We start from the raw sequence: 55746 nt of genomic DNA on the forward strand, positions 1-55746 counted from the left end.
TGACACGAACGCGATGCTGGCCGCCAACGGGCTGGGCCTCTACAGCATCATCGTCCCAGGCCAGACGCTGAAGCTGACGGGACCCGCCGTCGAGGTTTCCGCTCCAGCCCCGGCTACGGCATGGGCTGCACCCGTCGCTGCTTCACCGGCCTACGTCCCCGCCCCGGCGCCGGTCCAGGCCGCGCCCGCTGTCCGCACCATCTACGTCGCGGGCGCTGGCGGACAGGCCATGCTGGACGCCTGCATGGGGCCCATCCACTACACGCCAAACGACGGCTACTCCCTCTTCATCACGGAGCACGACTTCTGCGGCGGGTGGGCGCGTTTCTCCGGCATCGGCGTGGGCGAGACCGTCAGCATTCCGGGCTACGGGACCTACACAGCGACAGCGAGGGGCCAGGTCCCCAACCCGGGAACCACCAACGATGTCATCGCGGTATTCGGCGGGTTCCCCCGGGCCATCCTGCAGACTTGCATCCCCGGGACCAACCAGATGCTGCTGATCGCGCTCAACTAGGCACCGGCCGGGTATGCGGTCCAGCGTTTCCGAAGCTTGTTCGCGGTTCCGAACCTTAAGGCAAGGAGCCGCGAACAAGGCCATGCGGGAATTTGCCTGACTATGCAGACATCGGGTGGCGTTCCGAAATGTGCTCCACCAGTTCGCCCACGCGCTCCTCGGTGTAGTTGCGCGCAATGTCGCCCTGGCTGATGATGCCGACCATCTTGTGGTCGACGATAACCGGGAGCCGCCTTACTTGGTGCCGCTCCATGATTTCGATCGCTGCGTCAACACTGGCATCGGCGTCAACCCAGTAGGGCTTGCCGGTGGCCAGCTCGCTGGCCAGCATCTCGCGGGGATCAAGGCCGGCGGCAACGCACCTGAGCACGATGTCGCGGTCGGTGATCATGCCCTTCAACTTGCCGTCATCGCCGCAGATCGGCAGCGATCCGCAGTCCAGATCCAACATCATCCGAGCGGCATCTGCGAGGGACTGATGCTCCGTAATACACTGTGCATCCGTGGTCATAAATTCACGTACAACGCTCATTGGTTCTCCTTCATCGAGTGATGTATCGACGCAAGGCATCGGGGACATATGCGCCGATGGTGCCAGCCTACGCCGGGGCCAACACTGATGTCGACGACGGCCCCTCCCCTGATTTCGGGCACAAAAAAGCCTCCGGAACCTGATGGGTTCCGGAGGCTTTTCCTTGGGTGGCAGATGAGGGATTCGAACCCCCGTAGGCGTTGCCAGCTGATTTACAGTCAGCCCCCTTTGGCCGCTCGGGTAATCTGCCGAACTTCAAAAGAAGATCACCCCCGGCTGCAGTGTTCAGAACGTCCGTTTCCGGGCCGTTCCGCTTCCAGTAACCGCGGGCAAGACAACTTTACAGAACTTCTGCCGAAACATCGAATCGAGGCGGCAGGCCCCTGAAAACGCCGCCGGAAGCCCCGCAATTCCGTGGAAAACCGGGCGTCAGGCGTCGCCTAGAATCCGTCCGGCCAGCCTTGCCTCGAACTTCACGGCCTGCTCCTCGGTGATCTGGTTCAGCTGGACCGCCCGCAGCAGGTCCTCGCTCACACCGTCCATGCGGGCCGAGGCATCCGGGACGGGGCTGAAGATAATGGAGGCGGCGATGGCTGCTGCGGCAACGGAGGTTGCGGCGGTGGCCACGGCGCCGGCGGCTGCGGCGGTGGTTCGGGTGACGTAACGGACGGCGGTGCGTGGCATGGTGTTCCCTTTCGAGCTACTTCCAACGCGTTCAACTCTCCATCACCCGGCTTCGTTCCCGCAGTGCGTCCGCTATGAGGGAACTGTGAATCCGGGAAACATGCCGAATCCGCTCCAGCGCCACAGCCGGGCGATCCGTATTAGGCTGGAATACAGCGATCCGCGCCCTGCAGAGACCATTCAGGGCACCCACCGGCACAAGGAGAATCATGGCAGGCGAGTCAACGTTCGACGTCGTAAGCAAAGTGGACAAGCAGGAAGTGGCCAACGCGCTGAACCAGGCACAGAAGGAACTGGTCCAGCGCTACGACTTCAAGGGTGTCGGCGCCGAGGTCGATTTCAGCGGCGAGAAGATCCTGATGAAGGCGAACTCGGAGGAACGCGTCCTGGCCGTGCTGGACGTCCTCCAGTCGAAGCTGATCCGCCGCGGCATCTCCCTGAAGTCCCTGGACACCGGCGAGCCGTACCCATCCGGCAAGGAATTCCGGCTGGAAGCCTCCATCAAGGAAGGCATCGAGCAGGATCTGGCCAAGAAGATCAACAAGCTGATCCGCGACGAGGGCCCCAAGGGGGTCAAATCCCAGATCCAGGGCGACGAACTCCGCGTCTCGTCCAAGTCCCGCGATGACCTGCAGTCTGTTATGGCGCTGCTGAAGGACTTCGACGAGGCGGACCTGCAGTTCGTCAACTTCCGCAGCTAGCACCCCTCCTCGGTTGTCCTCAGTTCAGCGGCCGGCCGGCAATCCGTTCCAGCCGGGCGATCCGCTCCTTCATGGGCGGGTGCGTGGCGAACAGCTTGGTGATCGCCCCGCCGCGGAACGGGTTGGCGATCATCAGGTGCGAGGTATTGACCAGCTTCTGCTCCTGCGGCAGCGGCGCGATCCGCACTCCCTGCTCGATCTTGCGCAGGGCTGAGGCGAGCGCCAGCGGATCGCCAGTGAGCTCCGAACCGTCCTCGTCGGCGTCGTACTCACGGGTCCTGGAGATGGCCAGCTGGATCAGCGACGCCGCAAACGGCGCCAAAAGCGCCATCGCCAGCATGGCCAGCGGGTTGGAGCTGCGCCGGCCGCCCCCGAAGAACAGCAGCATCTGGCCCACGGACGTGATGACGCCAGCCACCGCGGCCGCCACCGAGGACGTGAGGATGTCCCGGTTGTACACGTGCATCAGCTCGTGCCCCAGGACCCCGCGCAGCTCCCGGGCATCCAACAGCTGCAGGATCCCATCGGTGCAGCACACGGCGGCGTTTTTGGGATTCCGGCCAGTGGCGAACGCGTTCGGGTTCATGGTGGGTGAGAGGTAGATGCGCGGCATCGGCTGGTTGGCCCGGACCGAGAGTTCCCGGACAATCTGGTACAGCTGAGGTGCCTGGGCCTCCGTGACGGAGTAGGCCTGCATGGAGCGGATGGCGATCTTGTCGCTGTTCCAGTAGCCGTACGCCGTGGTGGCCACGCCGATCAGGGCCATGACCCAGATGGGCGCTGAACTGCGGGTATTGATCCCGATCAGGCCGCCCAGGCCCAGGAGCACCGCCCACAGGACGCCGAAGAGCGCCGCAGTTTTCAGGCCGTTGTAATGCTTGTGCACGTCCGCTCCTCCTGCTCGCCCTGACAAAGTTCCCCCAACAAGGCACGGTCCTAAAGCACCGGGTCGCGGGCATCGTATATGCAGAAGCCCGGCTGCAGCTGTGCCTCCGGCCAGACCACCGCGATGCGCTAAACCCGCCCGGATGCAGGACCCATCCCTCACTCAAAATCTTAGTCCCGGAGCCTGCCAGCAGGTCGCCCACCCGCGGGCCGGCTGGTTGACGCGGCACCAACGCAAACGCGCCCAGCAGGCCCACATAGAAGCTGTCCTGCGTGAGCCGGTACACCAACCTTAATGGGGCAGCGGCGTCCTGTTCCGTCACACGATTGGTATCCTCAGTCGGGGGAAAGGAATCGGCTTATGAATGTGTCCAGGCGGCTGCTTTTTGACTCGGATTTCTGGGAGGTTGCCCGGCCCCGGACTGCCCTGAACGCCGGCCATCTCCTGATCCGGCTCACCAACCCGGCTACGGCATTCGATCTGCGCTCGGCCGCTGACTGGTTGCACTGCCACACCATTGCCCGGCAGGCACTCGCCAATGTCCTGGGTGCCAGCCGCTGCACCGTGGTGTTTGCGCACCAGTGGCACCCCATCGGGGCGGCCATAGGCGAACCGGAGGCGGAATCCTCCACCCCCACCTTCCACTTGTTCGGGCGCTGGGACGCCGAGCCGGTCACCCCCGGCGAACAGCTGCGCGTTCCCGCGCAGCGCCGGGTTCCGGCCCCAGCGGACGAGCTCAAAGAGTACGACGGCGGCCTCCGCACCGCCCTGCGCTTGCTGGCTGTGACGCAAGAGGCAGAGCCCGTCCCGCCAGCGGACGGCACCCTCCCGGAACTCACTGCCAGGGCCCCGCAAGTCAAGGCCGGAGCGCACCACACACTACTCTCCCCGGCGTTGGCGCCGGCGCCGGGCGGAGCCGTCCTGACCCCGGGTCACCTGCTGGCGCTGGCCGCCGCCGTCCAGGGCCTGACGGACCGCCCCGGCGTGACGGGTCTAAGCTGTGTGGTGCCGGAGCCCGGAGCCGGCGGCCTGAAAGTCCACGCCATGGGCCGCTCGGCAGGAGAATCCCTCAACCCCATGCAGGAATTCCTGGATTTGCTGAAAGTAAGCCAAGCCTTATTGTGATCGACTCATAATAAGTGTTTCAATAGAGGCATGACGGAACACTTTGGCGGCCACGATGCATGGGCTGCTGCCCTGCGCGCCCACGGCCGCCGGGTGACCAGGCAGCGGCTCGCCGTGCTCACCGCCGTCGAACATCACCCGCACTCCCCCGCGGAGAGCATCCTGGCCGCCGCGCGCACCGAGCTTCCGGAGCTGACCGCGCAATCCGTATACGTGGTCCTCGGCGACCTGACCGACCTGCACATGCTGCGCCGCTTCGAACCGCCGCATTCCCCGGCCCTGTACGAGACCCGCGTCGGTGACAACCACCACCACGCCATCTGCATCAGCTGCGGCCGCGTGGAGGACGTCGACTGCGCCGTCGGACACGCGCCCTGCCTCACCCCGCACTGGGATGAGAACTCCAAGCCGATGACCATCCAGATCGCCGACGTGATGTACCAGGGCATCTGTCAGGACTGCCAGGCGTCCCAAAAACTTCCTTCTGAACGTCCCTCACAAGTAATCGAGAAATAGGAGAAAAATGACTGCGAACATCTCAACAACCCAGTCCGGCGCGCCCGTCACTTCCGACGCGCACGCACAGTCCGTCGGTGCCGACGGCGCCATCATCCTCACGGACCACTACCTGATCGAAAAGCTCGCCCAGTTCAACCGCGAGCGGGTGCCGGAGCGCGTAGTGCACGCCAAGGGCGGCGGCGCGTTCGGTACGTTCAAGGCCACCTCGGACATCTCCAAGTACACTAAGGCCGCGTTCCTGCAGCCGGGCGTCGAAACCGAGATGCTGATCCGCTTCTCCTCCGTCGCCGGCGAAGCAGGCTCCCCGGACACCTGGCGCGACCCCCGCGGTTTCGCTGTCAAGTTCTACACCTCCGAGGGCAACTACGACCTCGTGGGCAACAACACCCCCGTCTTCTTCATCCGCGACGGCATCAAGTTCCCGGACTTTATCCACTCGCAGAAGCGCCTCCCGGGCACCCACCTGCGCGACGCAGACATGCAGTGGGACTTCTGGACCCTGTCCCCCGAGTCCGCACACCAGGTCACCTGGCTCATGGGCGACCGCGGCCTGCCGGCCTCCTGGCGTGAAATGCAGGGCTACGGCTCGCACACCTACCAGTGGATCAACGCCGCGGGCGAGCGCTTCTGGGTCAAGTACCACTTCAAGTCCAACCAGGGCGTCAAGACCATGTCCGGCGACCAGGCTGAAGAGCTGGCCGGCTCGGACGCGGACTTCTACATCCGCGACCTGCAGGAAAACATCGCCGAGGGCAACTTCCCGTCCTGGGAACTGCACGTCCAGGTCATGCCGTACGAAGATGCCAAGGGCTACCGCTTCAACCCGTTCGACCTCACCAAGGTGTGGCCGCACACGGACTACCCGCTGATCCACGTGGGCACCATGGAGCTGAACAAGAACCCGGAGAACTACTTCTCGCAGATCGAACAGGCCACCTTCGCGCCGTCGAACTTCGTGCCCGGTATCGCCGCTTCCCCGGACAAGATGTTGCAGGCCCGCATCTTCTCCTACGCCGACGCACACCGCTACCGCGTGGGCACCAACCACGCGCAGATCCCGGTTAACCAGCCGAAGAACCAGGTCAACAACTACAGCCAGGACGGCGCCGGGCGTTACCACTTTAACGCCCCCTCCGTACCGGTTTACGCGCCGAACTCCTTTAACGGTCCCGCTGCCGTTGAGCCGGCTTCCCCGGCCGGTGGCTGGGAGAACGACGGCGAGCTTACGCTCTCCGCACACTCCCTGCACGCCGAGGACGGCGACTTCGTCCAGGCCGGCACCCTGTACCGCGAGGTGTTCGACGACGGCGCCAAGGCCCGCCTGTTGGACACCATCACCGGTGCTGTGGGCGGCGTGAAGATCGCCGAGATCAAGGAACGAGCCATCCAGTACTGGACCAACGTGGACGCCGAACTCGGCGCCAAGCTGCGCGCCAACCTGGGCACGGGCTCCCCTGATTCCGACGCTGAGGCTGCCAACAAGATCGGCTAGTTTCTCCGCCCCTTGTGGTGCAACGCCCGCCCCGTCACGGTTTCGTGGCGGGGCGGACGTATTTCCGCATCTCTCTTGTTCCCCAGCCTTTTGTTTCCACATAGGGACAATGCCTCTGGCCGGGGCCGCCCGGTGGTACCTAGGATCACTGCATGAGTACATTCCAGGGCATCCCTGCAGGGGCATTCGAGTTCTATGCCGAGCTTGAGCACAACAACAACCGGGAGTGGTGGCTGGAACACAAGGACAGCTACAACACCCTCGTGCGGGATCCGGTCACGGCCCTGCTGGCCGAACTGGAGCCCCGGTTCGGGCCGGGCAAGATCTTCCGGCCCAACCGGGACATCAGGTTCTCCCAAGACAAATCGCCGTACAAGACTTCCCAAGGAGCGTTCGCGTCGTCCCAGGAAGGCGTGGGATATTACGTCCAGGTGAGCGCCGAGGGGCTGCTGGTGGGCGGCGGCTGCCACACCAGTTCGCCGGCCCAGCTGTCCCGCTTCCGGAACTCGGTTGATGCTTCCGGGACCGGTGAATCGCTGCGGCACATCGTGGAGTCCGTGGCTGCCGCGGGCTTTGTCGTGCAAGGCGAAAAGCTCAAGACAGTGCCGCGCGGTTTCGACAAGGACCATCCCCGGGCGGAGCTGCTGAAGCACAGATCGCTGTCCGCCGGCATCGAGCTGGGCCAGCCGGAGTGGCTGGATTCATCGGCCGCGGCTCGGGAAATCGCGGGGCTATGGGACGAGCTGCGGCCCCTGGTGGACTGGGTAGGTCGGCACGCGGCGCCCTGACTGCGCGGTACGGGCCTACTGGCGGCTGAGGGCTTCGTCGGCTGCTGCACGGCCGGCAAGGGCGGCGTCCGCGCTGGATTCCGTGGCGTCCACGGCGGACTTTGCTTCGGCGAACCTTTCGTTCAGGCGGGAGTGCCGCTGACCGTAGGCGAAATAGATCACCACGCCGATGACCAGCCAGCCGGCGAAAAAGATCCAGGTCTCCACGGCGAGGTTCGTCATCAGGTACAGGCACAGGACGGCCGAAACCACCGGGAGGACCTTGCCGAACGGAACGCGGAAAGACGGCTTCAGGTCCGGGCGCTTTTTGCGCAGCACCAGGATGCCCAGGCTCACCACCACAAACGCGGACAGAGTGCCGATGTTGATCATTTCCTCCAGCAGGTCCACGTTGGTCAGGCCGGCCACAAGTGCCACTGCGGCGCCGCAGATGATCTGGAGGCGGACCGGCGTCGAACGCTTTTCGCTGGTCTTGGACAGTGCGCGGGGCAGCAGCCCGTCGCGGCTCATGGCCAGCACCACGCGGGACAGCCCCATCAGCAGCACCATGATGACGGTGGTGAGGCCGATCAGGGAGCCGAAGGCGATGACCTTGGCCGCGGTGGTGTTGCCGACGGCCTCGAATGCGGTGGTGAGGGTGGGGGTTTCAGCTGCCGCGAGGTCCGTGTAGGACACCATGCCGGTGAGCGCGAGGGACACCAGGATGTATAGCAGCGTCACCACGGCCAGGCCGCCGAAGATGCCGCGCGGCAGGGTCTTCTGCGGGTTCTTGACTTCCTCCGCGGACGTGGCCACGACGTCAAAGCCGATGAAGGCGAAGAACACCAGGGCAGCGCCGGCGAAGATCCCCAGAGTGCCGTACTGTGCAGGCGCGGCGCCGGTGAGGAAGCCGAAGAATGACTGCTTCAGGACATCCGCGGCGCCGCCGGCAGTGGGTTCCGCCGCAGGCACAAAAGGCACGTAGTTCTCGAACTTCACGTACGTGAAGCCCACCACGATCACAAACAGCACCACGGCGATCTTAATCAGGGTGAAGACGTTTCCCACGCGGGCGGAGAGCTTGGTGCCCATAACCAGGAGCACAGTGAAGACGGCAACGATCAGGAACGCGCCCCAGTAGAGGTCCACGCCGCCGAGCGACAGCGCCGGCGGGACGTCGGCGCCCATCAGTGCAAACACCTTGCTGAGGTAGATGCCCCAATACTTGGCGATCACTGCCGCAGCGGTGAACAGTTCCAGGATCAGGTTCCAGCCGATGATCCAGGCGAGCAGTTCGCCCATGGTGGCGTACGTGAAGACGTAGGCCGACCCGGCGACCGGAATAGCGGTCGCAAACTCGGCGTAGCACATTATGGCCAGTGCACACGTCACGGCGGCAACGGCGAAGGACAGCGTCACGGCGGGGCCGGAGAAGTTGGCCGCGGCCTTGGCGCCCACCGAGAAGATACCGGCGCCGACGGCGACGGCGACACCCATGATCATCAGGTCCCAGCTGCTCAGCGACCGCTTGAGCTTGCGTCCGGGTTCATCGGCGTCGGCTATGGACTGCTCGATGGATTTGGTCCGGAGAAGGTTCATAAGGAATTCCACAATCCTGATTTGTGTTGGAAACAGACCCATCAACGATACTTGTCCACTCACTGGACGTTCACACCCGTCCCGCATGGTGAGACGCAACTAATGCCGAAGATAATTGCGAAAAGGCCCCTGAAGCCCTCCTTTAGAGGACCTCAAGGGCCTTTCGATCGAACCGTTTAGACGGGCCAGTCCATCAGCTTTGACCGGATCAGGAATCGTTTGCCTTCCGGCGACTCAACCGAGAATCCGCTCCCCCGGCCCTGGACCACGTCCACGGTCAGATGGGTGTGGCTCCAGTAGTTGAACTGCTCCTTGGACATCCAGAACTCGAGGGGCCGCGGCTCCAGGCCGTCGGCGATGTCGAACAGCCCCAGGAGGACGTCAGCTTCCGCGGTGATGAACTCCCCGGCCGGATAACACATTGGCGAGGACCCGTCGCAGCAGCCGCCGGACTGGTGGAACATGAGGGGTCCGTGCTGGCCCCATAGTTTCCTGAGCAGTTCCAGGGCCTCGGCCGTGAGCGCCACGCGGGAGATGTCCTCCCCGGGCAGCGTCACTGCCGCGTCAAGCCTCGCCTCCATCATCAGTACTTGATGACGACGCGGCCGTCGATCTTGGCGTGTTTCATCTCGTCAAGAACGGCGTTGACCTCGGAGAGTTCCCGGGTGGACACCGTGGGATGGATCTTGCCCTCGGCGTAGAACTCGAGTGCTTCCTCCAAGTCCTGCCGGGTCCCCACGATCGAGCCGCGGACGGTCAGGCCCTTGAGCACAATCTCGAAGATCGGTGCCGGGAAGTCGCCCGGCGGCAGGCCGTTGAACACAATCGTCCCGCCCCGACGCGCCATGCCGATCGCCTGGCCAAAAGCAGACGGGTGTACTGCGGTGACCAGTACTCCATGGCAACCTCCGGTTTCGCGTTGGATAACTTCAGCGGGATCTTCGTGCAGCGCGTTGACGGTAAGCTCCGCACCATGCTTCTTGGCCAGGGCAAGTTTGTCGTCCGCGATATCCACGGCCGCTACCCGCAGGCCCATCGCCACGGCGTACTGGACAGCAATGTGCCCGAGACCGCCGATGCCGGAAATGGTGACCCACTGTCCGGGCCTGGCTTCGGTCATCTTCAGACCCTTGTAGACCGTGACGCCGGCGCAAAGCACCGGGGCGATTTCAACGGGGTCCGAGCCCGCCGGGATGCGGGCGGCAAAACGCGTGTCGACGAGCATATACTCCCCGAAGGAACCGTCCACACTGTAGCCGGCGTTCTTCTGCACTTCGCAGAGGGTCTCCCAGCCGGTCCGGCAGTACTGGCAGTCGCCGCAGGCGGACCAGAGCCAGGCGTTGCCGACGAGGTCGCCGACAGCCAGGTCGGTGACCCCTTCGCCCAGGGCAACCACTTCCCCTACGCCTTCGTGGCCGGGGATGAACGGTGGTGTCGGCTTGACCGGCCAGTCGCCCGCCGCCGCGTGGAGGTCGGTGTGGCAGACGCCGGTGGTGATGACCTTGACCAGCGCCTCACCCCGGCCCGGGGTTGGAATGGGGAGGGTCTGGATCTGAAGATCCTTGCCGAACTCGGTTACTACTGCTGCTTGCATTGTCGTCGTCATTGGCGAAATCCTTGCGTTGATAAAGCGTTGGAGCGGTGGAGGTGGTGCTGCCTTCCTGAGGGCTTAGAAGAAGCCGAGCTTGTTCTCGTTGTAGCTGACCAGCAGGTTCTTGGTCTGCTGGTAGTGGTCCAGCATCATGGAGTGGTTTTCACGTCCGATGCCGGAGGACTTGTACCCGCCGAACGCGGCGCCAGCCGGGTAGGCGTGGTAGTTGTTGACCCAGACACGGCCGGCCTGGATCTCGCGCCCGGCGCGGTAGGCGACGTTGCCGTTACGCGACCAGACGCCGGCGCCAAGCCCGTAGAGGGTGTCGTTGGCGATTTCCATTGCGTCGTCGTAGTCGCTGAACCGGGCTACAGACACAACAGGTCCGAAGATCTCCTCCTGGAAGATCCGCATCTTGTTGTGGCCCTCGAAAACGGTGGGCTGAACGTAATATCCGCCGGCCAGGTCGCCGGGCATTTCGGCGCGGGCGCCGCCGGTAAGCACCTTGGCACCCTCCTGCTTGCCGATGTCAATGTAGGAGAGGATCTTCTCAAGCTGGTCGTTGGAGGCCTGTGCTCCGAGCTGGGTTTCGGTGTCCAGCGGGTTGCCCTGGATGATTTTCTCCACCCGGGCCACTGCGTCGGCCATGAAGGAATCATAGATGTCCTCCTGGACCAGGGCGCGGGACGGACAGGTGCACACCTCACCCTGGTTGAAGGCGAAGAGCGCGAAACCCTCCTGGGCCTTGTCGTAGAACGCGTCATCGGACTCGGCAACATCGTTGAAGAAAATGTTCGGGCTCTTGCCGCCGAGCTCGAGGGTGACGGGGATCAGGTTCTGGGACGCATACTGGCTGATCAGGCGGCCCGTGGAGGTTTCGCCGGTGAAGGCGATCTTGCGGATCCGCGGGCTGGACGCGAGCGGCTTGCCGGCCTCGACGCCGAAGCCGTTGACCACGTTGAGCACACCGGCGGGCAGCAGGTCACCGATGAGTTCCATCAGGACCAGAATGGACGACGGCGTCTGCTCTGCGGGCTTGAGGACCACGGCGTTGCCGGCTGCGAGGGCGGGGGCAAGCTTCCAAACGGCCATCAGGATGGGGAAGTTCCACGGGATGATCTGGCCCACGACGCCGAGGGGCTCGTGATAGTGATAGGCGGTGGTGTCGTCGTCGAGCTGTGAAAGCCGGCCCTCCTGGGCGCGGACGGCGGAAGCGAAGTAGCGGAAGTGATCCGCCGCAAGCGGGATGTCTGCGTTCAAGGTTTCGCGGATGGGCTTGCCGTTGTCCCACGATTCGGCGACGGCGAGCATCTCGAGGTTCTCGTCGATGCGGTCGGCGATCTTGTTCAGGACCGCGGCGCGCTCGGCCACGGAGGTCTTGCCCCAGGACGGTGCAATCTTGTGGGCCGCGTCCAGGGCGAGTTCAATGTCTTCCGCGGTGCCGCGTGCCACTTCGCAGAAGACCTTGCCGGTGACGGGTGTGATGTTCTCGAAGTACTGGCCCTTGACGGGGGCAACCCACTCGCCGCCGATCCAGTTCTCATAGCGGTCCTTGAACGTGACCTTCGAACCCTCGGTACCGGGCTGTGCGTAAACAGTCATTGCTAGCTCCTTTGCTGTGCATGAAAGGTGGCGCCTGATGATGGCGTCCGCCGTTGGTTTCAGCGTAGGAGTGTGAAGGTTGCAGTCAGGTTGCGCGGGTGTGAGCCAGCTCACGGCCACCGGTGGTCAGGCGCTGAGTTCAGCTTCCAGCCGCTCAAGGTCCGCAACGATGGCGGCCCGCTTCGGCGAGCGCAGCGGCAGCAGCTTCAGGGCCGCAGTCCGGACGTCGACGTCGTCCCTCGCCTCCGGGAGGGCAGCGTATTTGAGCAGCGTCTCGGCACTGCCATCTGTCAGGACCGCTTCGCGCATGAGCGAGGAGACCCTGTCGCGGAGGTCGATGATGCCCGGCGCTTCGGAGCGCGGCAGCACGGCGCCGCGGTAGATTTCAAGTGCAATCCGGTGGGCGCCGCGCTGCAGACAGTTCAGCACCTGCCCGCTGTCCGGGACCAGGTCCATGGTGAGTTTGTACGGGCGGGATTCCGGAACGGCGGCCGGGTTGAGCTGCTGGAGGATCTTGCGCAGCCGGACCATTTCCGCGCGGAGCGTCATGGTGGGGCCGTCGCCCGGGTAGAGCAAGAAGCTGAGCTCCTCGGCGCTCAGCCCGGCGGGGTGGGTGCTGAGCAGGGCGAGGATTTCACTGTGGCGGGCGGACAGCGCCACCGTTTTTCCTTCGATACTGAGCAGCGCCTGGTCACGGCCCAGCAGCTGCAGGCTGTTGCGGTACAGGCTGCCTTCCTTAGCACCGCCGGCTCCCCCGGCCCGCGTCGAATCCGAGCTGGCCGACCGTGCCCCAGACGCTGTACTGGTGTTCCGCCGTCGGGCCGGCCGGCTGGCTAGGGTCGCCGCCAGCTGCAGGCGCTCAACTCGGAGCTGCGCCTGAGCGGCAGCGACGGTCGCCTCTACGAGGGACAGCGTGTGGGCCGCCACCGCACTGGCTTTGCCCGTGATGTCCACAACGCCCAGCAGCGCACCGGAATCCGGATCGTGAAACGGGACGGCGGTGCAGCTCCATGCGTGGACGGATCGCTGGTAGTGCTCCGCCCCGGAAATCTGGATCCCGCGGCCCAGGGCCAGGGCAGTTCCGGGCGCACTGGTCCCCACCGTGGCCTCTGACCAGTCGGCGCCCGGGACGAACATCATGCCTTCGGCGCGGCGCTGCAGGGCGGGATCCCCTTCCACCCAGAGCAGCCGGCCAACCTCATCACCGACGGCAACGAGCAGGCCGCTATCGTGGCTGGGCTGGACCAGGAGCTTGTGGATCACGGGCATGATGATGGCCAAGGGGTGCTGCCGCCGGTATTCCTCAAGCTCATCAGTGTCCAGAACCAGGGGTGCTTCAGGGTTGTCCGGGTTGGCCTGCAGTTTGACGGAACGCTGCCAGGATTCCCGGATCAGCCTGCGCAGCCCGGGGATTTCCGGCGCGTCCGGAAATGCATGGGCGCCAAGCTGCTCATGCGCGGCCAGGGCATCACGCTGGGCCAGAGCTGTCGCTTCGCCGTCAGATGCCGGCGGCAGGATCAGGTTCCTCATCGAACTCCCACTTGCGCTCGGCTTGCAGGCGCGGCACATTGCAGCCAGCCTGGGTTTAGCCCAGTCTAACGCCGCCCCGCACCCGCGCCTAGGGATGGAGTGAGGGAGGGCGGGGGTCAGGCGCGGGAGATGCTGATCATTTCCTCGCGCGGGACTACCTTGATGCGTTCACGCACGACGGCGGCGGTCCCGTCGGTGCCCGGCTTACCTTCGGTCCACGCGGCGCCGAGGGCTGCTTCGTGCGCATCCAGCTTGATCCAGCCCTCCCACGTGGTGAACTCGATGCCGCGCTCCTGCAAGAGGTCGATGATGGCCTGCGGATCAGGATTCTCGGCCGGGGGAAGCGTGAGCCGGTCCTCCAGCAGGAAGCCGATGGTTTCCAGGGCGTCGCCCTTGGTGTGGCCGATCAGGCCGACCGGCCCTCGCTTGATCCAGCCGGTGGCGTAGATGCCGGGGACGGGGTTGCCGTCGGCGTCGAGCACGCGGCCGCCCTCGTTGGGGATCACGCCGCGTTTGGCGTTGTATTCCAGCTCGTCCAGGGGCGAGCCGTGGTAGCCGATGGCTCGGTACACGGCCTGGACGGGGTAGTCCACAAACTCGCCCGTGCCCTTGACGTTGCCGGTGCCGTCCAGTTCCATCCGCTCAAACTTGATGCCGGCCACCTGGCCGGACCCGCCGTCGTCGGGGTCCTCGTAGACCTCAACGGGGCTGTGCAGGAAGTGCAGGTGCAGGCGGCGTGAGGACGGTTCTTCCGCTTCGGCGTGCTCTTCCACGAGCCAGTTGGTCAGCGTGTTCACCATGGTTTTGATCTGGTTGTTGCTGCGGATGGCGTCATCGGAAGCCTCATCGAACTCAAAGTCCTCCGGGTACAGGACAATGTCCACGTCCTTCATGTGGCTGAGCTCGCGCAGCTCCAGCGGCGTGAACTTGACCTGCGCCGGGCCACGGCGGCCGAAGACGTGCACGTCCGTGACCGGTGAGTTCTTCAAGCCCTGGTAGACGTTGTCCGGGATCTCGGTGGTGAGGAGTTCCTCGGCGTGCTTGACGAGCATCCGGGCCACATCCAGCGCCACGTTCCCATTGCCGATCACCGCGATTTCCTTGGCTTCCAGCGGCCAGTCGCGGGGCACATCGGGGTGGCCGTCGTACCAGGACACAAAGTCGGCGCCGCCGAATGATCCCGCCAGGTCGATGCCCGGGATAGGCAGATCGGCGTCCTTGATGGCGCCGGTGGAGAAAATTACGGCGTCGTAGAAGGCCCGGAAGTCATGGAGGGTGAGGTCGCGGCCGTACGTGACGTTGCCCAGGAAGCGGATGTCGCCCCGGTCCAGGACCTTGTGCAGCGCGTTCACGATCCCCTTGATGCGGGGGTGGTCCGGCGCTACGCCGTAGCGGATCAGGCCGTACGGGGCAGGGTAGGCCTCGAAAAGGTCGATGCTGACCTCAAAATCGCCGTCCTTAACACCGCTGGACTTGGTCAGGATGTCCGCCGCATAAACACCTGCCGGCCCCGCACCCACAATGGCAACGCGGAGTGGACGCTTGGAGGTGGTTTCGCCTGGGTTGGACACCGGGAGCCCTTCTGGAACGAGGAGATTGCGACGGAGACGCGCAGTGCAGCGCGCAGTGCAGTTGCGCACAATGTCCCATTCTAAATGTGTTCCAGCGGCACCACGTCGCCTTCCCGGTACAACAGCGCCCGGAGCTCGGCCTCCGCGGAGTCCAGGCGTTTGGGGTCGATGGTCTCCCCCGCGGCAAAGTGGTCCAGCAGCCGGGGATCAACATAACTTTTGCGCGCGATGGACGGCGTGTTCCCCAGTACCGCGGCAGCCTCCTGCATGGCCACGCTGATGGCGCCCTTCCGCGCCGAAACAGTCCTCTGCGGGCCGCTGCGCGCCAAGCTGACGGCGGCCGCCACGGTTCCGCGCAGCGTCCGGAAGTCCTTGGCGGTGAAGTCCAGGCCCGTCCGCTCCTTGACGTAGGCATTGATGTCCGCGCTGGTGACCGGCCGCCAGGTCCGGCCCTCCTTGTACGCCAGCAGCCTGGCATTTCCACCGCGGCGCTTAAGCGTCCGCACCAGGGCGGCGAGGTCGGCGTCGTGGATTTCCGATTCCCAGTCCTTGCCGCTCTTGGCCGGAAACTTCAGCTCCAGGCACTCCCTGCGGACGTGGACATGCGCACACAGGAGCGTGGCCAGGCCGCGGCTGCCGTTCTCGTTGGTGTACCGCTCGGATCCCACGCGCAGGGACCCGCTGTCCAGCATCCGGAAAGCCGCCGCCAGTACACGTTCGCGGCAGGTACCGTCGCTGTGCAGGTCCAGGGTGACCAGCCGGCGGGCGGTGGGCAGCGACTCGGCCAGTTGCAGGGCGCGGTCAAACTTCACCCGGTCCTTCCGCTCGCGCCAGGCAGGGTGGTAGATGTACTGCCGCCGGCCCATCGCATCCAGGCCGGTCGCCTGGATGTGACCGTTGTCGAACGGTGCAATCCAGACATCGGTCCAGGCCGGCGGGATGCCGATGCTCTCCAGCCTGTCCCGGACCGGCCCCGGCGGCAGCGTGGAGCCGGCCAGGTCCCGGTAGCTGAAGCCCGTCCCGGCGGGCACGCGACGGTAGCCGCGGCCGTTCGCGTTGCTACGGCGGAGCCTCACGGGACGGCCACCTGGGAGTTCATCGGTTCCATGAAGGACAGCGTACTGACTATTGACTGGAATACGAGTCCAACAACTGGTGTTATTGGTTAGGTGCCTACTCCCCCTGAAACGAACTCCTTGCCCAAGACCGCCGTCACCGCTCCATCCGGTCTTAAGGCTGTGGACAAGGAGACGACGGCGGGAGTCCTGTTCGGGTTCGGCGCGTACGGGTTGTGGGGGCTGCTTCCGCTGTACTTCTTTGCGCTGATGCCCGCCGGAGCGGTGGAGATCGTGGCCAATCGTGTGGTGTGGTCCCTGCTTTTCTGCATCCTCCTGATCACCGTCACCCGGTCCTGGCGCGCGCTGGCCCGTGCCTTCCGGGACCGCTCGGTGTTCGGTTCACTGGCCCTGGCGGCTGCCCTCATTGCCGTGAACTGGCTGACGTACACCTACGGCGTCACCACCGGCCAGGCTGTCGAAGCGGCGCTGGGCTACTTCATCAATCCGCTGGTCTCGGTCCTCCTGGGTGTGTTCGTCCTCAAGGAGAAGCTGCGCCCCCTCCAGTGGGCCGCCGTCGGGATCGGTTTTGTCGCAGTAGGCGTACTGACGGTCAGCTACGGCAAACTGCCGTGGATCGCGCTGACGCTGGCCTTCGGCTTTGGGCTGTACGGGTTTGTGAAGAAACGGGTTGGCCCGAAAGTGGACGCGGTGACCAGCCTCAGCCTGGAAACCATCGTGCTGGCCCCGATCGCCGCGGCCACCATGGTGTTCCTGGGTGTCAGCGGCTCGGCCACCCTGGCCAGCCAGGGCCCCGGGCATTTCTGGCTCCTGGCGGCCTCCGGCGTGATCACTGCGGTGCCGCTGCTGTTCTTCGGCGCATCGGCCCGCCGGCTGCCCATGACCACCCTCGGGCTGCTGCAGTACGTCGCCCCGCTCCTGCAGTTCATCGTGGCGCTGGTGGTGTTCCAAGAAGCCATGACCGTTAGCCGCTGGATCGGCTTCGGGGTGGTGTGGCTGGCCCTGCTGCTGCTGACCGCCGACATGCTCCGGGCAACCCGCAAGAACTCGTTGGCAAGGAAGCGGGCCCGCACCTCATGAAACGAGCGCGAACGAACACTTGAGGCCCTGGAAACGTGAGTTTCCAGGGCCTCAAGTGTTCGTTCGCGCCGTTGCGAGGGGACGCTAACTCTGTGGGGCTGGGTCCTAAGCGTTGGCCTTAATGGCCGCAGCCAGGACGTCCAGGCCGTCGTTCAGCAGGTCGTCGGTGATGACCAGCGGCGGCAGCAGGCGGATGACGTTGCCGTAGGTGCCGCAGGTGAGGATGATGACGCCTTCCTTGAGGCAGGCGGCGGCCACGGCCTTGGTCAGCTCGGGGTTGGGTTCCTTCGAACCGGCCTGGACCAGTTCGACGGCCAGCATCGCGCCGCGGCCACGGATGTCGCCGATCACGGCAGTCCCGGCGCCGGCGAGCTCAGCCTGCAGCTCCTGCAGGCGTCCCGCGGCGAGCTGCTCGATGTGGCGCGCGCGGCCGGCGAGGTTGTATTCCTCCATGGAGCCGATCGCGGCCAGCGCGGCAGCGCAGGCAACCGGGTTACCGCCGTAGGTGCCGCCCAGTCCGCCCGGGTGGACGGCGTCGAGCAGGTCCGCGCGGCCGGTGATTGCGGACAGCGGCATGCCGCCGGCGATGCCCTTGGCCATGGTGATGATGTCCGGGACAACGTCCTCGTGGTCCACCGCGAACCATTCGCCGGTGCGGCAGAAACCGGACTGGACCTCGTCGGCGATGAACACCACGCCGTTGGCCTTGGCCCAGGCGGCCAGTGCCGGCAGGAAACCCTCGGCCGGGACAATGAAGCCGCCCTCGCCCTGGATGGGTTCGATGATGATCGCGGCCACCTGGTCGCCGCCGATCTGCTTCTCGATCATGGTAATGGCGCGCTTGGCGGCCTCCGCACCGGTGATCGAGGCGTTCTCCTCGCGGTACGGGTAGCTCATGGGCATGCGGTAGACCTCGGGCGCGAACGGGCCGAAGTTGGTCTTGTACGGCATGGCCTTCGCGGTCAGCGCCATGGTCAGGTTGGTGCGGCCGTGGTAGGCGTGGTCAAAGGCGACGACGGCGTCACGCCCGGTGGCGAGGCGGGCCACCTTGATGGCGTTCTCCACAGCCTCGGCGCCGGAGTTGAACAGCACGGTCCGCTTCTCGTGGCTACCCGGGGTCAGGCGGTTGAGCTGCTCCGCGAGGGCAACGTAGCTTTCGTACGGAGTGACCATAAAGCAGGTGTGGGTGAAGTGCTCCACCGCTTCCTTCACGGCCCCGACGACGGCGGGATCGGACGCGCCGACGCTGGTCACCGCGATGCCCGAGCCGAGATCAATGAAGGAGTTGCCGTCGACGTCGTGGATGATGCCGCCGTCTGCGTCCGCAACGTAGACCGGAACGGCGGAGGCAACACCAGCGGCGACCACTGCCTTGCGGCGCTCGGTCAGGGCGATGGACTTGGGGCCCGGGAAGTCGGCCTGGACACGGCGCTTCTGTTCCAGGCGGAAGGTGATTTCACTTGCTGTGGTGCTCATGGGGTTTCCTTTCAGGGCCCGGTGATCGAGCCTGTCGAGATCCAGGGTTTCGACAGGCTCAACCACCGGGAGTTGCTAGGCGTCGAGTGCGCTCATGACGTGCTTGATGCGGGTGTAGTCCTCGACGCCGTACATGGAGAGGTCCTTGCCGTAGCCGGACTGCTTGAAGCCACCGTGCGGCATTTCGGCGGTGAGGAGGATGTGGGTGTTGATCCAGACCGCGCCGAAGTCCAGGTCGCGGCTCATCCGCATGGCGGTGCCGTGATCGGACGTCCAGACGCTGGAGGCGAGGGCGTATTCGACGTCGTTGGCCAGCTCGAGTGCCTCCGCTTCGGAGGCGAACTTCTGCACGGTGATGACCGGGCCGAAGGTTTCCTTCTGGACGATGTCGTCCGTCTGCTTGGCGCCGGTGATGATGGTGGGTTCGAAGAAGAAGCCCTTGTCCCCGGCGCGGTGCCCGCCCGTAACAATCTGGCAGTTCTCCGGGAGGTGCTCCACCACGGAGGTGACGGCGTTGAAGTGGTTCACGTTGTTCAGCGGGCCGAAGTAGTTGTCTTCGTCGTTCTGCGAGCCGGTGTGCAGCGTCCTGGTGTGCTCAACCATGGCCGCCACGACGTCGTCGTGGACTGAATCCTCAACCAGCACCCGCGTGATCGCGGTGCAGTCCTGGCCGGCGTTGAAGAAGGCGAACTCGGCGATGGCCGCGGCGCTCTTCTTGATGTCCGCGTCCTTGAACACGATGGCCGGGGCCTTGCCGCCGAGCTCCAGGTGGGCGCGCTTGAGGCCCTTCGCGGCCCCGGAGGCAACGGCGATGCCGGCCCGGACGGAACCCGTGATGGAGACCAGGCCGGGGACCCGGTGCTCCACCATCATCGCGCCGGTTGCGCCGGTTCCCAGAACGACGTTCAGGACGCCGGCGGGCAGGATGGCGCCGGCCAGGCGGGCCAGCACCAGGGTGGATTCCGGGGTTGTGTCCGAGGGCTTGAGGACCACGGTGTTGCCGGCGGCGAGCGCCGGGCCGATCTTCCAGATGGCCATCAGGAACGGGTAGTTCCAGGGGGCAACCTGGGCCACGACGCCGATGGGTTCGCGGCGTACATAGGAGGTGTGGCCTTCGAAGTACTCGCCCGCGGACTTGCCCTCGAGGATGCGCGCGGCACCGGCGAAGAAGCGGAGCTGGTCCGCGCCGGCGGCAATTTCCTCGGACGCGATCAGGCTGCGCACCTGCCCGGTGTTGCGGTGCTGGGCCTCCACAAGTTCGTCACTGTTGGCCTCAACGGCGTCCGCGAGCTTGAGGAGCATCAGCTGGCGCTGCCCGGGGGTGGCGTGCTTCCAGGTCTTGAAGGCGTCCTTGGCCGCGGTCATGGCAGCGTCGACGTCGGCCTGGATGGACACAGGAGACTGCGCCACAACCTCGCCGTTGGTGGGGTTAACGATGTCCAGCAGGTCGGTGCCCGCAGGCGTGACGAACTCACCATTGATGAAGTTCTGCAAGGTTTGAACCACGGTGTACAACCTCTTTCATAGGGAACATCAGCTGCAAAGCGGATGGTTGCGACAGCCTTGAGCCTATGCCAGCACCTTCACCCCGGGGAATAGCCACCTGCACACCCTTAGCCGCACTGTTTAGTGCGGTTGACCAGCATCCGTCTATCCTTGGACCATGGCCATTTCCCTCGCCACCCTGCTCGGCGTGCACTCCCTCCACCTCTCCAATGCAGGCCTTGCCGAGACCACCTGGCACGAGGACATCAACTGGGTTGCCGTCACGGAACTGGAAGACCCGCAGCGCTTCCTCAGCGGCGGCGAACTGGTACTGACCACCGGCATGCGCCTGCGGTCCGCGCCCGAGCAACGGCGCTTTGTCCGGCAGGTCCAGCGCGCCGGAGCCGTGGGCATCGGCTTCGGGACCGGTCTGACGCACGACGCCGTCCCGCCGGCCCTGATTGCCGAGGCCAACCGCTGGGGGCTGCCGATCGTCCAGGTGCCGTACGAAACGCCGTTCATTGCCATCGGCAAACTGGTGGCGGAAGCGCAGGCCGCGGATCATGTCGCGAAGCTGGAACGCCTGATCGCGGGCCACCAGGTCCTGGCCCGCGCGCTCCTCACCGGCGGCGGCCTCGCCCAACTCCTGAAGCACCTGGGCGGGATGCTGCGGACGGAGATTGCCCTCACCCAGTTCACCGCCCACCTGTACAACAACAGCTCCGAGCTCCCCTCCGCTGACACGTGGTCCTCCTACCCCATCCCCACCGGCCGCCGCGATGCCTGCACACTGTGGGTCCGCCAGCCATTCGAGGATTCAGGGATCATCGGCTATGCCCAGAACCTGATCAGCGTGGAGCTGAACAACATGGTCAAGCAGCGCCAGGCCCAGCGCGCCCTGTGCGGCCAGGTGCTCGAGGACGTCATCCACGGCGCCCTGGAGACCAGCGAGGCCCAGCGGCGCCTGGCCGGCGTGGGCCTGAACAGCACACGCAAAAACGTGGTGCTGCTGGCGGTGTCCGCCGCCCATCACAAGGCGCTGGTGAGCACCTCGGTGCCGCAGCCGCTGGAGAACGCGGTGGCCGCCGTCGTCGGGAAGGACCTGGTGGTGGTGATTAACGACGACGGCGGTGCGGCACCTGCGCTGGCCAGGCGCCTCAGCGACCACCTGGCTGAGGCCGGGATCCACGCGACGATCGGGATCGGCGGCGGGTACACCAAGCCGAATGGCCTGCGCTGGAGCTACTTCGAGGCGCGCGATGCGGCCAGCCACGGCCTGCCGGTTAACGAGCCGGAACGCCTGAGCCTGACGTCCCTGTTGCTGGCCAGCGAAGACGTTCCGCTGGCTGACATGGCACACGAGTCGTTGAACCCACTCCGCGCCTTCGACGCTGCCCACGGCGCGGAACTGGTGACCACCCTGGAAAGCTACCTGAACAACAACGGTTCCGTGGCCGCCGTCGCCGAAGCCCTGACCCTGCACCGGAACACGGTGCGGTACCGGTTGGCGCAAATCACCGAACTCACCGGCTACGATCCTTCGGTCACAGCGGACCGCGTGCAGCTGTGGCTGTCGCTTGCCGTGTCGCGGCTCGGAGCGCGGCACCCCTGACGACCGCAACGCGGGGTCACATCGCGCCCATGTTACGGCCCCGGATGGGCGCTAAATGACCCCGCGTTGGAGGCGTTGGCGGGACTTCTTGCGTTCCTTCCGGTACTCGGCTTCGGCGTCGGCCGCGAGCTGTACCTGCCGCGTATGGAGGGTGACGTAGGCCGACGCAACAGCCTCGGGCAGGTCCGGCGCGGCCGCAAGCTTGGCCAGCAGGTCCCGTGCCACCACGCTGTCGTGAAAGTCTCCGAGGACCTGCTGCTGGCGGTGCGCGGCCTTGGCGATCTTCGCGGCGCGCTTACCGTGCACCGGCGCTGCGGACTCCGCCACGTGCCGCAGCCGTTTGGCGTCCTTGCGCACGTCGTGAAGGGCTGTCTCGTGGTCCGCTCCCCGGCGTGCACGTTTGGCCGTCCTCGCTGCGCGCTGCAGGCGTTTGGCGGCCTTGGCCACCAGCTTCCCTGCCGCCTTACGGGCCGGGGCTGCGCCTTCGGACCGGACCGGCGGGTGGTCACGGAAGGCTTCCAGGTCATCCAGGAGCCGGAAGTACCGTTCGGAAAGCAGTGCCTTCTGGAGTTTCCGGTAGGCCTTGTTCAATCTGTTGCCGAGTTCATCGTCCAGCCGGCCCTTCACTGCCGAGGCCAGCCCGGGCGGCAGTTCGGCCGTGTGCCCGAGCAGGCGAGCCAGCATCACTTCGGCGTCGCGGGGCGACCCCAGCACGCTGCCGAGCCATTTCAGTTCGGCACTGAGGCGCCGCCCGGCCACGGGACTGTAGAGCCGGCGGTACGCTGCGAGCGCGGAACGGGCCCGGCGGGTGGCCGACCGCAGATCGTGCACAGCCTCGGGTTCCTCCAGACGGACGCCGGGATCATGTGCCAGGATTTCGCGGATCTGCGCAGCCAGGTAGGCGGTCAGCAGGTCTGACACCGGATCCTTCTTGCCGGGACTTTTTGGCCCGGCCGCGGCACCGGACTCCGTGGCAGGCAGCGCCAGGACCTTTGCCAGCTTCGAGCCGTGTTTGGCGGGGCGAGCCCCGGCGGCCGCCAGGATTTGCTCAGCGGCCGGGAACAGGTCAGGACTCCCGTGCACCAGCTCGAGCTCCCATTCGCGCCACTGCCGTGTACGGGTATTGCGGTCCGGGGCGGCTTCCCCGTCGGGCTCGGCCGCGCGGCCCTCAGCGACGTCGGGAGCACGGTCGGGAGCACCGCCCGCAGCGAGATCTGCCGCGCCGAGCAACTCTGCGCTCACGCGGTCATCGGCCAAATCCGCCAGGTGGCCTCCGTCCGCACCGTACAAAGGATAAGTGGTGCGCCGGGTTTCGAGCCGGACCACCGGGGCGGCATCCTCACCGCGGAGGTACGCCAGCACGTGCGCCAACAGGCTGTCGGGAACGACGCCGGGCTGGCCCAGCGGGGCGTGCAGCTCGCGGCGCCGCTGGGGTTCCGAGCCGGAGACGACTGACGTGCCACCGGCCCCGTCGCCGGACCGGGGGCCCTCCGCGGTCAGCTTCAGGTGCCAGCCGGCGTCGACTCCGCCGGTGCGGCGGCGAAGGGTGATGTCGCGGACGGCGAGCGTATGGCCTGCTGTGTCGAAGTACACCGCTTCCAGGGTGTCCACGTGGGGCTCCCCCACGCGGGCCACCCCGGGGATGTCCGCGAGCGCCGGCACCTCGGCGTCCGGGCCGACGTCGTACTTCTTTTCGACCTCAACTGCCTCCGAAGCCATGACCGGCCGTCCTTCCTCAATGATGGGCGCCAGATCCAGCTGGACAAGTTCTCACGAGCCCGGGACGGAACTCTTGTGGCCCGAGTCTATGCCCGCATCATTAATAGCCGGGAGAGGTTGGCCACAGAACCCTAGACATCAAACGTCTGACGTCTAACGTTAAGGACATGACTGTTTCCCCTTCCGGTACCCCGACGCTGTCCGACGCGCCGCCCAAGCCGCGTACCGCCGTCGTGTTCGGCGTCATTGCGCTGGTGCTTATTGGCCTGAACCTGCGCGCGGGGATTGCGGCGGCGTCGGCCCTCCTCCACGATTTTCAGCAAGTCCTTGGCTACGGACCGCTGGTGGCAGCGATCATCCCGTCCATCCCCACGCTCTGTTTTGCGGTGGCGGGGGCCGCGACGTCATGGCTGACCGGACGGCTGGGCGTGGAGAAGGCAATCCTGCTGGCGCTCGGATTCCTGGCCGGCGGGCTGCTGCTCCGAGGGATCCCGGCAACGGGCATGCTGGTGGCGGGCACCGTAATCGGGATGTCCGGCCTGGCGGTCTGCAATGTGGCTATGCCGTCGTTCATCCGCGAGCATTTCGCCAGCCGCACCTCGGCGATGACCGCGCTCTACACCGTCACCATGACCACCGGCGCCACCGTCACCGCGGTCGCCGTCGTCCCGTTGGCGTTGGCACTCGGCTCACCGTCCGCCGCAGTCGGCACCATCGGATTCCTTGCCGTGGCCGCCTTCCTGGGCTTCCTGCCCGTTGTTCTGCATGCGCACCGCAACAGCGTCCGGAACACTGCTGCCCGCATCTCCCCATGGCCACTGCTCCGCACCCGGAAGGGCCAGCTTCTCACCGCCCTCTTCGCCCTCCAGGCGCTCCTCGCGTACTCGCTGATCAGCTGGTTCCCGTCGATGTTGATCAACATGGGCATCAATTCAGCTGACAGCGGCCTGATGTACGGGCTGATGCAGCTTATGTCCGTACCGGCCGGCATGGTGCTGCTCGCCATCGGCTCGCGGCCGCGGATGCTCCGGCCAGCGTTGTATCTGGTCAGCACCACCATGGTGGCCGGCCTGGCCGCTCTGATGTTCCTGCCGGTGGGCCTGGCCGTCATCCCCACCGTCCTGCTTGGCTTCGGCCTGGGAATTTTCCCGCTGGTGATGGTGATGATCAGCCGGAGCGGGACGAGCACCGCGGAGACCACTGCTCTGTCCACGCTGGCGCAGTCCACCGGCTACCTGCTGGCCACGGCCGGCCCCTTCGGTGCCGGCCTGTTGTTCAGCGGGACTGGCGGCTGGACGCTTCCCCTCGCACTGCTGCTGGGCCTCGCCGTGGTCCAAGTGGTGGTTGCACACCTCATCTCCCGTGCCCCCTTGTCCGCCCTGAAGAAGTAGGCGCCATGACCCTGAGCACCTCACCCCGCCAGCCCCTCGCCGACGAGGTCACCGCCAAACTCCGTCAGATGGTCCACTCCGGCGAATGGCCCCTGGACCAGCGCATCCCGTCCGAGCCGGAGCTGATGCATGGCCTGGGGGTCTCGCGCGGCACTTTGCGCGAAGCCATCAAAGCCCTGGCGCATAGCGGGATGCTGGAGGTCCGCCGCGGCGACGGCACCTACGTCCGCGCCACCAGCGAGATGTCCGGCGCCGCCCGGCGGATGTACCAGGACCACACGGACGAACACATCCTCGAGGTCAGGCTCGGCCTTGACACGCAGGCGGCGCGCCTCGCAGCCCGGAATGCAACGGCCGACGACGTCGCCGACCTGCGCACGGTGCTCGCCACCCGGGAAGTCGCCTGGAACGCCGGTGACTTCGAGCGGTGGGCCCGCGCGGACTGGGCCTTCCACGCGCGCCTTGCCAAAGCCTCCGGGAACCCGCTGCTGCACGAGCTCTACGTCAGTTTCGGCGATGTCTTCCACCTGGACCTGCTCAAACAGCAGCGCAAGGGCAGGCTGGACGGTCTGACGAATGAAGGCCATGGTGCCGTGGTGGACGCCATCGAGGCCCACGACGCCGATTCCGCGGTGGCCAGCGTCAACCAGAACCTTAACACCTGCGCGGAGTGGCTGCGGGCGTAAGTCCAATTTCTGCCCGACCCGAGTCCGTCGGAGCCGTATCTTCCAATCGACGCGCATATTCCCTGGCGCACCGGAAATCTCAGGTGCGCCAAGGAATGTGCGCGTCGCAAGCACTTTTGCGCGTCGCAAGCTCAGCGCCCGACGGCGGTCCGGCACCTGGGTGCCGCACCGCCGTCGGGCGTTGCCACGTCTAAGTGCTGCGGCTGCCGCTGCCGGTCAGGGGCGGAGGCCCTGGAACACGTTCTTGGGCCGCTGCATCTCACCATGCTTGGCACCGAGGATAATCACGGCACCGGCGAAAGCAGGAATGGCCCACTGCAGCATTTTGAGCTGCTGCTGCGCCGACTTCAGCTCATCGGAGGCCCCTGCCCTGGGCTCCGTGGCCCCCTCGCCGCCCTGGTCCGCGAGCTGGTCCACCTTCTTGCCGAGAATCCCGGCGTACAGTGTCACGGCGGCGCCGGCCACGGTTACCGCCGTCTTGATCACAGTGTCCCGCGCCACGCCGTCCTGCTTCGCGATGCGGTCCTTGTTCTCAAAGGCAATCGCGAGGTCAGCCAGCAAATGCGAGGCGAAAGCCGCCGTCTGGACCGGCGCCCACTTCATCCAGCCTGCGCTCGAAAGGCGGGTGCGCTCGGCCGGATCCTTGGCCTCCGCAGTGGCGCCGTTCAACCCAATAGCGCCCATTAGCGCGCCGCCGAACCATGCCGCAGCGCTCAGATCGTGAACGGACCGGGCAACAAGATTTCCTGCCATGATGTGGATTCCTAACGTCGAACTGGTTCCGAAATGCCGCTGGTGCGGCCTGTCCTGGCCTGGCCCATATGGGTCATATGGGTCATGGTAAGCACACTTATCAATGTTACGAAACCCCGACTTGCACCAGGTTTCGCGTAATATCGTCGCCATGGAACCAGGGACCTTGTTCGGTTGGGCATTTGGCGACCCCGCCCGGGAAGATGACGGCGCATACATGGCGGGCCTTGAGAAGGATGCACTGGAGAACGCCAGGGAGACCGCCAAGGCCAACGGCGTAACAGTGGTTGCTGGCTCCGAGGTTTTCACGGCCCTGGGCGCAAATGACAGCCGGGTGGAGCTGGATCACGCTCCGGGCAAGCTGGTGGTCCGTTGCACGGTGCGCGTTGAAGGCCAAGGGGCCGGGAAGCTCCACGCTGAGGGGCCCATGAACGGCTGACTCATGGCAGACGGGGAATCCAGCATCAGCGAGGCGGCAGACGCCGTCGAGGAGGCGTCCGACACCAAGGCGCTGGACGTTGTGGCGCGTTCGGGTTTTGCCGTGATGGCCCTGCTTCACATCATCGTTGGTGCGATTGCCATCGCCCTGGCCTTCGGCCAGCCGGGGCAGGCGGAAGCCACCGGTGCCATCGAGCAGCTGGGCGCCAACCCTTGGGGACCGGCCGTGCTGTGGTCCTGCGTCGTGGCGTGCACCGGCCTGGCTTTGTGGCAACTCAGTGAGGCCACCCTCCGGTCGCGGCGTCTTCCCCGAGCGAAGCGGCTCGGAAAGCTGATCTCCTCCGGCTTTTTGGCCGTAGCTTACGGAAGTGTGGGCCTCAGCTTCGCCGGGTTTGCCGTGGGCCTGCGCGGAGATTCCGGAGACACCACACGCGATTTCAGCACGGCCCTCCTGAACACGCAGTTCGGGCTGCCTGCGCTGGTGGCGGTAGGCCTGACCACCATGGGCGTTGGCGTCTACTTTGTGGTGAAGGGACTGCGGCGCGGGTTCAAGGAGGAACTCTTCCGGTTCGAGGGCACCCGCCGCGGCAAGCTCATCGACTCCTTGGGCGTCACCGGGCACGTGGCTAAGGGAATCGCGCTGAACCTGGCCGGACTGCTGTTTGTGATCGCCGCGGGGAAGCAGAGTCCCGAGGAATCCACCGGGCTGGACGGAAGCCTCAAGGCGCTCCGAGACCATCCGTTCGGCCCGTACCTGCTTGTCGCGATCGGGGTGGGTTTTATCTGCTACGGCCTGTTCGCGCTGGTCCGGGCCCGGTTTGGCAGGATGTAACCACCAAGGGAAGGGAAGCCAATGTCAACCGTGAGCCAACTGTTCAACTCCCCGGCCGTCGACGTCTGGAAAGTGATCGCCGACGGCTGGCTCTACTCCGGCTGGGTGGTGGGCGCCTCCCGCATCCGGGCCGTCGACGCGCAGTGGCCCGGGACCGGCTCCCGGCTGCACCACTCCGTGGGCCCCTGGCCACTGGTGATCAATGACAGCACCAGCGTGGCCGCCGTCGAACCCGGCCGCTCCCTGGAACTCGTGGCGCGTGGCTGGCCGCTGGGTGAAGCCAAAGTGGTGATCACACTGGAGGATCTGGGCACACAATGCCGGGTTTCCATCGCCGAGGACGCCATCCGTGGACCGGGCAAGGTTGTCCCCAAAGTGCTGCGCGACGCACTGATCGGCGCCCGGAACTGCGAAACCCTCAGCCGGCTGGAACTCATGGCGGCCGGTGGGGCGGGGCGTTAAAGCAACGGGGCCCACGCCCGCAGGGTTCCCTGGCCGAGCTTGCGAGGCTAGGGCGCGGGTGGGGAGGGTCACTTCGCGCCCATCCCAGTGGGATTTATGGGCGCGAAGTGACCCCGCGTTGGTTGTGGGAGGCGCCGGTTAGACGTTGGCGGCTACGCCGTCGCGGGAGATGGCAACCATGTCCTCGCGCGGCACCACCTTGATGCGCTCTCGCTGGACCTCAACGCCGTGGGATCCGCCGGCCTCCGTGGCTGCGGCACCAAGCGCGAGTTCGTGCGCGTCCAGCGCCAGCCAGCCTTCCCAGCTGGTGAACTTCACGCCGCGGGCGTCGAGGAGTTCGACGACGGCGTCAGCGTCGGGAACATCGGCGACCGGAAGGTTTTCGCGGTCTTCCAGCAGGTACGTCACGGTCTCGAGGGCGTCGCCCTTGGTGTGGCCGATGAGGCCCACCGGTCCGCGCTTGATCCAGCCGGTGGCGTAGATGCCCGGCACGTGGGTGCCGGCGGCATCCAGGACGCGGCCGCCGTCGTTCGGTACCACGCCCTTCTTGTGGTCGAACTCGATCTCCGGCAGCGCCGAACCGAAGTAGCCGATCGAGCGGTAGACGGCCTGGACCGGGTAGTCCACGAACTCGCCGGTGCCGCGGGCGTTGCCCGTGCCGTCCAGCTCGGTGCGCTCGAACTTCATGCCGGCAACCTTGCCCGGCGTCGCGGCGTCGTCGTAGATCTCCACCGGGCTGTGCAGGAAGTGCAGGTGCAGGCGGCGGGAGGCGGTGAGCTCGGAGAGGTCCTCGGGCTGCTCGGCGATCCAGTTGGTGAGCGTGCCCACCATGGTCTTGGTCTGGTTGTTGCTCTGGATCTGGCGGTCCGATTCCTCGTCGAACTCGAAATCCTCGGCGTAGAGGATGATGTCCACGTCCTTGGAGTGGGAGAGTTCGCGCAGTTCCAGCGGGGTGAACTTCACCTGGGCCGGGCCGCGGCGGCCGAATACGTGCACATCCGTGACGGGCGAGTTCTTCAGGCCTGCGTAGACGTTGTCCGGGATTTCGGAGACGAGCAGGTCGTCGGCGTGCTTGGACAGCATCCGGGCCACGTCCAGGGCCACGTTGCCGTTGCCGATCACCGCGACCTCCGTGGCGTCCAGCGGCCATTCGCGGGAAACGTCGGGGTGGCCGTCGTACCAGGAGACAAAGTCTGCGCCGCCGTAGGAGCCATCCAGCTCGATGCCCGGGATGTTCAGGTCCGCGTCCTTGATGGCGCCGGTGGCGAAGATGACGGCGTCGTAGTGCGTGCGGAGATCCTCGATGGAAATGTCCGTGCCATAGTCCACGTTGCCGAAGAAGCGGATGTCGCCGCGGTCCAGGACCTTGTGCAGGGCGTTGACGATGCCCTTGATGCGCGGGTGGTCCGGGGCAACGCCGTAGCGGATCAGGCCGTAGGGTGCCGGGTAGCGGTCAAAGAGGTCGATGCTCACGGTCAGCTCGCCGCTCTTGACGGCTTCGCTCTTGGTGAGGATGTCCGCGGCGTAAACGCCCGCCGGGCCGGAGCCCACGACGGCAACGCGCAGCGGACGCTCGGCTGATCCTACGGAGGTGCTTGATGACACGGCTGTGTTCCTTTATCTTCTGCATGGACTTCAGGGGGTAAGAACGTGGGTGGGGCTAGATAGTGAAGGCTCTTGCGGTGGTGCGGGGGCTGTTCGGGGTGGTGGTGCTGTAGTCCGCTGTCCTGAAATGCGACGGCGCGAACGGGCTGACGCGGACAACGTCGCCGATCACAATCACGGCAGGATTTGCGACGCCGGTGGCTTCCGCCTGGTCGGCGATGGAACCGAGCGTGCCGATCGTTACGCGCTGATTCGGCAGATAGCCGTTCTCAACGATGCCAACTGGAGTGTCCTGAGGCAAGCCGGCGCTGGCCAGGGCGGCGGCGGAGTCGCGAAGTGCGGCCACGCCCATCAGCAGAACGATGGTGTGGTCCGCCCGCGCGGGGACCTCGGACAGCTCTTCATGGCCGGTGACCACGCTGAATCCCTTGGCCAGGCCGCGGTGCGTCACGGGAATGCCGGCGGCTGCGGGAACGGAGATCGCGGACGTGACGCCGGAGACCACTTCGACCTCAACGCCGTGCTGCCGGCAGTATTCGGCTTCCTCGCCGCCGCGGCCCAGAACGTACGGGTCGCCACCCTTGAGCCGGACCACTCGGTGCCCTTTCAGGGCTTCGTCCACGAGGATGCGGTTGATCTCGGCCTGCGGCACGGGGTGGTGGCCGGGAGTCTTGCCCACCTCGATGACGCGGACGTCGGGGGCCAGTTCGTTGAGCAGTTCGCGCGGGCCGAGGCGGTCTGCCACGACGACGTCGGCCTGGCCCAGGAGCCGGCGGCCGCGGACGGTGATGAGGCCCGTGTCGCCGGGCCCGCCACCCACAAGGGCCACGGAACCGCCAGACGCTCGGCGGCGGCGCAGCGGGAGATCTCCGGTCTCCAGGGCGGTGGCGACGGCGTCGCGCAGGGCCATGGCGCGGCGCGGGTCTCCCCCGGCGTTCACGGCGATCTGCACGTCATCAACCACGGCGACGGCGGGCGTCCACGCGGCTGAGGCTTCGTGGTCGGAGGCGTTGACACACCAGATGCGCTGCGCCTCGGCGTCGGCCGACACCTGGGTGTCCACGGCGGGATCGCCCGTGGCCGTCTGGACGAACCAGACGCCGTCGACGTCGGACGGAAGGTAAGTGCGCGGCTCCCAGGTGAGGAGGCCGGCGTCGGCCAGTTCGCGGAGCGCTGCGGAGGCAACGGGAGCCACGACGGTGACCTGTGCACCGGCGTCGAGCAGACCCTTGGCGCGGCGGGCAGCCACGGGGCCGCCGCCCACCACCAGCACGGGGCGGCCGAGCAGCCGCAGTGCTGTGGGGTAAATATCCTGAATTGCCATGAATCAACGGTAGGGCCGCGCAGTTTCACCAACAACGGCAGCGGAAACACCAGTTCACGTAAGGTAACGGGGCGTCACATTCTGTTCAGTTCCGGTTCGGCCTCCTTCACGGCTATGAGCTCGACCAGCCGGATGTTGGGATCCTTGGCCAAGAGGCTTGGGCCATGTTCGCCGAGCGCCGCCGGGATGGCACCGTTGAGATGCTCCTGCCGCGCTTCCTCGGTCTCGAAGGTGTCGAAGATGCCGAAGGTGTTTTCGTCGACGCGAAAGGCGTACCAGGTCTTAGTGCCCGGCTCGGTGGCCACAATGTCACGGCCTCCGCTGAGGAAGTCCCAGACGTCCTGCTCCTTCCCCGGCTTGGCCTCGACCAGTGCCAGTACTCCAAAGTTAAGCGCCATTGCAGTCTCCTCAAGAACATCAGCGGAATCGGCCGCCTGCCGGCCTATTCCAGAGTCTAGGAAGCTGCCCGGACCAGAACAAGGGTGCGCCGGAACTTTGGGATTCCGCTGACGGCGTCGCGGTGCGAGTCCTGGCTACTGCCCGTAAAGACCGGTACTGAGATAGCGAAAGCCGGAGTCGACCATGACTGTGACAACGGTTGCGTCTGGACCGAGCTGTTCGGCCACGCGGAGCGCGGCAACCACATTTCCTCCGGAGGAGGTCCCGGCGAAGATGCCTTCCTCGCGGGCGAGCCGCCGGCTCATCGCCATCGCTTCCTCGGAAGAGACCCGTTCAATCGCATCCACCTCCGCTGGCTCCCAGAGCGGGGGAATAAAGCCGATGCCGGTCCCCTCGATCCGGTGGGAGCCCGTCGGGCCCCCGGAGAGTACAGCAGACTCGGCGGGCTCGACGGCGACGACCCGCAGCCCGGGAAGGTGCGCACGAAGGGCACGCGCCGTGCCGTGGATCGAGTGGGCGGTTCCGACGAACTGGACGAAAGCGTCGACTCGGCCGTACGACTGTTGCCAGATTTCTTGGCCCAACGTAAGGTAACCCGTCATGGCGTCGCGGTTGTTGAGCTGGTCGCAAGCCCAATGGCCTGGCTGCGCGCTCAGTTCACCCGCCCGGGCGATCATCGCCTTGATCAGCCGCTCTGTGATCCGTCCGTGGTCGCTCGGCACGTCCTCGACCGTTGCCCCCAGCGCCTCCATGGTCCGGCGTTCTCGTCACTGAACGCGTCCGAAAAGACGACGTGGAGCCCGTAGTCCTTGGCTGCGCAAACCAGGGCAAGCGAGATGCCAGTTGTCCCGGCGGTGTACTCGACGACGGTATCGCCGGGGGTGATATCGCCGCGGGCTTCGGCACCTCTAATCGCCGCCACGGCCATCCGGTCCTTCATGCTCCCGGTGGGGTTCGCGAACTCAAGCTTGGCGAGCACCCTGGCCGATCCTGCCGGCACCACTTTGCCCAGCTCGATCAGCGGCGTAGAGCCGATCCCCGCCAGTACGCCCTCGCCTGCCCCCACCGCACGTTCCATGGCCTTCCTCACATCGCGCAACGCCTGCCCTGATGCCTCCGGATAAGTCCCAAGGTATACCCCTCAGGAACCGGGAGTCGCGGCATATTCCGGTGCAACGGGGCGGACGTGTCAGCCCCGTTCCGGGGGTCCGTCCAGCAGCGCCTGCTTCAGGAGTGCACCGGCAGTCCACCGCATAGAAGCGACCGCCTCCTCCCTGCTCAGGCCGCCGACATCAGTTAGCCAGACCAGGGATTCAATGCCTGTGGCGCTGCGGATCGCCAGAACCAACCGATGAATCTCCATCTCGGACATTTGTTGCTGAAGCGGGGCCAGGGCCTCTGCGATCCAGGCGATGGCGCGGCCCTGCCGGAGGGGCAGGCTCCGCTCCTGGCCCGCAGGAAGTTCGAGCGAGAGCCGCAACATGGTGCGCTGCTGCCCTTCGGTACGGACGATCATCCGAGTGAATTCGACCACCACGGCGTCCAGCCGCTCGGCGACGTCGGCCGGCGGATTTTCGGGCAGCATCGACGTGGCTGCGGTTTCCGGATGGGCTGCAGCCAGCAGCTCCCGCTGCCCAGGGAAGTACCGGTAGGCGGTGCTGCGGGCCACTCCGGCCAACAGTGCGGCGTCGTCCACCGTGGGCGCGGCGCCATCCGCAACAAGCTGGCGCGCCGCAGCTACCAGCGCATCAAGGGTGCGGCGCTTCTGGCCGGTGCGGCCGACGTCTACATAGGGTCTTGACATGATCTTTATGGTACTCCAGTCTTGTTATGGGACACGAGTCCCATAAGTCTTCCGACCACTCTCGAGGCGACCACCATGACGACGAAGAATTCAACATCCGCAGTTGTCCGGCAGCCCGGCGAAGGGGCCAGGCGCTGGTTCTTCGGCGGCGGGGTGCAGACCTGGAAGGCGACCGAGGAAGACACTGCCGGGGCGTTCCTGCTCTTCGAGGACGAAATGGCCCTCGACAAAGTCACACCCCTGCACACACACCCGGATTCGGACGAAACCATGTACATCCTGGCCGGCGAGATCCTGATGAACATGGACGGCACGGAGCACCGGATCGCGGCGGGTGGCGTGGTCATCGCGCCGAGGGGAGTCCCGCACGCCTTCAAAGTCCTTCAGGAGGGGACCCGCATGCTGTGCCTGCACACCCCCGGCGGCGCCCAGGCGTTCTACTTTGGCGCGAGCGAACCGCTGGTTGATGGCGAAGGAACAGGCGTTGTGGATTTCGGCCGCATCCGTGAATCAGGGCGGTTGAACGGCGGCATCGAGATCCTGGGGCCGCCGCCGTTCCCTCAGGCTTAGCCTCGGGACCCGTTAGTCCTCAAGGCCGGCCACGAACCGGCCGCGGTCGGTGATGAGCCGCTGCAGGTAGCGGCGCAGGACCAGGTCCTCCACCAGGCGGCCCAGGATCCCAAAAGGTGCCGTGAACTCCACGCGGTCCGTCATGATGCTGCCGGTGGCCGTGGTCTCGAACTCGTGGACGTGCCGGAACCTTTTGAATGGGCCCCTGACCTGTTCGTCCGTGAAACTGTTGGGAAAGTCGAGTGCGGTGATCCGGCTTGTGATCCTCAGCGGGACGCCGAAATGCCGGGCCGCCCACGTCACTTCCTGGCCTTCACCAATCAGGCCCGAGGTGACCCCGCCAACCGCCCGTTCCCCGGCGACTTTCTGGGAATCCAGGTGCGCCTCAATGCTGCGTGCGAGATCGAACAGGCGCTCCCGCGGGAGGGCGGATGCGGTGCGGCACACGAAGCTGACAGTCATGGCGCCAGTCTGCCAGACCGACGGGACTGGCTGTCGGGCGCTGCTGGGCACTAGAAACCAACGCGAGGTCAGATCCGGCCCAATAGACGGTGGTTATCGGGCCGGATCTGACCCCGCGTTGGATGGAGGGTTAGCGGGTGCTGCCGGCGAGGAGGCCGCGGCTGCGGAGGAGGCGCTTCTCGATCGGCGCGAACACCAACAGTTCGATCAGGATGCCGACGGCCAGGATCAGAAGGATCGCTGACATCACGATGGTCATGTCGGATAGGTCGCGGCCCTGGTTCAGCATGGAGCCGAGGCCGAAACCGATGGTGCCGCCCACGGCGATGATTTCCGCGGCCATCAGCGACCGCCACGAGAACGCCCAGCCCTGTTTGAGACCGCTGAGGTAGCCGGGCAGCGCGGCAGGCAGGATGATCTGCACGGCCATCTGGAAGCGGTTGGCGCCCAGAACGGTGCCCACGCGGCGGTACTGCGGCGGGATCTGGTCCACGCCGGAGATCAGGCCGTTGATGATGGACGGAATCGCACCCATAAAGACGACGAAGTAGACGGTGGCGTCCGTGAGGCCGAACCAGATGATGGCAGCGGGCACCCAGGCCACAGACGGCAGTACCTGGAGTCCTGAAATCAGCGGCCCGAAGGCCCGGCGCAACGGCGCGACCTGGGCTAACAGCAACCCCACCGGCGTTGCGATGGCAACGCTGATCAGGAACCCGACCAGCCCGCGCTGCAGCGAAGTCCACACCGCTTCCTGCAGCTTGCCCTCGCCCCAGAGGGTACCGAACTGACCAAGGACGTCCAGCGGACCGGGAACCTGGTCGCGGCGCTTGAGGCCAAGGGAAACGTAGAACTGCCAGATCAGGACAAGGGCCACAAGGGCCGCGACGGGCAGGAGCACACGGCCCCAGTCGATCCGGTGCTTGCGCGCGGCATCGGACTGCAGCGAATCCAGCCCGGCCTCGAGCTCGCGCAGGTCCTCGTGCCCGGTGGAAGATCGCGTCAGCGCGGCGTGGACTTTGATGGTTTCCTGCTCAGTCTCAGCCTCAGCTGCGACCAGCGGGGCGCTCCCGGCGAGGGGCGTGGGGTTATTTGGCATGGCGGCGAATCTCCTCCCGCAGCCGGGCGGTGATGACCCCGGTCAGCTGTCCGGCCAGGCCGGCGTCGGTTCGGTGTTCCTCGGTGACGGCCCACTCCTGGACCACGCGGCCTGGGCGGGACGACAGCAGCAGCACGCGCTGGCCCAGCCGCACGGCCTCGCGGACATTGTGGGTCACAAAAACGATGGTGCGCCCGGTTTCCTTCCAGATGCGTTCCAGCTCGTCATGCAGGAGGTCGCGGGTGATCGCGTCTAGGGCGGCAAACGGCTCATCCATCAGCAGCAATTGCCGGTCCTGCGACAGCGCCCGGGCCAGCGCCACGCGCTGGCGCATACCGCCGGAAAGCTCATGCGGGCGCTTGTCCCCGGCCCCGCCGAGGTGCACCAGCTCGAGCAGCTCATCGGCCTTGCTCCGGCGTTCAGATTTCCCCACACGTCGCAGCTTCAGGGCCAGTTCGATGTTCTCCCGGGCGGTCAGCCAAGGGTAGAGGGCGGCGTCCTGGAACATAAAAGCTGCGCCGTCGCTGGGCACTTCAAGGGCGCCCGACGTCGGGACGTCCAGTCCCGCCATGATGTTCAGCAGCGTGGACTTGCCGCAGCCAGACGCACCGAGGAGGGCTACAAATTCGCCCGCGCCGATGGTGGCGTTGACGTCGTCGAGCACCGGGGCGCCGTCGCCGAAGCGCTTGCCCAGGTTTTCCAGTACGACTGGCATGGTCCCGTCCTTAGGTAGTGGTGCGGTAGGTGGCGGTCAGTCCCGGCCGAGGCCGGCAGCGGAGACCCGGCGGGCGGTCCCGGTGACTTCATTCAGGGCCCGGAGATCGAACAGTCCCGTGATGTCCGCCTGCTTGGTGGTGCCGGCCTGCACCCCGTTTTCCAGGAGCTTGGGGTAGGTTCCCGCGAGCGGATCCACTGTGAACACCACGTTCTTCAGGGCCCGATCAAGGACATCGGCGGGAAGCGCCGCGCCTGCCGATTCCTGCAGGGCCTCGTTGATGACGGCCGTTTTCTGTGCATCGGGCGTGTCATTCAGCCATGCCACCGACTCGACGTGGCCCTTCAACAGTGCCTTCACGGTCTCCGGATGCGCGGCGGCGAACTTCTTGTTGACGATCAGGACGGTGGTGGGAAACTCGCCGGCCTTGCCGGAAAGCGAGCCGTCCCAGAGGTCTTTTTCGTCCACCAGGACCTTGGCTCCGGCCTGGAGCACCAAACGGGAGGCCCAGGGCTCGGGCAACCACGCGCCGTCGAGCTTTCCGTCCTGGAACAGTTTCAGCGTCTGGGCGTTTTCGGTGGGGTTAATGGCCACGTCACCGCTGCCGCCCACATTGGTCTTGTAGCCCTGCGAGCCAAGCCACGCGCGGAGGGCCACATCCTGCGTCCCGCCCAGCTGCGGCGACGCCAGGGTCTTTCCCTTGAGCTCGGCCGCGGACGTGATCCCGGGACGCACAACCAGCTGCGCACCACCGGCAGCGGCACCGGCAATGATGCTCACGGACTCCCCTTCGCTCTTGACGAACGAGTTGATAGCGGGGTTCGGGCCGATGTAGGTGGCGTCGATGGCGCCGGCGTTCAGCGCTTCGATCGCGGCGGGTCCGGCGTTGAAAGTTTCGGTGCTGAGCTTGGTGTCGCCCAGGTTCCGGGCGAATATCCCCTCCTTCAGGCCTACCAGGGCGGGGGCATGGGTCAGGTTTCCAAAGTAGCCCAGCTTCAGTTCTGCGGCCGGACTGGGCGACGGGATGGCTGCCTCAGCCGCCGTATTGCGGGAAATGGTGGACGCCACCACGGCACCGGCAGCGATCAGGAGGACGAGTGCGATCGCCAACGCCGCCTCGACGGCGCGTTTGCGCTGGGGTACTGCGTTTTCGCCTGCCACGATGCGGGTCATCCCGGGCCTTGAACTGGTCATTGTTTCACCATAGGGAGAGACATAAACCCATTCAATGAAGCAGAAACGGGGGGTCACGCGGGTTCATGCAGCGTCACATGCCTAGTGGTGAGAAGAGGGCCATACTGCTGCTTGATGACAAAATAGGGGGTTTTGCCTGTGACACTGGACGCAAAGTGGCCTCGTTCGGCGCTCCGGTCTCTTATGTGGCTGCTAACACATTGATACCCCTCTGACCTGCACTAATGCGCCTACTCCAACGGAACGGCTGACTAGGGGCCTTCTGTCTCAAGTAGTGCCCTGCCTAAAACTGCGTACCAATTCCGGGAGTTCGCGTGAGCGGTGCTGACAGAAGGGGTACAACCTTCCCTTATCCCGTACCAAAGCACCGCGTACGGTGCCACATATGACGACGAACCGACGCGTATGGGTTAAGCCACTGGAAGCGGATCGAGTTACAAAGGCAAAGGTTGCTTTCACCACTAGACGAGTATTGCCAAACAGCATGAGTTCGCTGATCTCCGGGGCGGTCCGCCCAAGGTCCGGCGACTTAGTCCTTGCGCGTATCGTCCAACTGGGCCATCACCGTCACATCGAGCAGCCAAACGGACGTCGAGCCGTGCTGCACGACGACGATGAAATCATCGTCACCTACGGCGACAGGTATGCCACTGACCAATTTGAGTCACAGGTTCCCGCGACACTGGGCCAAGCCCAACTGGTGGCATCGGGTGGTATTGCCTCTGAAGTACTCAGCCGCAGTCAGGCAGTCAGGCGGGCAACGGAAATCGAGCCCATCGGTCTGGTTGGTAACGCCAAGGGCAACCCTCTGAACGTAGACGATTTCGCTCTGAAGCCAGTCAGGCCGCAGCTTCCCCGTCCCCGGACAATAGCGGTCATCGGAACGGCGATGAATTCCGGTAAGACCACCACTGTCCACTGCCTCGTCCACGGCCTGGGCAAGGCGGGTGTCCGCGTGGGCGCTGCGAAAGCAACCGGGACGGGGTCCGGAAACGATTACTGGTGCATGCTCGATGCCGGCGCCCACTTGATGCTGGACTTTACTGACGTTGGACTGGCCTCTACCTACCGTCAGCCTATGGATGTGGTGGAGGCCAAACTCGGCGAGCTGATCAATCACCTCACGGCGTCAGGAACTGATCTAAACCTCGTGGAAGTCGCCGACGGCATCTACCAAGGCGAGACTTCCCGGCTGCTGGAGTCCGAGGTTTTCCGGTCCATGATTGACGCAGTAATCTTCGCTGCGCCTGACTCGATGGGTGCGATGGCCGGCGTAAGTCATTTGCAAAAACTTGGACATAATGTCTTGGCTGTTACTGGGCTTCTTACCCGCTCACCCTTGGCGATTCGGGAAGCCGAGGCCGTGACGGGGCTGCCGGTGCTGACCCGCGAGGAGCTCACCAGTCCAGCGACGGCAGCCCCTCTGCTTGGAATCTCCGACATCCTTCACGCGGCAAGCGCGGACAAGGCCCAATCCGCGATCGAGGCTCAGCAAGTCCCCGCGACCAGCGAGGTGCTGATTGGCCCCTTCAACGCATCTCCTGACCAGCCCCGGCCGCGGCCACGGCCGGGGCTGTTCGGATTCCCGAGGCCGGCGACTTCCGCTGGCAGCCCGGACGCGTGGTAAGCGCGGTGGCTGACAAGGACAGGCTTTACCGGATCCCAGCAAGCGTCTTCGCGAAAGTCACTGCGATCGGACTGGCGCAGGTCCTTACTTTGGTGTCCTACGTCTTATTGTTACGCAGCATCGTGGACAACTTCGAACCGGTGACTGTAGGAGCTGCTGCCGACCTGCAGTGGCGCTGGACTTTGGTTCAGGCCGCAATCCTAGGCGCTGTCGCCTTGCTCCACGGTTGGCTCCGGGCTATGGCCTTCAACGTAGCCGAGACGGCAGGCTACAACGTGGTTCGGGACCTGCGGATGAAAATGTACGCGCACCTTCAGGGTATGGCACCCCGGCAATTTCAGGGCAGGGCTCGAGGAGGCCTGCTTCTTCGCTTTCTTGGTGACCTTTCGATGACCAGGATGTGGATCAGCCGCGGAGTGCTCAGCGGGATGATAGCGGTCCTAGTGCTGGTCGGCACCCTGACAGTACTGTTCTTCTTCAGTTTCTGGATGACACTTGCGATCGTTGCGGCAATATCTGCCGGGGCCGCGGCCTCGGTGGTCGCCGGACAACGAATGCGACAGGCAACACGCATCATGCGCCGGCGCCGCTCACTCGTCATGAGCAACCTCGACGAGCAGCTCAACGCCCAACCTGTGGTGCAGGTTTTCGGGCGCTCAGCGGGAGAGTACGCACGCCTCTCACACCAAAACGATGAACTCACCCGTGCGCTCATCAGGGTTGCCCGCCTGCGCGGCTACCTTCGTGGCGTCGCAACCGCTTTTGCCCTGCTGGCACTGGCAGCCGTCCTTACTGCCGGGCTGTTCGAAGTCCGGCAGGGAACCGCGAGCATCGGGACCGTTATTGCATTCGTCGTTGTCACCCGGCAACTCTCCAGTCCGGTGCGTACCCTGGGGTTGTCCCACGACTACTGGCACCGTGCTCAGGTCTCCGTCGGCAAGATCAAGGAATACCTTCGCAGTTCGAGCAGGGACATGGACGGCAACGACCACGGTCCCCTTAAGGTCCGTCACGGCGCAATCGAGTTTTCCTCAGTATCGGTAACGGGGTCCCTCCACGATATCAATCTGCATGTTAGACCGGGTGAAGTGGTTGCTGTGACCGGAGAGGGCGGGAGCGGCAAAACGTCCCTGCTCGGGTTGGTCTCCAGAACAGTCGATCCTGACCGAGGGTGCGTCATCATCGACCGCCAGGTGCTGGCGAATACAGCACTCCGGTCGGCCGCCCAGTGGATAGGGGCCATGGGTCCTGAACTGCCACTGATGCGGGGATCGCTGTGGCGGAACCTCACTTATGCCGCCCCCCACGCGTCGCAAGAGGACGTTGACAGGGTGCTGGCGGCAACCGGGCTGGACGAAGCCCTCGCAGACCTGCCCTACGGTCCGCAGACCTGGATAGCCGAAGGCGGGCTCAACCTGTCCAAGAGCCAGCGGCAACGGATAGCACTTGCCCGGGCACTGATGGGCAATCCCCCTATCCTGCTTTTGGACGAGGCAACCCTTGGCTTGGACAAGGCCGCGAAGGAAGCCTTCGCAACCACGCTAAGAAGATTCCAGGGAACAGTATTGCTGGCTACCCAGGATCCCCAAGAGCTCGCACTGGCGGACAAGATAGTGGTTCTGTCGAAGGGGACCATCGCAGAAGTGATGACCGGTGAAGAGTACCGGGACCGGGTTTGGCTGGAGACGAACCTCCCAGCGTCGTCCCCACCCTCCGTTGCCGAGGTTGAGCACGTCCGAACGGGCACAGATCCACGCATTAGCGGAACCAGCCTGAAAAGGGAGTAGCCCCATGCATCCGAAGAAACGCGACAGGCTCCTCATGGCAATGGCGCTGGCAGTGTCCCTCGCCGGTACGGGCGCGATCGTAGCCAATTACGGGGCGAAGCAGGCACCGGACGTTCAGGCCATCGTCGTGCCGGCCGGCAATCTCACTGAGGGCCGGTGGTCTGTCCAATTCCTTGGCGACACCATGCTGGGGGACGGCGAAACCCCGATGTTGGACCCGCTGGGGCATGACACGGCGCTGGCAGCGGTTGCACCGCTCATAGACGGAGACTTCGTGATAGCCAACGCTGAGGGGCCGATGACGTCCCAGACCCAGCCGCTGAACCCCGGAAAGGCATACTCGTATAAGGCCGAACCAAAAGGAGCATGGGCATTATCGAAGGCTGGCATTGATGCTATCGGCCTAGGCAATAACCATTCCATGGACATGGGACTCGCAGGACTTGAAGACACTATGAAGGTTGCCAGTAATTCCGTGATGGCCACTTTTGGTGCCGGGCGCAACCTGACCGAGGCCGAGCGGCCTTTGATGCTGCGCACCGAATTGGGGACGATAGGCGTGGTGTCACTCGGCGAAAACTTCGGCAAGGCGACAACGGCCACCGAGATTAGTCCCGGCACCGTGGCGTTCAGCCCCGGAACAGTGCAGCGCGGTTACGACCTCGCCACCGCTGCGGGGGCTGACTGGGTGATCGGCTACGTGCATTGGGGAGACAATTACACTGACACACAACCACAGCAGCGTTATTGGGCCCAGGTAATGGTTGCCGCTGGCTACGACGCGATAGTCGGTACCGGTAGCCACATCGCAGACAAGATCGAATTTATTGGGGATGTTCCGGTCGCATACAACCTAGGTAACTTCGTATTTGGCACGCCAGGGCGCTACGATTCCTATGGAAAACAGGGCTTCGGCCTGATGCTCAGCTTGGAGTTGAGCCGGGATGCACCTACGCAAGTGGCGGTGAAATGCATTGTCACAGATAACTTCGTAACAGGATTCCAAACCCAGCCGTGTAGTGCCCCGCAGATGCTGGGTATCATGTCGGTTATCAATCCAGCCCTGCAGATCCAAGGCACTGTAGCCAGAATGCCATGCCGCTGCCTGGAGCCGCCGAGGTGACCATACCCCGTGGTCAACCAAAACGGCGTAAGTGGCTCCGTGGAGTGCTAGCGTCTGGGCTCGTCGCAGGGCTGGCAGTCCTTGCGACGAGCACCTTCCTGGCAGGAGACGACGGCCAAAAAACAAGAAAATCCAATCAGGGAGAAAACATGCCAGCCCCCGGCGGCACCGGCCCACAGACGAGCATGATCCAGCCAGGCACTAAGGGAAATTTCTCCTTTTCTTGGGACGGCCCGCTGTCCGACCAGCCCATTAAGGTCTGGTATCACGCGCCGGAGGATCCATCGTCGGCCCAAATCCTGATGGTCATGACCGGAGCCCACCGGGATGGGGAAGCCTACAGGGAGGACTGGCTGCCGATAGTGCAAGAGCGCAACACCCTGCTGCTGGTGCTCGAATTCTCAAGAGACGACTACCCAGGAGCGTCCTCCTACAACCAAGGCAACGTCCTGGACACCAACGGGAATATCAATCCGCCCGAGGCCTGGAGCTTCAACATGGTCGAAGCCCTCTTCGAAGCGGTTGTCCGCGACACAAACAGCAAGGCCAAAGACTACGCCCTCTTTGGGCACTCAGCGGGTGGCCAGTTCGTGCACCGTTTCATGGAGTTCACTGCGGAAAACCATGTCCGAATTGCCGTTGCAGCAAATGCCGGCTGGTACACGATGCCGGATCAGGATATAGATTTTCCCTACGGAGTAAAGAATTCTTCGCTTTCATCCAAGGAGTTGCGGAATGCCTTTACGCGGCGCCTCGTCATCCTGCTGGGAGCCAACGACATAGATCCGAAGGACCCGCTCCTTCAACGTGACCGAAGAACAGATGCCCAAGGAGACAACAGACTCACTCGAGGCTTGAATTTCTACCAGGCCGCACGGAACGCTGCCCAGGAAGGCGACGAATTCAATTGGGCCCTGTCGGTAATTCCAGGTGCCGCCCACAACCATAAACAGATGGCTGAAGCAGCAGCACCCCTGCTGTTATCTCCCAACTAACCGCGTGCGATCACCCCCGGACTTCGGGGACAAACTCCTCCAGCGAGCACACTCCGAGCCGGGTACTGCGGGTACCGCTTCCACAACCGCCTCTAAGGGATGCGTCCCCAAGGGACCTTTGACAGGCGCGGCTTTGCCCCTTCCCCTTAGCAGTGGCGCGCATTCGGTGTCGCCAGAGGCCGTTGCCTACCTGTATCCCTACTGGATGATGGCCTGGGCCGCCTATGCCGCTCCGAAGATGGCATCGTCCAGTTCTCCGACGGTGACTGCGACCCGGACCACCTCCTGCCAAGGATACGAAACGACAAAACCGCGGCTTGTTCGCAAAACCGGCCCGTGAAGGCCAGGATCTGCGAACAAGCCGCGGTCTCGGGTAAAACTCAGATGCTGTAGCGCTCGTCCTCGTGGTCCCCGCGGTGGTCCTTGACCAGGCCCGCGGCCAGCGTGTTGCCGTCCAGCGGGTCGATCACCAGGAACGCGCCGGTCCGGCGGTGGTGCAGGTAGTTCTCCAACGGCAGCGGCGCGGAGAGCCTCAGCTGCGCGTGGCCGATGTCGTTCAGCTCCAGGCTGGACGCGCCCTCGAGCTTGAACGTGGCCAGGTCGAGCTTGCCACTGACGCTGCGGACCAGCGCCTGGACAGTGCGCGTGCCGTGCTTCACCAGCACCTTGGCGCCTTCACGCAGCGGCTTCGGCGAGAGCCAGCACAGCGCGGCGTACAGGTCAGCGGTGGCCTCCGGGAAGGTCCCGGCGGCGGCAATAGTGTCACCGCGGGCGACGTCGAATTCCTCCGCCAGGCGGATCGCCACAGACTGCGGGGCGAACGCTTCCTGCAGTGATTCGCCGGCGAAATCGATGCCGGTCACGGTGGTGGTGCGGGCAGCCTGGCCGGGGGTCAGCACTGACACCGAATCCCCCACCTTCACAGACCCCTCGGTGATCTGGCCGGCGTAGGCGCGGTAGTCACGAAAGGCCTCAACATCCAGGCCACCGGCAACGGCATCGGGAGCCAGCGCACCCTGCGGCCGGATGACCAGCTGCACGGGGAAGCGGAAGCTCTCCAGCTGCGTGTCGATCTCGTCCGCGGCCGGCAAGGTTTCGAGGACCTCGAGCAGGGCCGGGCCGTCGTACCAGGGGGTGCGTTCGGAACGGTCCACCACGTTGTCGCCGTCGAGGGCGGACACCGGAATCACCAGCAGGTCATCGATGTGGTCCGCGCTGCCCAGCTCGGCGGAGCCGATGCCCAGTTCGCGGGCCACCTGCTGCACGTCGGCCTGGATTTCGCGGAACACGGACTCGCTGAAGTCCACCAGGTCGATCTTGTTCACGGCCACAATCACGTGCGCCACGCGCAGCAGCTGAAGCACGGACAGGTGCCGGCGCGTCTGCTCCAGGACACCCTTGCGGGCGTCAATGAGTACGACGACGGCATCCGCCGTGGACGCGCCGGTCACCGTGTTTTTGGTGTACTGGACGTGCCCGGGGCAGTCGGCCAGGATGAAGCTGCGCTGGTCTGTGGCGAAGTAACGGTAGGCCACATCGATGGTGATGCCCTGCTCCCGCTCGGCACGCAGGCCGTCCGTCAGGAGGGCCAGGTCGATCCCGCCCTTCTCGCCGCCAAAGCCGCGGTCGGAGGAGGTCCGGGCAACGGCGTCGAGCGTGTCAGCGAGAATCGCCTTGGAGTCGTGCAGGAGGCGGCCCACCAAAGTGGACTTCCCGTCGTCGACCGATCCGGCGGTGGCGAAGCGGAACAAAGTGGTAGGCAGGGCCGTTTCCAGCTCGGCGGCCAGGAATGAAGTTTCGGTGCTCATTTAGAAGTAACCATCCTTCTTGCGGTCTTCCATGGCGGCCTCGGAGATGCGGTCATCTGCACGGGTGGCGCCACGTTCGGTGATGGTGGAGGCGGCAACTTCGATCACAACGTCGCCCACGGTGGCTGCGTCCGACTCAACCGCACCGGTGCAGGACATGTCGCCCACGGTGCGGTAGCGGACGGTTTTGACGATGACTTCCTCGTGCGGCAGCGGCTGGGAAACCTCGCCCACCGCACGCCACATGCCGTCGCGGGCAAACACTTCGCGGTCATGGGCGTAGTACAGGCCCGGCAGCTCGATGTTCTCGCGTTCGATGTAGCGCCAGATGTCCAGCTCGGTCCAGTTGCTGATGGGGAACGCACGGACGTGCTGGCCCACAGTGTGGCGGCCGTTGTAGAGGTTCCACAGCTCGGGGCGCTGGTTGCGCGGGTCCCACTGGCCGAACTCGTCACGGAGGCTCAGGATGCGCTCCTTGGCGCGGGCCTTGTCCTCGTCACGTCGTCCGCCGCCGAAGACGGCGTCGAACTTGTTCTGCGAGATGGCGTCCAGCAACGGCACGGTTTGAAGCGGGTTACGGGTGCCATCAGCACGCTCGGCGAGTTCGCCGCGGTCGATGAACTCCTGGACGCTCCCGACGACGAGCTTGAGTCCCAGCCGCTCCACCGTCCGGTCGCGGAAGCCGATGACCTCGGGGAAGTTGTGGCCGGTGTCCACGTGCAGCACGGGGAACGGGACCTTGCCCGGCCAGAACGCCTTGGTGGCCAGGTGCAGCATCACCACGGAGTCTTTGCCGCCGGAGAACAGCAGCGCAGGCTTCTCGAACTCGGCCACGACTTCGCGGATGATGTGGATCGCTTCGGACTCGAGGGTGTCCAGGCTGGAGAGGCGCGTAGATACGGCGGCTTCAGTCACCTGGGTGGTCTCCTCAGTTAGGAAAGTGCTCATACGTGTAGTCCGCATTCTGTCTTGTCGGTGCCTGCCCAGCGGCCGGCGCGGGGGTCGTCTCCGGGCGCCACCTTGCGGGTGCAGGGCTGGCAGCCAATGGAGGGGTAACCCTGGGAAAGCAGCGGGTTGACGGGCAGGAGGTTGTCGTCGGAGTACTGGACCAGCTGGTCGAACGTCCACGCGGCCACCGGGTTGACCTTGACCAGGCCGTTGACCTCATCCCAGGTCACCAGCGGGGTGTTGGTCCGGGTGGGGGCTTCGTCGCGGCGGACGCCGGTGAACCAGAGTTCGTAGCCGGCCAGGGTGCGGCGCAGCGGGGCCACCTTGCGGAGGGCGCAGCACTGGGCGGCGTCGCGGGCAAAGAGGTCCTTGCCCAGGAGCCGGTCCTGCTGTTCCACCGTGTTCTCGGGAAGCACGTCCACCACGTTGACGCGGAGGTTCGCGGCCACCTCATCACGTGTGGCGTAGGTTTCCGGGAAGTGGTAGCCGGTCTCCAGGAACAGGACGTCGACGCCGGGCAGCTGGTCTGCGACCAGGGCCGGCAGGACGGCGTCGGCCATGGAGCACGCAACGGCAACAGAGGACAGGTCGAAGTTGCGCTCCACCCAGGCGATGACGTCGCGGGCGGGGGCGTCCCAGCCGAGCTCGGCAGCGCCGGACTCGGCGATGACTTTGAGCTCGTCATGGGTGCGGAGCTTGGCAGGCGATGCCGCCGGCTGAGTGTTGGTCACTGGAGGGCCTCCTCGTCAGCTGCGTGGGCCCATTCGGCGAACGTCTGGCCTTCGGAACGCTTGGCCACGAAGGTGCGCACCACGCGTTCCACGTAGTCCGGCAGGTCCTCGACGTACACCTTCAGGCCGCGGACGGTGCGTCCCAGGCCTGCCTCTTCGCGGCTGTCGGAAGCCAGCCCGCCGCCCAGGTGGACCTGGAAACCCGGGGAGGGGTCGCCGTCGGGCGTGGGAAGCATCATGCCCTTAAGCCCGATGTCCGCGGTCTGGATGCGGGCGCAGGAGTTGGGGCAGCCGTTGATATGCAGGGACAGTGCGTGCGGCAGTTCGCCGGACTCCGCGAGGTCCGCCAGTCGGCGTTCCAGGTCAGCGACCGCGGTGGCGGCCGTGACCTTCGTTTCGACGATGGCCAGCTTGCAGTATTCGATGCCGGTGCAGGCGATGGTGCCGCGGCGGAACACGGACGGGCGGGCGGACAGGCCCAGGGCGTCCAGCTCGGCAACCAGCGGTTCCACGTGGTCCTTGGCAACGTCCAGCACTACGAGCTTCTGGTGCGGGGTGGTGCGCAGACGGTAGGAGCCGCGGGCCTCAAGGGTGTCCGCGAGCTTGACCAGCTGAGCGCCGGACAGGCGGCCGGCCAGCGGGGTGGCGCCGATGAAGAACTTGCCGTCCTTCTGCTCGTGCACGCCGATGTGGTCGCCCGGGGTGGTTGGTTTGGGCGCGGCGGGACCGTCGGCCAGCTTGTAGCCGAGGTATTCGTCCTCGAGGATCTGGCGGAATTTCGCCGGTCCCCAGTCGGCCATCAGGAACTTCAGGCGGGCCTTGGTGCGCATGCGGCGGTAGCCGTAGTCGCGGAAGATGCTGGTGACGCCGAGCCAGACTTCGGCAGCCTCCTCGGGCTTCACGAACGCACCGAGGCGCTTGCCGAGCATCGGGTTGGTGGACAGCGCGCCGCCGGCCCAGAGATCGTAGCCAACGCCCAGTTCGGGGTGGCGGACGCCCACCAGGGCGAAGTCGTTGATCTCGTGGACCACGTCCTGGCTGGGGTGGCCGGTGATGGCGGTTTTGTACTTACGCGGCAGGTTGGACAGCAGCGGGTTGCCGATGAAACGCTCGCCCAGCTCCGCGATGAGCGGCGTGGGGTCGATGATTTCGTCCTTGGCGATGCCGGCCACAGGCGAGCCCAGGATGACACGGGGCACGTCGCCGCAGGCCTCGGTGGTGGACAGGCCAACACCCTCAAGCCGCTTCCAGATCTCGGGGATGTCCTCCACCCGGATCCAGTGCAGCTGGATGTTCTGGCGGTCGGTGAGGTCGGCGGAATCCCGGCCGAAGTCAACGGAAATCTGGCCGATGACGCGCAGCTGCTCGGTGGTGAGGGCGCCGCCGTCGATCCTGACCCGGAGCATGAAGTACTTGTCTTCGAGCTCGTGCGGCTCGAGCGTGGCGGTCTTGCCGCCGTCGATCCCGGGCTTGCGCTGGGTGTACAGGCCCCACCAGCGGAAGCGGCCGTGGAGGTCCTGGCTGGGGATGGCGTCGAAGCCGTCCTTGGAGTAGATGGTCTCGATACGCTCGCGCACGTTGAGGCCGTCGTCTTCCTGTTTCCAGGTTTCGTTGGCGTTCAGCGGGGTTTTGCCGTCCACTTTCCACTGCCCGTGCGGCTTGGCAGCGGGGCGGGAGGCGCGCGCGGGGCGCTTGGCGGCGGCGGGGTCCACGGACGCTCCGGCTAGAGCTGTATCAGTCATGCATCGACTGTAGGTGCCTGCCGAAGTGCGTCACAAAGGTCCGGAAACGGGAGGTCACCTAGGGAAACAATTCGTCACGAACCGCCGGAGAGCCTTGAAGAAGCCCGCCCGCTGTGCTTCGTTACGGTTCCCGTGCGGGCGCCTCTTGACCGTGGACGACGGCGGCGTCGAACCGTTCCAGCGCGATCTCGGCGAGCACGGGCGACGGCAGCAGTGGTTCTGTCACGAGGTCGGCTCCGGCTTTGGCCAGCTGGTCGTGGAAGAACCCCGGCGCGAGCAGGTAGGAGGCAATCACCACGCGGCCGCCGTCGTCCACGGCACCGGCGGACTCCCCGGCCCCGGCACCCCCTTCCAGTTCCAGGCGGAGCATGGCGACGGCGTCGGGCACCGACGGCTGGGCAGAGGCACCGTAGGCAGGCAGAATCCGGTTCCGCCGCAGCCCCCTGAGCTGGTCGGCGAGCTCTTCCACGCTGACGGCGGCATTGGGATTGGAGGACCCGGCAGCGGCGAGGACGATCGCGTCGCGGTCCGTAACGCCGGCCTCGCGGAGGCGCTGGTCCAGCAGGGCCGCGAGCCGCGGGTCCGGGCCGAGCGGCGCTGCGGCCAGGCTGCCCGGCCGGCCCTTCACGGCCCGGGCGATGTCCACTTTGACGTGGTAGCCCACGCTCAGCAACAACGGCACGACGACGGCAGTTGAGTCTGCGGGCAATCCCGCCACCACGTCCACGAGGTCCGGCTGCTGGACGTCCACGTAGGCTTCCCGCACGTCCAGGCCAGGGCGCAAGGCGGCGATGTCAGCGCGCAGCGCGTTGACCACCGCGGCTCCCTGCGTGCTGGATGTCCCATGGGCGCAGGCGATCATGATCGGGTTGTTCATAGGGGCTAGCGTAACGTTGGAGCCGCCCTGTCCGCCCACCATGAAACCGCCGGGACGCCTCATGACACTGCCGTTCGACACTTTGCCGTTCGACATCGACCTTGTATGGCTTGACCTGGCCGGCGTCTTCTTCTTCGCCGTCTCCGGGTCCCTGTTGGCGGCACGGAAGCAATTCGATCTGGTGGGTTCGCTGCTGCTGGCGTCCCTGGTCTCCCTTGGCGGCGGCGTCATCCGCGACATCATCCTCAACACCACACCGGCAGCCTTCTCCAACCCCGCGTATCTGGTCCCACCGGTACTGGCCACCGTCCTGGTGTATTTCCTGTACTCCAGCGTGCAGCGGTACACCTCGCTGCTCGTGCTGTTCGACGCCGGCGGGCTGGCCCTGTTCTGCATCACCGGAACGCTGAAGGCCCTGGCACTGGGGATGAATCCGGTAGCCGCCGTACTGCTCGGCGTGACTACGGCGGTGGGCGGCGGCCTGCTGAGGGACATCACCGCCAACGAGGTGCCCCAGCTTTTCGACCCGCGGGACCTCTACGCGCTGCCGGCCTTCAGCGGGGCGGCCTTGACGGCGCTGCTCTGGGTAACAGGGGCCTTCAACGTGCTGACGGCGTGCGCGGTGGCGGCCGTGGTGTTCGCGTTCCGCGTGGTTGCCTGGCGCCGGTCCTGGTATGTCCCGCTGGCCGTACATGGCTTGCACCGGCGGGGCTCCGGTGGTGGCGGGGCTGATGGGGCTGGCAGCGGCTCGGGAGCGGGCCGCAGTTAGCTAGGATATGAGCATGACTGACATGTTCCTCGAGAAGTTCCGCGCGCTTGTTCCGACCCATCTCGAGGACGAATGGCAGGAAGAAGACGGCCTGCCTGCGGATGAACTGGACGCGGCCCTCGCCGAGCACCAGTTCCAGGTTCCCCTGGCCCTGCGCGAGTTTTACCTGGCGGTGGGCGGCTGCGAGGACATCATGGAGGCGTACCACTACTTCTGGGATCCCGAAGAGCTGGAAGTGGATGACGAAGGCTTCCTGATGTTCCTCGAGGATGAGGAAGAACAGTTCACCTGGGGCTTCCGTGTGGGCGACCTCGGCATCCCTGACCCCATCGTGTACCGCCGCAACAACGCCCGCGGCCAGTGGAAGAGCGAAGAAGGCACGTTCTCCGAATTCGTCTTCGACATGTTCGAGTGGGCCTTCAACGACGAGGAAGAAAACTAGGGTCCTCCCCGCCTGTGCCCTTGTGCCCTGTGCCCTGTCCGGCCGAAACGGGGCACTTCGACACGGACGCGCCGCTTCCTAAGCCAGTTTCTTCGGAAACGTCGCCCAAAGTGCCCCACGACGGCGCGACTCACCTCGCACCGAAAGCCCCCTGCCGCGACTGTTCCAGTACCGCCAACACCTGGCCAACCATGCGGTCAGGGTGATAGACGACGTCGTCATAGCCGAATCTAAGGCCAAGACGACCACCGATGAGTGTGGCGTTGTTGCGCTTTCGGTCCTTCTTAACTTGCCTGGGCTCCAGGTGAGTGTCACCGTCGGTTTCCACCACGAGGCACTCCTCGATAAGAAAGTCCACCTCCCCAACCCCGGGAAGTTCCACATGCCTTCGGACATGGAGTCCCGCCCGCCGGAAGTGGCGGTTGGCCAGCACCTCCAGGATGGAATCCGCCCGAGGGATCACCATGTCCAGAACGGCCCTGGCGCGGGCATTCCGGTTTCCGGGGAGCTTACGCCGCAGGAAATCCAGGCTTATGTCGCCCCTCTGGGCTGCGCACTGAAGCATGACCAGCGATTCCACTGCGGGCAAGCAACGCAACGAATGAATCAGGACATCGGCCAGGCCGGCCACCGGCAGCCATGGGTGGGCCGGGTGGGGGCATCGGCCGTGGGCCAGCGTCCCCGGCGGTGTCCCCTTATGCCCTGGACTGAGGTGCACGGATCTTGGTTCATGAAGCGTCCACAGCTGGTATATGGGGGCAGCCGACAGACACGTCAGCAGAGCGTTTTGCTGCAGCGCCAGGGCGAATACGCCTGCCTCACGCGGCATGCTGTAGATGCCTCGTCGGATCCGCACAACCCGCCCGGCCGCCAGTGCCTTGTCGACGGAGGCCCGGGAAAATCCGGCCTCGCGGAGCGTCGACGCCCGGGTCACGCCGGCTCGCGTGCCGAGAAAAGTCTCAATATCCATCGTTCCACGGTGAACGCGGATAACAGCAAAGGGCAGACCCAAGATGCCGCATGTGGACAACTGCGCCGTCGTGGGGCACTTCGCCACGGACACTCTGTCCCTCCAGCCCGGAATGCCCACCGGAGGCCTCAATGTGCCCCACGAATGAGACGAAGAGAGGAAGAAAAGGCCTGTGACACGCGCAGTAACAGCAGGCTTGCACCCTGTGACAGAGCTGTCATACACTGTTCACGGATCCGCTAAACGCCTCCGGCGGGTCTGATGCGAACGGAGATATAGCCCCGGTTCGACGCAACGTGTGATTCGTTTCGTTGCTGAGAACCGGGGCTATCGCATTTAACGAACTCACCCAAGCAAACAGCGGGGCCCCGGCCAGGTTCAAACCCGCCGAGGCCCCGCTGCACACCAAGAGAATCAGCTGGCGCGGTCCACCACAGCCAGGGCGAAGTTGGCCAGCGAAGACTTCACAACACCTTCGGGAAGCGGCGCCAGCGCGGCAATGGCTTCGTCGGCCCAGCGGCGGGCGATCACCCAGGACTCGGCTGTCACGGGGTGCTCGCGCAGCCCGGCAACGGCGGCAGCCAGGGAAGCATCGGAGCTCAGGTCCCCATCAATGAGCTTCAAAAGGTCGACGGCGGACTGGTCACCGGCCGCCGCATCGCGCCGCAGGAACAAGACAGGCAGGGTGGGCACACCTTCGCGAAGGTCCGTGCCCGGTGACTTGCCGGACTTCACCTTGACGCCGGTGACGTCAATAACGTCGTCCGCCAACTGGAAGGCCACACCCACCTTTTCACCGTACTCCACCAGGAGCTCCTCGTAGGCCTCGTCGGCACCGGCGAAGATGGCACCGAGTTGGCCGGACGCGGCCACCAGGGAACCGGTCTTGTCCGCGATGACGGACAGGTAGTGCTCCACCGGGTCCTCGTCCGGGCGCGGGCCCACGGTTTCGTGCAGCTGGCCCAGGCACAGGCGCTCGAACGTCCGGGCCTGGATTCCAAGCGCGCGTGAGCCCAGCTCGGACACCAGGATGGACGCGCGGGCGAAGATGAGGTCGCCGGTGAGGACAGCCACGGAGTTTCCCCAGACCTCGTGGGCCGTGGGGGCGCCGCGGCGGAACGGGGCCGAATCCATAACGTCGTCGTGGTACAGCGTTGCCAGGTGGGTCAGCTCCACCACCACGGCAGCCTGCACAACGGCGGGCAGCGAGGCGTCGCCAAGGTGGGCGCACAGCAGCGTCAGCAGCGGCCGGATACGCTTGCCACCGGCTTCCACGAGGTGACGCGACGTTGCATCAGCCAGCGGGTCTGAGTTGGCAATGGCCTCGCGGAGCTTCTTCTCCACGCGGGCCAGGTTATTGGTGATCGCGGGGCCCAGTTCGGCGTCCTCCGCGATGGCCGCAAAGCCGGCGGGCAGCTGCAATTCCGTGGCAATGGCGGTGGTATTGAGGCTGGGTTCGGAGTCCGGCAGGCCGTGCCCGGCGTGCGTCCAGCTGTGGTCTGCGGAGTTAGTCACTGGTTAACCCTAACTTTTTGTTGCGGATACCGCTGATTCGAGGCCGACGCTGTATTGGATGTGGCCGGAACCAGTGACTCCAGGACGCGGATGGCCCTGTCCTCGAAGCCTTTCGCGGCCGGGTCGGTCAGGTTTGCGAGCAGCCGCACCACAAAGCGCATCAGCACGGGAATGGGCATCCCGGTCCGCAGCGCGAGCTTCATGACGGCGGGTTTTCCGATCAGCGCGGCAAATGCCCGGCCCAGCGTGAAGTGCGATCCCCACTGGCCCCGCACATAGTCCGCGTACCCCGCCAGGTGCGCGTCGGCGTCGTAGGTTGCCCCTGCAGCAGAGGAGCGAGCGGACGCGTCAATGATGAACTCGGCCGCGAACCGTGCCGATTCCATCGCGTAGGAGATGCCCTCGCCGTTAAACGGCGAGACCATGCCACCGGCGTCGCCCAGCAGCAGGAGGCCGGGCGAGTAGTGAGGGGTGCGGTTGAAGCCCATGGGCAGCGCGGCGCCACGGATTTCGCCCACCTGGTTGTCCGGGGTGAAGCCCCACTCGGCGGGCATGGCGGCAGTCCATTCGCGCAGGACCTGCTTGTAGTCGAGCTTGCCGAATTCTCGGGACGAATTCAGGATGCCGAGGCCCACATTGGAGGTTCCGTCGCCCACGCCGAACACCCAGCCGTAACCGGGGAGCAGTTTTCCGTCGCGGCCGGGGAGCTCCAGCCAGCCTTCCATCCAGTCGTCATCGTGCCGGGGTGACGTGAAGTACGTGCGGACGGCGACGCCGAGGGGGCGGTCGTCGCGCTTGTGAATGCCTAGCGACACGGCGGTTCGGGTGGAGTTGCCGTCTGCGGCGAGTACGACGTCGGCGCTGAAGTCGCGCGTCTCCCCCGTCTTGCGTCCGGACTCGTCCAGGAGCGCTGCGCGGACACCGGTCACACGGCCGTCTTCAGACCGCAGGGCTTCGGTGACGCTGTGCCGCTCGAGGATTTTGGCGCCGGCGGCCTGGGCGTGGCGGGCCAGTTCCTCGTCGAAGCCCAGACGCGTGCGGATCAGGCCGTACTGCGGGAAGTCGGACACCTCGGGCCAGGGCAGTTCGATGGTGCGTCCGCCGGCGATCAGGCGGAGGCCCTTGTTCCGGCGCCAGCCGTCCGCTTCAGGGTGCGGCAAGCCGAGCTTCTGGATTTCGCGGACCGCCCGCGGGGTGAGGCCGTCGCCGCAGACCTTCTCGCGCGGGAAGCTGGTTTTTTCCACGACGGTCACGTTGATGCCGGCCCTGGCAAGGTAGTACGCGGCGGTTGAACCGGCTGGCCCCGCGCCGACAATCAGAACATTCATGCCGTTCAGCGGACGATGTTGCGGCGAAGCTTGGCCACAGGGCCCTTGTGCGCGGCGATGGCTTCCGCGGCACCCTCCGGCGTGGATTCCAGCGGTTTGGTGGCACGGTGCACGGCCACGATCCCGCCGGTCAGGTTGCGATACGTGACCTTTTCCCAGCCGGATTCCTGCAGCCAGGCGGCCAGGTGGTCCTGGTCCGGCCAGGCGCGGATGGATTCGGCGAGGTACACGTAGGCGTCCGGGTTGGAGGCCACCTTGACGGCGATGGCCGGCAGGGCACGCATGAGGTATTCGGTATACATGGTGCGCCACAGCGGAACCACGGGCTGGGAGAACTCGGCGATGACCAGCTTGCCGCCGGGCTTGGTGACGCGGAGCATCTCGGCCAGCGCCCTCTTGGGCTCGTTGACATTGCGCAGCCCGAAGGAAATGGTGCTGGCGTCGAAGCTGTTGTCCGCGAACGGCAGGTTGGTGGCGTCGCCGGCGACGAAGTTGATGTCCGGGCGGCGGCGCTTGCCCACCTTGAGCATGCCGAGGGAGAAATCACAGGCGATGACATCTATGCCTGCATCGGCATACGGCTCGCTGGAGGTGCCGGTTCCCGCAGCCAGGTCCAGCACGCGCTGGCCCCGTTTCATGTCCATGGCGTCCACCACGATCCTGCGCCAGCGGCGGGTTTGTCCCATGGAGAGGACATCGTTGACGACGTCGTACTTAGGTGCGACGTCGTCAAACATCGTGGCTACTTCGTCCGGACGCTTTTCCAAGGATGCTCGGTTCACCATGCAATTGTGTCAGACAAACTTGAGAAGGACTTTCGACGAGCCGGTCCCCCGGTCCGAGGCGACCGCAAATGCCTCGGCCACGTCACCGGCGTCGAACGTGTGGGTCAGCAGCGGCTCAACGTCCAGCCCGTCCGCCAGGTACGCGAGGGCGTCATCCAGTTCGTCCGCGAAGCGGAAGGTCCCGCGGTAATCAATCTCCCGGAAGACCAGAGCGGCGAGCTCGGCCGTCACGGGCCCGGCCGGCAGATTGCCCACCTGGACCACGGTCCCCCCGCGGCGCACGGCCGCCAGGACACCGCCCAGGGCCCGGGCAGCGCCGGAGGCCTCGAACGCAACATCCACCTCGGGAAGCTGCGCGCCGGAACCCACCAGCACGACGTCGTCGGCTCCCATCCGTTTGGCGATCGCCAGCGAAGTCTCCGAGAGGTCACTGGCGACAACGCTGGCTGCGCCGGCGCGCCGGGCGGCGGCCACCAGCAGCGCGCCGATCGGCCCGGCACCGTTCACGAGGACGTCCTTTCCGGCGAGGCTGCCGGCCCGGCCGACGGCGTGGATGGCCACAGCGAGCGGCTCGGCGACGGCGGCCTGGCGGGTGGTGACGCCGTCGGGCAGGCGGCGGAGCTGGCCCGCCGGGACGGCCTTGCGGGAGGCGAAGGCACCGTCCGTGTGGGGCCGGTGCGTGGCGCTGCCGTAGTAGGTGACCTGCGGGCAGAGGTTGGTGCGTCCGGCGAGGCAGTCGGCGCATTCGCCGCAGGACACGGCGGGGTGGACGGTCACGGCGTCGCCCACCGCGAAGCCCGTCACGCCTTCGCCGAGCTGGGAGATCCGGCCGGCGACCTCGTGGCCGAGCACCATGGGATCGGCCAGGAGGCTCAGCCCGGAGGCGCCGTGGCTGACGTAGTGGAGGTCGGAGCCGCAGATGCCGCCGTATTCGACGTCGACGATCACCGAGCCGGCCGGGCAGTCCGGGTCCGGACGGTCCTCGAGGCGCAGGTCTCCGG

52 protein-coding genes, 1 tRNA gene and 1 pseudogene (2 of these 54 cut by a window edge) are annotated in these 55746 nt (G+C 65.5%); 20 read left to right on the forward strand and 34 right to left on the reverse strand.

The annotated features are described in order from the left end of the window. Positions 1 to 517, forward strand: partial view of a LysM domain-containing protein gene (locus ACQCS0_RS16060; protein WP_354222794.1) — the 3' portion only. It extends 464 nt beyond the left edge of the window; 517 of the gene's 981 nt are visible here — the last part of the coding sequence; its start codon lies off the left edge, out of view; its stop codon occupies positions 515 to 517. Positions 518 to 617: 100 nt separating this feature from the next. On the opposite strand, the gene ACQCS0_RS16065 is transcribed toward ACQCS0_RS16060, so the two are convergent. From ACQCS0_RS16065 to ACQCS0_RS16075, 3 genes are all read right to left on the reverse strand, one after another. Further along, positions 618 to 1049 (reverse strand): CBS domain-containing protein, encoded by a 432-nt coding sequence (locus ACQCS0_RS16065; protein ID WP_354153246.1) that lies wholly within the window; start codon positions 1047 to 1049, stop codon positions 618 to 620. A gap of 168 nt (positions 1050 to 1217) precedes the next feature. Continuing rightward, positions 1218 to 1299 (reverse strand) — tRNA-Tyr (locus tag ACQCS0_RS16070). A 179-nt stretch (positions 1300 to 1478) separates the two neighbouring features. Next, positions 1479 to 1733, reverse strand: coding sequence for a hypothetical protein (locus ACQCS0_RS16075; RefSeq protein WP_282329555.1), 255 nt, complete (start codon positions 1731 to 1733; stop codon positions 1479 to 1481). 209 nt (positions 1734 to 1942) lie between these two features. Here ACQCS0_RS16075 and ACQCS0_RS16080 point away from each other — a divergent pair, with 209 nt between their 5' ends. Continuing rightward, positions 1943 to 2434 carry a YajQ family cyclic di-GMP-binding protein gene (locus tag ACQCS0_RS16080; RefSeq protein WP_056344649.1) on the forward strand — a complete coding sequence of 164 codons (492 nt, stop codon included), beginning with the start codon at positions 1943 to 1945 and terminating at the stop codon, positions 2432 to 2434. A 19-nt stretch (positions 2435 to 2453) separates the two neighbouring features. On the opposite strand, the gene htpX is transcribed toward ACQCS0_RS16080, so the two are convergent. Next, positions 2454 to 3320, reverse strand: a complete 867-nt coding sequence (htpX, locus tag ACQCS0_RS16085) for a zinc metalloprotease HtpX (RefSeq protein WP_354153245.1) — start codon at positions 3318 to 3320, stop codon at positions 2454 to 2456. Positions 3321 to 3680: 360 nt separating this feature from the next. Here htpX and ACQCS0_RS16090 point away from each other — a divergent pair, with 360 nt between their 5' ends. From ACQCS0_RS16090 to ACQCS0_RS16105, 4 genes are all read left to right on the forward strand, one after another. Next, on the forward strand, positions 3681 to 4445 hold the full coding sequence (locus ACQCS0_RS16090) for a hypothetical protein (protein ID WP_354153244.1): 765 nt from the start codon (positions 3681 to 3683) through the stop codon (positions 4443 to 4445). 30 nt (positions 4446 to 4475) lie between these two features. Beyond that, positions 4476 to 4961 (forward strand): Fur family transcriptional regulator, encoded by a 486-nt coding sequence (locus tag ACQCS0_RS16095; RefSeq protein WP_354153243.1) that lies wholly within the window; start codon positions 4476 to 4478, stop codon positions 4959 to 4961. A gap of 7 nt (positions 4962 to 4968) precedes the next feature. Beyond that, entirely contained in the window at positions 4969 to 6456 is a 1488-nt protein-coding gene (locus ACQCS0_RS16100; protein WP_354153242.1) for a catalase, read from the forward strand. A gap of 152 nt (positions 6457 to 6608) precedes the next feature. Then, positions 6609 to 7244 (forward strand): DUF2461 domain-containing protein, encoded by a 636-nt coding sequence (locus ACQCS0_RS16105; protein ID WP_354153241.1) that lies wholly within the window; start codon positions 6609 to 6611, stop codon positions 7242 to 7244. 15 nt (positions 7245 to 7259) lie between these two features. Here the strand turns inward: ACQCS0_RS16105 and ACQCS0_RS16110 are convergent, their stop codons facing one another. The 7 genes from ACQCS0_RS16110 to ACQCS0_RS16140 all read right to left on the reverse strand — a co-directional run bounded on the left by ACQCS0_RS16110 (position 7260) and on the right by ACQCS0_RS16140 (position 16192). Then, positions 7260 to 8822, reverse strand: a complete 1563-nt coding sequence (locus tag ACQCS0_RS16110; RefSeq protein WP_354153240.1) for an amino acid permease — start codon at positions 8820 to 8822, stop codon at positions 7260 to 7262. Positions 8823 to 8998: 176 nt separating this feature from the next. Further along, positions 8999 to 9406, reverse strand: coding sequence for a DUF779 domain-containing protein (locus tag ACQCS0_RS16115; RefSeq protein ID WP_354153239.1), 408 nt, complete (start codon positions 9404 to 9406; stop codon positions 8999 to 9001). Beyond that, positions 9406 to 10428: an alcohol dehydrogenase AdhP gene (gene adhP, locus ACQCS0_RS16120; protein WP_354153238.1), complete on the reverse strand. Its 1023-nt coding sequence runs from the start codon at positions 10426 to 10428 to the stop codon at positions 9406 to 9408. The genes ACQCS0_RS16115 and adhP overlap by 1 nt, the downstream gene beginning before the upstream one ends. 63 nt (positions 10429 to 10491) lie before the next feature. After that, the gene (exaC, locus tag ACQCS0_RS16125) at positions 10492 to 12015 is read right to left on the reverse strand and encodes an acetaldehyde dehydrogenase ExaC (protein WP_354153237.1); all 1524 of its coding nucleotides are present in this window, start codon (positions 12013 to 12015) and stop codon (positions 10492 to 10494) included. A gap of 126 nt (positions 12016 to 12141) precedes the next feature. After that, on the reverse strand, positions 12142 to 13545 hold the full coding sequence (locus ACQCS0_RS16130; RefSeq protein ID WP_354153236.1) for a GAF domain-containing protein: 1404 nt from the start codon (positions 13543 to 13545) through the stop codon (positions 12142 to 12144). Between the two features lie 116 nt (positions 13546 to 13661). Then, the gene (locus ACQCS0_RS16135; protein WP_354222790.1) at positions 13662 to 15116 is read right to left on the reverse strand and encodes an FAD-dependent oxidoreductase; all 1455 of its coding nucleotides are present in this window, start codon (positions 15114 to 15116) and stop codon (positions 13662 to 13664) included. A gap of 80 nt (positions 15117 to 15196) precedes the next feature. Then, positions 15197 to 16192 (reverse strand): DNA topoisomerase IB, encoded by a 996-nt coding sequence (locus tag ACQCS0_RS16140; RefSeq protein WP_354222788.1) that lies wholly within the window; start codon positions 16190 to 16192, stop codon positions 15197 to 15199. 93 nt (positions 16193 to 16285) lie between these two features. Here ACQCS0_RS16140 and rarD point away from each other — a divergent pair, with 93 nt between their 5' ends. Next, positions 16286 to 17272 (forward strand): EamA family transporter RarD, encoded by a 987-nt coding sequence (gene rarD / locus ACQCS0_RS16145; RefSeq protein ID WP_426939849.1) that lies wholly within the window; start codon positions 16286 to 16288, stop codon positions 17270 to 17272. Between the two features lie 105 nt (positions 17273 to 17377). Here rarD and gabT read toward each other — a convergent pair whose 3' ends face one another. Beyond that, positions 17378 to 18748 carry a 4-aminobutyrate--2-oxoglutarate transaminase gene (gabT, locus tag ACQCS0_RS16150; protein ID WP_354153231.1) on the reverse strand — a complete coding sequence of 457 codons (1371 nt, stop codon included), beginning with the start codon at positions 18746 to 18748 and terminating at the stop codon, positions 17378 to 17380. A 75-nt stretch (positions 18749 to 18823) separates the two neighbouring features. Next, on the reverse strand, positions 18824 to 20254 hold the full coding sequence (locus ACQCS0_RS16155; protein WP_354153230.1) for a gamma-aminobutyraldehyde dehydrogenase: 1431 nt from the start codon (positions 20252 to 20254) through the stop codon (positions 18824 to 18826). Between the two features lie 157 nt (positions 20255 to 20411). Between ACQCS0_RS16155 and ACQCS0_RS16160 the strand changes: the two genes are divergently transcribed. Further along, positions 20412 to 21845 (forward strand): PucR family transcriptional regulator ligand-binding domain-containing protein, encoded by a 1434-nt coding sequence (locus ACQCS0_RS16160; RefSeq protein ID WP_354153229.1) that lies wholly within the window; start codon positions 20412 to 20414, stop codon positions 21843 to 21845. 51 nt (positions 21846 to 21896) lie between these two features. Here the strand turns inward: ACQCS0_RS16160 and ACQCS0_RS16165 are convergent, their stop codons facing one another. Next, positions 21897 to 23564 carry a CYTH and CHAD domain-containing protein gene (locus ACQCS0_RS16165; protein WP_354153228.1) on the reverse strand — a complete coding sequence of 556 codons (1668 nt, stop codon included), beginning with the start codon at positions 23562 to 23564 and terminating at the stop codon, positions 21897 to 21899. A gap of 167 nt (positions 23565 to 23731) precedes the next feature. Here ACQCS0_RS16165 and ACQCS0_RS16170 point away from each other — a divergent pair, with 167 nt between their 5' ends. Beyond that, a complete protein-coding gene (locus ACQCS0_RS16170) occupies positions 23732 to 24955 on the forward strand; it encodes an MFS transporter (RefSeq protein ID WP_354153227.1) in 1224 nt (407 codons plus the stop codon). A gap of 5 nt (positions 24956 to 24960) precedes the next feature. Beyond that, on the forward strand, positions 24961 to 25641 hold the full coding sequence (locus ACQCS0_RS16175) for a FadR/GntR family transcriptional regulator (protein ID WP_354153226.1): 681 nt from the start codon (positions 24961 to 24963) through the stop codon (positions 25639 to 25641). 216 nt (positions 25642 to 25857) lie between these two features. Here the strand turns inward: ACQCS0_RS16175 and ACQCS0_RS16180 are convergent, their stop codons facing one another. Further along, positions 25858 to 26394: a hypothetical protein gene (locus ACQCS0_RS16180; RefSeq protein WP_354153225.1), complete on the reverse strand. Its 537-nt coding sequence runs from the start codon at positions 26392 to 26394 to the stop codon at positions 25858 to 25860. A gap of 151 nt (positions 26395 to 26545) precedes the next feature. On the opposite strand from ACQCS0_RS16180, the gene ACQCS0_RS16185 reads away from it, so the two are divergent. From ACQCS0_RS16185 to ACQCS0_RS16195, 3 genes are read left to right on the forward strand one after another with little or no spacing between them, the layout of a single operon-like run. Further along, on the forward strand, positions 26546 to 26833 hold the full coding sequence (locus ACQCS0_RS16185; RefSeq protein ID WP_354153224.1) for a hypothetical protein: 288 nt from the start codon (positions 26546 to 26548) through the stop codon (positions 26831 to 26833). Positions 26834 to 26836: 3 nt separating this feature from the next. Then, entirely contained in the window at positions 26837 to 27664 is an 828-nt protein-coding gene (locus ACQCS0_RS16190) for a DUF1206 domain-containing protein (RefSeq protein WP_354153223.1), read from the forward strand. A 21-nt stretch (positions 27665 to 27685) separates the two neighbouring features. Further along, positions 27686 to 28126: an SRPBCC family protein gene (locus tag ACQCS0_RS16195; RefSeq protein ID WP_354153222.1), complete on the forward strand. Its 441-nt coding sequence runs from the start codon at positions 27686 to 27688 to the stop codon at positions 28124 to 28126. Positions 28127 to 28264: 138 nt separating this feature from the next. On the opposite strand, the gene ACQCS0_RS16200 is transcribed toward ACQCS0_RS16195, so the two are convergent. The 5 genes and pseudogenes from ACQCS0_RS16200 to ACQCS0_RS16220 all read right to left on the reverse strand — a co-directional run bounded on the left by ACQCS0_RS16200 (position 28265) and on the right by ACQCS0_RS16220 (position 33258). After that, on the reverse strand, positions 28265 to 29731 hold the full coding sequence (locus ACQCS0_RS16200) for an FAD-dependent oxidoreductase (RefSeq protein ID WP_354153221.1): 1467 nt from the start codon (positions 29729 to 29731) through the stop codon (positions 28265 to 28267). 55 nt (positions 29732 to 29786) lie between these two features. Next, positions 29787 to 31055 carry a uroporphyrinogen-III C-methyltransferase gene (gene cobA, locus ACQCS0_RS16205; RefSeq protein ID WP_354153220.1) on the reverse strand — a complete coding sequence of 423 codons (1269 nt, stop codon included), beginning with the start codon at positions 31053 to 31055 and terminating at the stop codon, positions 29787 to 29789. Positions 31056 to 31129: 74 nt separating this feature from the next. Next, the gene (locus ACQCS0_RS16210; RefSeq protein WP_354153219.1) at positions 31130 to 31453 is read right to left on the reverse strand and encodes an antibiotic biosynthesis monooxygenase; all 324 of its coding nucleotides are present in this window, start codon (positions 31451 to 31453) and stop codon (positions 31130 to 31132) included. A gap of 135 nt (positions 31454 to 31588) precedes the next feature. Next, a pseudogene (locus ACQCS0_RS16215) lies at positions 31589 to 32532 on the reverse strand (PLP-dependent cysteine synthase family protein). A 111-nt stretch (positions 32533 to 32643) separates the two neighbouring features. After that, positions 32644 to 33258 (reverse strand): helix-turn-helix domain-containing protein, encoded by a 615-nt coding sequence (locus ACQCS0_RS16220; protein ID WP_354153218.1) that lies wholly within the window; start codon positions 33256 to 33258, stop codon positions 32644 to 32646. A gap of 75 nt (positions 33259 to 33333) precedes the next feature. On the opposite strand from ACQCS0_RS16220, the gene ACQCS0_RS16225 reads away from it, so the two are divergent. Further along, positions 33334 to 33828: a cupin domain-containing protein gene (locus tag ACQCS0_RS16225; protein WP_354153217.1), complete on the forward strand. Its 495-nt coding sequence runs from the start codon at positions 33334 to 33336 to the stop codon at positions 33826 to 33828. Between the two features lie 12 nt (positions 33829 to 33840). Here the strand turns inward: ACQCS0_RS16225 and ACQCS0_RS16230 are convergent, their stop codons facing one another. The 4 genes from ACQCS0_RS16230 to ACQCS0_RS16245 form a co-directional block, all read right to left on the reverse strand. Then, positions 33841 to 34290, reverse strand: coding sequence for an SRPBCC family protein (locus ACQCS0_RS16230; protein WP_426939850.1), 450 nt, complete (start codon positions 34288 to 34290; stop codon positions 33841 to 33843). A gap of 130 nt (positions 34291 to 34420) precedes the next feature. Then, a complete protein-coding gene (locus ACQCS0_RS16235; RefSeq protein ID WP_354153215.1) occupies positions 34421 to 35389 on the reverse strand; it encodes an ABC transporter permease in 969 nt (322 codons plus the stop codon). Next, positions 35379 to 36104 (reverse strand): ABC transporter ATP-binding protein, encoded by a 726-nt coding sequence (locus ACQCS0_RS16240; RefSeq protein ID WP_354153214.1) that lies wholly within the window; start codon positions 36102 to 36104, stop codon positions 35379 to 35381. The genes ACQCS0_RS16235 and ACQCS0_RS16240 overlap by 11 nt, the downstream gene beginning before the upstream one ends. Before the next feature lie 36 nt (positions 36105 to 36140). After that, entirely contained in the window at positions 36141 to 37277 is a 1137-nt protein-coding gene (locus ACQCS0_RS16245; RefSeq protein ID WP_354153765.1) for an ABC transporter substrate-binding protein, read from the reverse strand. Between the two features lie 505 nt (positions 37278 to 37782). On the opposite strand from ACQCS0_RS16245, the gene ACQCS0_RS16250 reads away from it, so the two are divergent. The 4 genes from ACQCS0_RS16250 to ACQCS0_RS16265 all read left to right on the forward strand — a co-directional run bounded on the left by ACQCS0_RS16250 (position 37783) and on the right by ACQCS0_RS16265 (position 42830). After that, positions 37783 to 38925: a DUF1611 domain-containing protein gene (locus ACQCS0_RS16250; RefSeq protein WP_426939851.1), complete on the forward strand. Its 1143-nt coding sequence runs from the start codon at positions 37783 to 37785 to the stop codon at positions 38923 to 38925. Positions 38926 to 38930: 5 nt separating this feature from the next. Next, a complete protein-coding gene (locus tag ACQCS0_RS16255) occupies positions 38931 to 40712 on the forward strand; it encodes an ABC transporter ATP-binding protein (RefSeq protein WP_354153212.1) in 1782 nt (593 codons plus the stop codon). A gap of 4 nt (positions 40713 to 40716) precedes the next feature. Continuing rightward, a complete protein-coding gene (locus ACQCS0_RS16260) occupies positions 40717 to 41835 on the forward strand; it encodes a CapA family protein (RefSeq protein WP_354153211.1) in 1119 nt (372 codons plus the stop codon). A 149-nt stretch (positions 41836 to 41984) separates the two neighbouring features. Then, positions 41985 to 42830 (forward strand): hypothetical protein, encoded by an 846-nt coding sequence (locus ACQCS0_RS16265; RefSeq protein ID WP_354153210.1) that lies wholly within the window; start codon positions 41985 to 41987, stop codon positions 42828 to 42830. A gap of 380 nt (positions 42831 to 43210) precedes the next feature. Here the strand turns inward: ACQCS0_RS16265 and ACQCS0_RS16270 are convergent, their stop codons facing one another. The 5 genes from ACQCS0_RS16270 to ACQCS0_RS16290 all read right to left on the reverse strand — a co-directional run bounded on the left by ACQCS0_RS16270 (position 43211) and on the right by ACQCS0_RS16290 (position 48936). Then, entirely contained in the window at positions 43211 to 44638 is a 1428-nt protein-coding gene (locus ACQCS0_RS16270; protein ID WP_426939852.1) for a sulfate adenylyltransferase subunit 1, read from the reverse strand. Next, complete coding sequence (gene cysD, locus ACQCS0_RS16275) at positions 44639 to 45586, reverse strand: sulfate adenylyltransferase subunit CysD (protein WP_354153208.1); 948 nt, start codon at positions 45584 to 45586, stop codon at positions 44639 to 44641. After that, on the reverse strand, positions 45583 to 46317 hold the full coding sequence (locus ACQCS0_RS16280; protein ID WP_354153207.1) for a phosphoadenylyl-sulfate reductase: 735 nt from the start codon (positions 46315 to 46317) through the stop codon (positions 45583 to 45585). The genes cysD and ACQCS0_RS16280 overlap by 4 nt, the downstream gene beginning before the upstream one ends. Beyond that, a complete protein-coding gene (locus tag ACQCS0_RS16285; RefSeq protein WP_354153206.1) occupies positions 46314 to 48059 on the reverse strand; it encodes a nitrite/sulfite reductase in 1746 nt (581 codons plus the stop codon). The genes ACQCS0_RS16280 and ACQCS0_RS16285 overlap by 4 nt, the downstream gene beginning before the upstream one ends. 121 nt (positions 48060 to 48180) lie before the next feature. Next, positions 48181 to 48936 carry a CbiX/SirB N-terminal domain-containing protein gene (locus tag ACQCS0_RS16290; protein ID WP_354153205.1) on the reverse strand — a complete coding sequence of 252 codons (756 nt, stop codon included), beginning with the start codon at positions 48934 to 48936 and terminating at the stop codon, positions 48181 to 48183. A 61-nt stretch (positions 48937 to 48997) separates the two neighbouring features. On the opposite strand from ACQCS0_RS16290, the gene ACQCS0_RS16295 reads away from it, so the two are divergent. Continuing rightward, positions 48998 to 49705 carry a TRIC cation channel family protein gene (locus ACQCS0_RS16295; RefSeq protein ID WP_354153204.1) on the forward strand — a complete coding sequence of 236 codons (708 nt, stop codon included), beginning with the start codon at positions 48998 to 49000 and terminating at the stop codon, positions 49703 to 49705. 13 nt (positions 49706 to 49718) lie between these two features. Then, positions 49719 to 50147, forward strand: coding sequence for a hypothetical protein (locus tag ACQCS0_RS16300; RefSeq protein WP_193341890.1), 429 nt, complete (start codon positions 49719 to 49721; stop codon positions 50145 to 50147). Between the two features lie 130 nt (positions 50148 to 50277). Here the strand turns inward: ACQCS0_RS16300 and ACQCS0_RS16305 are convergent, their stop codons facing one another. The 5 genes from ACQCS0_RS16305 to ACQCS0_RS16325 form a co-directional block, all read right to left on the reverse strand. After that, positions 50278 to 51117 carry a type IV toxin-antitoxin system AbiEi family antitoxin domain-containing protein gene (locus ACQCS0_RS16305; protein ID WP_354153203.1) on the reverse strand — a complete coding sequence of 280 codons (840 nt, stop codon included), beginning with the start codon at positions 51115 to 51117 and terminating at the stop codon, positions 50278 to 50280. A 414-nt stretch (positions 51118 to 51531) separates the two neighbouring features. Further along, on the reverse strand, positions 51532 to 52632 hold the full coding sequence (locus tag ACQCS0_RS16310; protein WP_354153202.1) for a polyprenyl synthetase family protein: 1101 nt from the start codon (positions 52630 to 52632) through the stop codon (positions 51532 to 51534). Next, positions 52629 to 53960, reverse strand: a complete 1332-nt coding sequence (locus tag ACQCS0_RS16315) for a geranylgeranyl reductase family protein (protein ID WP_426939853.1) — start codon at positions 53958 to 53960, stop codon at positions 52629 to 52631. Before ACQCS0_RS16315 ends, ACQCS0_RS16310 begins: the two co-directional genes overlap by 4 nt. Positions 53961 to 53965: 5 nt before the next feature. Next, positions 53966 to 54742, reverse strand: coding sequence for a demethylmenaquinone methyltransferase (locus ACQCS0_RS16320; RefSeq protein WP_354153200.1), 777 nt, complete (start codon positions 54740 to 54742; stop codon positions 53966 to 53968). A 12-nt stretch (positions 54743 to 54754) separates the two neighbouring features. Further along, positions 54755 to 55746: the 3' portion of an L-idonate 5-dehydrogenase gene (locus tag ACQCS0_RS16325; RefSeq protein WP_354153199.1), read on the reverse strand. It continues 25 nt past the right edge of the window; only the last 992 of its 1017 coding nucleotides appear in the window; its start codon lies off the right edge, out of view — the gene reads right to left on this strand; it ends in the stop codon at positions 54755 to 54757.

Source organism: Pseudarthrobacter sp. S6 (genome assembly GCF_050156575.1).
In the GTDB taxonomy this organism is placed as follows: Bacteria; Actinomycetota; Actinomycetes; order Actinomycetales; family Micrococcaceae; genus Arthrobacter.

Coding starts and splice junctions, on each gene's coding strand:
- ACQCS0_RS16065 (WP_354153246.1), bottom strand. CDS start 1,049: ATGAGCGTTGTACGTGAATTTATGACCACGGATGCACAGTGTATTACG.
- ACQCS0_RS16075 (WP_282329555.1), bottom strand. CDS start 1,733: ATGCCACGCACCGCCGTCCGTTACGTCACCCGAACCACCGCCGCAGCC.
- ACQCS0_RS16080 (WP_056344649.1), top strand. CDS start 1,943: ATGGCAGGCGAGTCAACGTTCGACGTCGTAAGCAAAGTGGACAAGCAG.
- ACQCS0_RS16090 (WP_354153244.1), top strand. CDS start 3,681: ATGAATGTGTCCAGGCGGCTGCTTTTTGACTCGGATTTCTGGGAGGTT.
- ACQCS0_RS16095 (WP_354153243.1), top strand. CDS start 4,476: ATGACGGAACACTTTGGCGGCCACGATGCATGGGCTGCTGCCCTGCGC.
- ACQCS0_RS16100 (WP_354153242.1), top strand. CDS start 4,969: ATGACTGCGAACATCTCAACAACCCAGTCCGGCGCGCCCGTCACTTCC.
- ACQCS0_RS16105 (WP_354153241.1), top strand. CDS start 6,609: ATGAGTACATTCCAGGGCATCCCTGCAGGGGCATTCGAGTTCTATGCC.
- ACQCS0_RS16110 (WP_354153240.1), bottom strand. CDS start 8,822: ATGAACCTTCTCCGGACCAAATCCATCGAGCAGTCCATAGCCGACGCC.
- ACQCS0_RS16115 (WP_354153239.1), bottom strand. CDS start 9,406: ATGATGGAGGCGAGGCTTGACGCGGCAGTGACGCTGCCCGGGGAGGAC.
- adhP (WP_354153238.1), bottom strand. CDS start 10,428: ATGACGACGACAATGCAAGCAGCAGTAGTAACCGAGTTCGGCAAGGAT.
- exaC (WP_354153237.1), bottom strand. CDS start 12,015: ATGACTGTTTACGCACAGCCCGGTACCGAGGGTTCGAAGGTCACGTTC.
- ACQCS0_RS16130 (WP_354153236.1), bottom strand. CDS start 13,545: ATGAGGAACCTGATCCTGCCGCCGGCATCTGACGGCGAAGCGACAGCT.
- gabT (WP_354153231.1), bottom strand. CDS start 18,748: ATGAGCACCACAGCAAGTGAAATCACCTTCCGCCTGGAACAGAAGCGC.
- ACQCS0_RS16160 (WP_354153229.1), top strand. CDS start 20,412: ATGGCCATTTCCCTCGCCACCCTGCTCGGCGTGCACTCCCTCCACCTC.
- ACQCS0_RS16165 (WP_354153228.1), bottom strand. CDS start 23,564: ATGGCTTCGGAGGCAGTTGAGGTCGAAAAGAAGTACGACGTCGGCCCG.
- ACQCS0_RS16170 (WP_354153227.1), top strand. CDS start 23,732: ATGACTGTTTCCCCTTCCGGTACCCCGACGCTGTCCGACGCGCCGCCC.
- ACQCS0_RS16175 (WP_354153226.1), top strand. CDS start 24,961: ATGACCCTGAGCACCTCACCCCGCCAGCCCCTCGCCGACGAGGTCACC.
- ACQCS0_RS16180 (WP_354153225.1), bottom strand. CDS start 26,394: ATGGCAGGAAATCTTGTTGCCCGGTCCGTTCACGATCTGAGCGCTGCG.
- ACQCS0_RS16185 (WP_354153224.1), top strand. CDS start 26,546: ATGGAACCAGGGACCTTGTTCGGTTGGGCATTTGGCGACCCCGCCCGG.
- ACQCS0_RS16190 (WP_354153223.1), top strand. CDS start 26,837: ATGGCAGACGGGGAATCCAGCATCAGCGAGGCGGCAGACGCCGTCGAG.
- ACQCS0_RS16195 (WP_354153222.1), top strand. CDS start 27,686: ATGTCAACCGTGAGCCAACTGTTCAACTCCCCGGCCGTCGACGTCTGG.
- cobA (WP_354153220.1), bottom strand. CDS start 31,055: ATGGCAATTCAGGATATTTACCCCACAGCACTGCGGCTGCTCGGCCGC.
- ACQCS0_RS16210 (WP_354153219.1), bottom strand. CDS start 31,453: ATGGCGCTTAACTTTGGAGTACTGGCACTGGTCGAGGCCAAGCCGGGG.
- ACQCS0_RS16220 (WP_354153218.1), bottom strand. CDS start 33,258: ATGTCAAGACCCTATGTAGACGTCGGCCGCACCGGCCAGAAGCGCCGC.
- ACQCS0_RS16225 (WP_354153217.1), top strand. CDS start 33,334: ATGACGACGAAGAATTCAACATCCGCAGTTGTCCGGCAGCCCGGCGAA.
- ACQCS0_RS16230 (WP_426939850.1), bottom strand. CDS start 34,290: ATGACTGTCAGCTTCGTGTGCCGCACCGCATCCGCCCTCCCGCGGGAG.
- ACQCS0_RS16235 (WP_354153215.1), bottom strand. CDS start 35,389: ATGCCAAATAACCCCACGCCCCTCGCCGGGAGCGCCCCGCTGGTCGCA.
- ACQCS0_RS16240 (WP_354153214.1), bottom strand. CDS start 36,104: ATGCCAGTCGTACTGGAAAACCTGGGCAAGCGCTTCGGCGACGGCGCC.
- ACQCS0_RS16245 (WP_354153765.1), bottom strand. CDS start 37,277: ATGACCCGCATCGTGGCAGGCGAAAACGCAGTACCCCAGCGCAAACGC.
- ACQCS0_RS16250 (WP_426939851.1), top strand. CDS start 37,783: ATGAGTTCGCTGATCTCCGGGGCGGTCCGCCCAAGGTCCGGCGACTTA.
- ACQCS0_RS16260 (WP_354153211.1), top strand. CDS start 40,717: ATGCATCCGAAGAAACGCGACAGGCTCCTCATGGCAATGGCGCTGGCA.
- ACQCS0_RS16265 (WP_354153210.1), top strand. CDS start 41,985: ATGCCAGCCCCCGGCGGCACCGGCCCACAGACGAGCATGATCCAGCCA.
- ACQCS0_RS16270 (WP_426939852.1), bottom strand. CDS start 44,638: ATGAGCACCGAAACTTCATTCCTGGCCGCCGAGCTGGAAACGGCCCTG.
- cysD (WP_354153208.1), bottom strand. CDS start 45,586: ATGAGCACTTTCCTAACTGAGGAGACCACCCAGGTGACTGAAGCCGCC.
- ACQCS0_RS16285 (WP_354153206.1), bottom strand. CDS start 48,059: ATGACTGATACAGCTCTAGCCGGAGCGTCCGTGGACCCCGCCGCCGCC.
- ACQCS0_RS16290 (WP_354153205.1), bottom strand. CDS start 48,936: ATGAACAACCCGATCATGATCGCCTGCGCCCATGGGACATCCAGCACG.
- ACQCS0_RS16295 (WP_354153204.1), top strand. CDS start 48,998: ATGACACTGCCGTTCGACACTTTGCCGTTCGACATCGACCTTGTATGG.
- ACQCS0_RS16300 (WP_193341890.1), top strand. CDS start 49,719: ATGACTGACATGTTCCTCGAGAAGTTCCGCGCGCTTGTTCCGACCCAT.
- ACQCS0_RS16305 (WP_354153203.1), bottom strand. CDS start 51,117: ATGGATATTGAGACTTTTCTCGGCACGCGAGCCGGCGTGACCCGGGCG.
- ACQCS0_RS16315 (WP_426939853.1), bottom strand. CDS start 53,960: ATGAATGTTCTGATTGTCGGCGCGGGGCCAGCCGGTTCAACCGCCGCG.